Annotated in this window: 41 protein-coding genes and 1 pseudogene (2 of these 42 cut by a window edge); 15 read left to right on the top strand and 27 right to left on the bottom strand. The window is 42.3% G+C overall.

Annotated features, from left to right (window positions below):
* On the top strand, positions 1 to 738 hold the 3' portion of the coding sequence (locus tag MKY99_RS08445) for an alpha-glycosidase (protein WP_076300000.1). Its footprint begins 1008 nt before the window's first position; 738 of the gene's 1746 nt are visible here — the last part of the coding sequence; the start codon falls outside the window, past its left edge; it ends in the stop codon at positions 736 to 738.
* Positions 739 to 906: 168 nt separating this feature from the next.
* Here MKY99_RS08445 and MKY99_RS08440 read toward each other — a convergent pair whose 3' ends face one another.
* On the bottom strand, positions 907 to 8412 hold the full coding sequence (locus tag MKY99_RS08440; protein WP_339269865.1) for a pullulanase: 7506 nt from the start codon (positions 8410 to 8412) through the stop codon (positions 907 to 909).
* A 745-nt stretch (positions 8413 to 9157) separates the two neighbouring features.
* On the opposite strand from MKY99_RS08440, the gene MKY99_RS08435 reads away from it, so the two are divergent.
* The 6 genes from MKY99_RS08435 to MKY99_RS08410 all read left to right on the top strand — a co-directional run bounded on the left by MKY99_RS08435 (position 9158) and on the right by MKY99_RS08410 (position 17517).
* Complete coding sequence (locus tag MKY99_RS08435; RefSeq protein ID WP_042186323.1) at positions 9158 to 10204, top strand: LacI family DNA-binding transcriptional regulator; 1047 nt, start codon at positions 9158 to 9160, stop codon at positions 10202 to 10204.
* Between the two features lie 223 nt (positions 10205 to 10427).
* Complete coding sequence (gene pgmB, locus MKY99_RS08430) at positions 10428 to 11084, top strand: beta-phosphoglucomutase (RefSeq protein ID WP_042186321.1); 657 nt, start codon at positions 10428 to 10430, stop codon at positions 11082 to 11084.
* 322 nt (positions 11085 to 11406) lie between these two features.
* Positions 11407 to 13725 carry a glycoside hydrolase family 65 protein gene (locus tag MKY99_RS08425; protein WP_339269863.1) on the top strand — a complete coding sequence of 773 codons (2319 nt, stop codon included), beginning with the start codon at positions 11407 to 11409 and terminating at the stop codon, positions 13723 to 13725.
* Between the two features lie 94 nt (positions 13726 to 13819).
* Entirely contained in the window at positions 13820 to 15502 is a 1683-nt protein-coding gene (locus tag MKY99_RS08420) for an alpha-glucosidase (protein ID WP_339269862.1), read from the top strand.
* A gap of 144 nt (positions 15503 to 15646) precedes the next feature.
* On the top strand, positions 15647 to 16510 hold the full coding sequence (locus MKY99_RS08415; RefSeq protein ID WP_188114583.1) for an AraC family transcriptional regulator: 864 nt from the start codon (positions 15647 to 15649) through the stop codon (positions 16508 to 16510).
* 155 nt (positions 16511 to 16665) lie between these two features.
* On the top strand, positions 16666 to 17517 hold the full coding sequence (locus MKY99_RS08410) for a DegV family protein (protein WP_042186314.1): 852 nt from the start codon (positions 16666 to 16668) through the stop codon (positions 17515 to 17517).
* A gap of 60 nt (positions 17518 to 17577) precedes the next feature.
* Here the strand turns inward: MKY99_RS08410 and MKY99_RS08405 are convergent, their stop codons facing one another.
* From MKY99_RS08405 to MKY99_RS08365, 9 genes are all read right to left on the bottom strand, one after another.
* The gene (locus tag MKY99_RS08405) at positions 17578 to 19218 is read right to left on the bottom strand and encodes an ATP-binding protein (RefSeq protein WP_339269861.1); all 1641 of its coding nucleotides are present in this window, start codon (positions 19216 to 19218) and stop codon (positions 17578 to 17580) included.
* A gap of 206 nt (positions 19219 to 19424) precedes the next feature.
* Positions 19425 to 20126 carry an ABC transporter permease gene (locus MKY99_RS08400; RefSeq protein ID WP_339246370.1) on the bottom strand — a complete coding sequence of 234 codons (702 nt, stop codon included), beginning with the start codon at positions 20124 to 20126 and terminating at the stop codon, positions 19425 to 19427.
* The gene (locus tag MKY99_RS08395) at positions 20110 to 21030 is read right to left on the bottom strand and encodes an ABC transporter ATP-binding protein (RefSeq protein WP_339269859.1); all 921 of its coding nucleotides are present in this window, start codon (positions 21028 to 21030) and stop codon (positions 20110 to 20112) included. Before MKY99_RS08395 ends, MKY99_RS08400 begins: the two co-directional genes overlap by 17 nt.
* A 117-nt stretch (positions 21031 to 21147) precedes the next feature.
* A complete protein-coding gene (locus tag MKY99_RS08390; protein ID WP_339269857.1) occupies positions 21148 to 22083 on the bottom strand; it encodes a sensor histidine kinase in 936 nt (311 codons plus the stop codon).
* On the bottom strand, positions 22083 to 22796 hold the full coding sequence (locus MKY99_RS08385; protein WP_076284202.1) for a response regulator transcription factor: 714 nt from the start codon (positions 22794 to 22796) through the stop codon (positions 22083 to 22085). The genes MKY99_RS08390 and MKY99_RS08385 overlap by 1 nt, the downstream gene beginning before the upstream one ends.
* A gap of 280 nt (positions 22797 to 23076) precedes the next feature.
* The gene (locus MKY99_RS08380; RefSeq protein WP_339269855.1) at positions 23077 to 23910 is read right to left on the bottom strand and encodes a DUF4362 domain-containing protein; all 834 of its coding nucleotides are present in this window, start codon (positions 23908 to 23910) and stop codon (positions 23077 to 23079) included.
* Between the two features lie 247 nt (positions 23911 to 24157).
* Positions 24158 to 24919: a type II CAAX endopeptidase family protein gene (locus MKY99_RS08375; protein WP_339269853.1), complete on the bottom strand. Its 762-nt coding sequence runs from the start codon at positions 24917 to 24919 to the stop codon at positions 24158 to 24160.
* A gap of 26 nt (positions 24920 to 24945) precedes the next feature.
* Entirely contained in the window at positions 24946 to 25449 is a 504-nt protein-coding gene (locus MKY99_RS08370; protein WP_339269851.1) for a hypothetical protein, read from the bottom strand.
* Positions 25409 to 25750, bottom strand: a complete 342-nt coding sequence (locus MKY99_RS08365) for a hypothetical protein (protein ID WP_339269849.1) — start codon at positions 25748 to 25750, stop codon at positions 25409 to 25411. The genes MKY99_RS08370 and MKY99_RS08365 overlap by 41 nt, the downstream gene beginning before the upstream one ends.
* 318 nt (positions 25751 to 26068) lie before the next feature.
* On the opposite strand from MKY99_RS08365, the gene MKY99_RS08360 reads away from it, so the two are divergent.
* Complete coding sequence (locus MKY99_RS08360; RefSeq protein WP_339269847.1) at positions 26069 to 27460, top strand: SpoVR family protein; 1392 nt, start codon at positions 26069 to 26071, stop codon at positions 27458 to 27460.
* Between the two features lie 180 nt (positions 27461 to 27640).
* On the opposite strand, the gene MKY99_RS08355 is transcribed toward MKY99_RS08360, so the two are convergent.
* Positions 27641 to 28651, bottom strand: coding sequence for a hypothetical protein (locus MKY99_RS08355; RefSeq protein WP_339269845.1), 1011 nt, complete (start codon positions 28649 to 28651; stop codon positions 27641 to 27643).
* A gap of 201 nt (positions 28652 to 28852) precedes the next feature.
* Here MKY99_RS08355 and MKY99_RS08350 point away from each other — a divergent pair, with 201 nt between their 5' ends.
* From MKY99_RS08350 to MKY99_RS08340, 3 genes and pseudogenes are all read left to right on the top strand, one after another.
* On the top strand, positions 28853 to 30163 hold the full coding sequence (locus MKY99_RS08350) for a recombinase family protein (RefSeq protein WP_339271552.1): 1311 nt from the start codon (positions 28853 to 28855) through the stop codon (positions 30161 to 30163).
* Positions 30164 to 30278: 115 nt separating this feature from the next.
* Positions 30279 to 32732, top strand: coding sequence for a hypothetical protein (locus tag MKY99_RS08345; RefSeq protein ID WP_339269843.1), 2454 nt, complete (start codon positions 30279 to 30281; stop codon positions 32730 to 32732).
* Positions 32733 to 32738: 6 nt separating this feature from the next.
* A pseudogene (locus MKY99_RS08340) lies at positions 32739 to 33323 on the top strand (SpoVR family protein); the annotation flags it as partial.
* 101 nt (positions 33324 to 33424) lie between these two features.
* On the opposite strand, the gene MKY99_RS08335 reads toward MKY99_RS08340, so the two are convergent.
* From MKY99_RS08335 to MKY99_RS08325, 3 genes are all read right to left on the bottom strand, one after another.
* Complete coding sequence (locus MKY99_RS08335) at positions 33425 to 33856, bottom strand: GNAT family N-acetyltransferase (RefSeq protein ID WP_234529879.1); 432 nt, start codon at positions 33854 to 33856, stop codon at positions 33425 to 33427.
* A gap of 349 nt (positions 33857 to 34205) precedes the next feature.
* Complete coding sequence (locus MKY99_RS08330; RefSeq protein ID WP_231573406.1) at positions 34206 to 35132, bottom strand: AraC family transcriptional regulator; 927 nt, start codon at positions 35130 to 35132, stop codon at positions 34206 to 34208.
* A gap of 444 nt (positions 35133 to 35576) precedes the next feature.
* The gene (locus MKY99_RS08325; protein WP_042186251.1) at positions 35577 to 37472 is read right to left on the bottom strand and encodes a PrkA family serine protein kinase; all 1896 of its coding nucleotides are present in this window, start codon (positions 37470 to 37472) and stop codon (positions 35577 to 35579) included.
* A 180-nt stretch (positions 37473 to 37652) separates the two neighbouring features.
* Here MKY99_RS08325 and MKY99_RS08320 point away from each other — a divergent pair, with 180 nt between their 5' ends.
* On the top strand, positions 37653 to 38591 hold the full coding sequence (locus MKY99_RS08320; protein WP_339269839.1) for a DUF2161 family putative PD-(D/E)XK-type phosphodiesterase: 939 nt from the start codon (positions 37653 to 37655) through the stop codon (positions 38589 to 38591).
* Between the two features lie 605 nt (positions 38592 to 39196).
* On the opposite strand, the gene MKY99_RS08315 is transcribed toward MKY99_RS08320, so the two are convergent.
* On the bottom strand, positions 39197 to 40414 hold the full coding sequence (locus MKY99_RS08315; RefSeq protein WP_042186247.1) for a PLP-dependent aminotransferase family protein: 1218 nt from the start codon (positions 40412 to 40414) through the stop codon (positions 39197 to 39199).
* A gap of 139 nt (positions 40415 to 40553) precedes the next feature.
* Positions 40554 to 41210, bottom strand: a complete 657-nt coding sequence (locus tag MKY99_RS08310; RefSeq protein ID WP_042186245.1) for a response regulator transcription factor — start codon at positions 41208 to 41210, stop codon at positions 40554 to 40556.
* Positions 41211 to 41493: 283 nt separating this feature from the next.
* Here MKY99_RS08310 and MKY99_RS08305 point away from each other — a divergent pair, with 283 nt between their 5' ends.
* The gene (locus tag MKY99_RS08305; RefSeq protein WP_339269837.1) at positions 41494 to 41901 is read left to right on the top strand and encodes a hypothetical protein; all 408 of its coding nucleotides are present in this window, start codon (positions 41494 to 41496) and stop codon (positions 41899 to 41901) included.
* Positions 41898 to 42965, top strand: a complete 1068-nt coding sequence (locus MKY99_RS08300; protein WP_339269835.1) for a phosphodiester glycosidase family protein — start codon at positions 41898 to 41900, stop codon at positions 42963 to 42965. The genes MKY99_RS08305 and MKY99_RS08300 overlap by 4 nt, the downstream gene beginning before the upstream one ends.
* Before the next feature lie 365 nt (positions 42966 to 43330).
* Here MKY99_RS08300 and MKY99_RS08295 read toward each other — a convergent pair whose 3' ends face one another.
* The 8 genes from MKY99_RS08295 to MKY99_RS08260 all read right to left on the bottom strand — a co-directional run bounded on the left by MKY99_RS08295 (position 43331) and on the right by MKY99_RS08260 (position 52522).
* Complete coding sequence (locus MKY99_RS08295) at positions 43331 to 43585, bottom strand: AbrB/MazE/SpoVT family DNA-binding domain-containing protein (protein ID WP_039871533.1); 255 nt, start codon at positions 43583 to 43585, stop codon at positions 43331 to 43333.
* Between the two features lie 125 nt (positions 43586 to 43710).
* Positions 43711 to 44175, bottom strand: coding sequence for a tRNA (uridine(34)/cytosine(34)/5-carboxymethylaminomethyluridine(34)-2'-O)-methyltransferase TrmL (trmL, locus tag MKY99_RS08290; RefSeq protein ID WP_042125678.1), 465 nt, complete (start codon positions 44173 to 44175; stop codon positions 43711 to 43713).
* A 123-nt stretch (positions 44176 to 44298) separates the two neighbouring features.
* A complete protein-coding gene (gene serC, locus MKY99_RS08285) occupies positions 44299 to 45387 on the bottom strand; it encodes a 3-phosphoserine/phosphohydroxythreonine transaminase (protein WP_042186243.1) in 1089 nt (362 codons plus the stop codon).
* A 110-nt stretch (positions 45388 to 45497) separates the two neighbouring features.
* Positions 45498 to 46385 carry a hypothetical protein gene (locus tag MKY99_RS08280; protein ID WP_339269832.1) on the bottom strand — a complete coding sequence of 296 codons (888 nt, stop codon included), beginning with the start codon at positions 46383 to 46385 and terminating at the stop codon, positions 45498 to 45500.
* A gap of 150 nt (positions 46386 to 46535) precedes the next feature.
* Positions 46536 to 49274 (bottom strand): cellobiose phosphorylase, encoded by a 2739-nt coding sequence (locus tag MKY99_RS08275; protein ID WP_339269831.1) that lies wholly within the window; start codon positions 49272 to 49274, stop codon positions 46536 to 46538.
* A gap of 29 nt (positions 49275 to 49303) precedes the next feature.
* Positions 49304 to 50140 (bottom strand): carbohydrate ABC transporter permease, encoded by an 837-nt coding sequence (locus tag MKY99_RS08270; protein WP_042186238.1) that lies wholly within the window; start codon positions 50138 to 50140, stop codon positions 49304 to 49306.
* On the bottom strand, positions 50140 to 51033 hold the full coding sequence (locus tag MKY99_RS08265; RefSeq protein WP_042186236.1) for a sugar ABC transporter permease: 894 nt from the start codon (positions 51031 to 51033) through the stop codon (positions 50140 to 50142). The genes MKY99_RS08270 and MKY99_RS08265 overlap by 1 nt, the downstream gene beginning before the upstream one ends.
* 121 nt (positions 51034 to 51154) lie before the next feature.
* The gene (locus MKY99_RS08260) at positions 51155 to 52522 is read right to left on the bottom strand and encodes an extracellular solute-binding protein (protein WP_339269829.1); all 1368 of its coding nucleotides are present in this window, start codon (positions 52520 to 52522) and stop codon (positions 51155 to 51157) included.
* Positions 52523 to 52897: 375 nt separating this feature from the next.
* On the opposite strand from MKY99_RS08260, the gene MKY99_RS08255 reads away from it, so the two are divergent.
* The gene (locus MKY99_RS08255; RefSeq protein ID WP_042186234.1) at positions 52898 to 53932 is read left to right on the top strand and encodes a LacI family DNA-binding transcriptional regulator; all 1035 of its coding nucleotides are present in this window, start codon (positions 52898 to 52900) and stop codon (positions 53930 to 53932) included.
* Positions 53933 to 54139: 207 nt separating this feature from the next.
* Here MKY99_RS08255 and glnA read toward each other — a convergent pair whose 3' ends face one another.
* From glnA to MKY99_RS08240, 3 genes are all read right to left on the bottom strand, one after another.
* Positions 54140 to 55564: a type I glutamate--ammonia ligase gene (glnA, locus tag MKY99_RS08250; protein ID WP_042186233.1), complete on the bottom strand. Its 1425-nt coding sequence runs from the start codon at positions 55562 to 55564 to the stop codon at positions 54140 to 54142.
* Positions 55565 to 55847: 283 nt separating this feature from the next.
* Positions 55848 to 56894 (bottom strand): 3-deoxy-7-phosphoheptulonate synthase, encoded by a 1047-nt coding sequence (aroF, locus tag MKY99_RS08245; protein ID WP_339269827.1) that lies wholly within the window; start codon positions 56892 to 56894, stop codon positions 55848 to 55850.
* A gap of 263 nt (positions 56895 to 57157) precedes the next feature.
* Positions 57158 to 57671, bottom strand: partial view of a 4-hydroxy-3-methylbut-2-enyl diphosphate reductase gene (locus MKY99_RS08240; RefSeq protein WP_149645838.1) — the 3' portion only. Its footprint extends 443 nt past the window's final position; 514 of the gene's 957 nt are visible here — the last part of the coding sequence; the start codon falls outside the window, past its right edge — the gene reads right to left on this strand; it ends in the stop codon at positions 57158 to 57160.

Raw genomic sequence — 57671 nt, 5'->3', positions numbered from 1 at the left:
TTCCGCAAGGTGGTAAAGCGCGCTAATCCGGAGGCCTACATCCTTGGAGAAATCTGGCATGAGTCTGCTCCGTGGCTGGAGGGTGATAAATTCGATGCCGTCATGAACTATCCCTTCACTGATGCTGTCTTAGACTTTTTTGTTCATGGTAACCTTGATGCAGAGGGGTTTGCCAACTCTATTGGTAGACAGTTATCGCGCTACCCACTGCAAGCAAGTGAAGTTGCCTTCAATCTGTTAGATAGTCATGACACTCCACGCTTACTTACGCTGGCTGCGGGGGACAAAAATAAAATGCGATTAGCTGCACTATTCCAGTTCACCTTTATGGGTACTCCTTGTATCTATTATGGCGACGAGTTCGGAATGGACGGCGAGGGTGACCCAGGTTGTCGTAAATGCATGGAGTGGAACCCTGAGAAGCAGGATCGTGATCTGTTCGAATTCTACCGTCAGCTCATTCAAATCCGCAATGAGCAACCTGCACTTCGTACGGGGACGTTTACTTTCTTGGAGGCAGGTCGACAAGGCAGTAAGATAGCCTATGAGCGCCGATTGGATCTTGAGACTATAGTTGTACTGATCAATAGCGAAGAGACCGCTCAAACGTTCCGTATTGACGTAGACGAGCGAAATTGGGAGAACTTGTTCACGGCCGATACAGTGCGTGCTGAGCGTGGCAAGCTGAACGTGAAGATGCCTGCTTATGGTTTCGCTATACTTAAAGCAATCAACTAGATTTAAATGCCTTTGGCCGTATAAAACATAACAAAACAGGGTATCTCACTAGCTATGATAGCTGTGGGATACCCTGTTTTCTATTAGAGATGACTAAGAATGACTGTCACATTACTAGCCAATTACTAATACTTCGGTGCACTAACAATCAGCACACCGAAGTCCAGTTTACTTGCTCAGTAGTGTATAAATAATCTGTGCGCTTTCTGCGCGGGTCATCCACCCTTTTGGAGCAAATTGATTGTTCTCTCTGCCTTGGAGAAGCCCTAGACCTGCTGCTGTCTTCACGTAGCTATCTGCCCACTTGCTAATGCTAGATGCATCTGCAAATGTCGTGACACCCACTGCTGGTTCGATCTTCTTACCAGACTTCACTTCAAGCGCACGGATCACCATGATAGCCATTTCCTCACGGGTAATGGATGCATTCGGCGCAAAATTATCCTTGCTTCGACCACTAACAATGCCCAGCTTAGACGCTGTTGCTACGTATGATGAATACCATGCATCTGACTTGATATCAGTAAATTGAACTGGTCCTTCCGCATTTAAACCAAGTGCACGAACTAGTAATGCGGTAAATTCCGCACGACTAACATTGCTCTTCGGATTAAATTCGGTTGTCGTAACCCCTGAAATAATTTGTTTTGCAGCAAGAGACTGAATGGCATGGAATGCCCAATAAGTAGTTGGAACATCCTTAAACGACTTCACAATCTCAAGTACGGCATATTTACTAAAGTGCATGACTTGTGTGGATATCACGTCTCCCTTCAGCTGTCCACCTACGTACTCAAGCTCGCCATTATCTCCTAAATAGTAAATCCCCAATAGATCTTTATTCGATTGACCTTTAATCTTAAACGATATTGTGATTGGCTCATCGAACTTCTTAACTACAATCCGGGTACCATCTTTCTTCAGAACGCTAAGTCTCAGTTCAAACACATCGGAAAGCGAAGTTACGGTCCCCACCTCTTTGTTTAAACCATCGACTAATGCTTTTGTAGCAGACTGGACCAATGGTTTCAGCTCCAACAGGATATGAGCACCTTCCGCATCCACACCTGAAGCTAAACTTGGTATTGTGCTTAACAGTTTGTTAGGGATAGTAACCAATAGATCCCCCACTTTAAATACTAGATCATTAGATCCCAATGTTTTTGCTGCTTGCAACGGTAACAATACCGCTGTCTTACCTGCAGCAATATCGATTTGTACCTTTCCATCTTTACCATTCTTCAAACTGTCCTCACTGACAACTTGCATATCAGCAGGAGTTGTTGGGCTAACTACAGCACCACCTGAGGTTGGTGTTGGTGTCACTTTAGATACAGCAGCTAGAATAACCGTACCCCCATCATCTCTACCTGGTAGATCAATGATTACTTTTTGATCTTCGGATACCGTGTATGTTTTACCGCTGTACTCATCCTTTACAGATGAATTGGCAGCAAACGGTACTGGAATCGTTGCGGATTCCTCACTTGTCTTAGTGTTAATAACCGTCACGACGTTCTCATTATCGTAAGACTTATTGAAGGCTAAATAACCTAAATCATCTGAACCTGCCAGCTTCGTGCGCGTCCCTTTGGAATACACTTTGGAGTATTTTGCACGGATATTCAACAGCTTCTGATAATGATCATGAAGTGGCTTTTCTGCAGTCAACTGATCCCAAGGCATATCTTTACGGTTCTCACTGAACTCACCTTTAGACATGTCTCCTGCATTTTTGCCCGATTTCCCCAGTTCTTCTCCGTAGTAAATGACTGGCTGTCCCTTGGCTGTGATTTGCAGAGCGGCTGCGATTTTCAGCTTGCCTTTATCTCCATCCACATAATTAGACAAGAAGCCATCCTCATCATGACTACTCAGGAATTGAGCCATCATCTTCGTGTTATCAATCTTTAACTCTCGTTCCTGCAAATAGGAATCAACACTGTTAACTTTACCATCAGTAAAGTCTTTCGCAGCATCATTAAATCCAAAATCAAGCAGTCCGTCCATCTGGCCTGTTTCGAGCATTCCACCATTGCTATCAATGGTTCCGCCAAAGTATTCACCGGTCATTTTGAAGTTTGGATCAATTGAAGTCAGTGCATTTTTAAATGCTTTCCAAGTTGTATCTTCTACATGTTTGACTGTATCCACACGGAAATAGTCAATCGTATCTCCACGTTCCGTCCGAGCGTTATCTAACCACCCTGTTTGCCAAGCGATAATTTTATCACGGACGGCTGGATCTTCCGTTTTGAAATCCGGCAATCCTGCAAGCTCGCCTTTGATTGGATCTGTATCCGCGGATACACCATCCGTACGAAGCATTCCTTCAAAACGTGCTTTATCCTCAGCTGTAATCGTCGGCTCTTTATCCTCAACCTTTAAACCGTAGCCCGTATGATTGAGTACAACGTCGACCATGATCTTAATGCCCTTGTCATGTGCCTTTTCGATCAATTCCTTGAAGGTCTCCATATCACCAAGATGCTCGTCGAGCTTTGTAAAGTCCTTGGCCCAATAGCCATGATATCCGTATTGTTTGAATCCATCACCTTTATTAAAATCAATATTATCTACAATTGGCGTAATCCAAAGCGTGTTAATACCAAGTTCTTGCAAATAATCGAGATTGTCGATCATTCCTCGGAAATCACCACCGTGGTATGCTTCCAGTTGATCTTTATCTACATTCTCATTATTTGTTGGATCTCCGTCTTTGAAGCGGTCTGTAAGCGCGAAGTATATACGAGCCTCATCCCAATCAAAATCCAGCTTATCACCTGTGTAGGTTCTCGCTTTTACCTCGAGTTTAGCATTTTCTTTATGTGTATTTCCGTACTGGTCCACGAGCGTAATCGGAATATTTTTAATCCCCGCTGACACCGTGTCCTTCACAGCAACTGTCTGCTTCATCAGCCCCGTATCCAGCTTAACTTTGCTTGGTCCTCCAAGATTGGTTAAATCCATGTATCCCTCTGAATATGTTACCTCTTCTGAAGTCACTACATTGATGGTTACAACCGCATTCTGATTAGATGCAACTGCTTCCGGATTCACGGATGTCGTAATCTTAACGTCAGGAATATGATACACAACAATAGATTCATCATTCACTGTATTCTTAGGATCTGTAAATTCAGTAGTGATTCCGTTTTTCGTGATCAAGAACGTATACTTATACGTACCTTCTACTAAATCAGTCAACGTGTAAGTGAACCACTCGTTAGCGGAATCATAAACCATTGGATATATTTTTCCATTCACTTTTACTTTTGCAGCTGTGATCGCATCCATATTTCCATTACGGAACAAGGCATCATCGCGATATCTAAAAGTAATCGTTCCATCCTTAAGGATAGGACCGCTAATACTTGGTTTGATATCAAACTCCTTCACCCCGCTAGTTACATTCACTTTAGTGAATAATTCACCAGGCGTCAGCGGAATGATACGGTCATCCCCGTAGGGGTCCTTAATCGACCAATCGGTACCTTTACGAAGGACGAACCCTACACTTGTCGCATTCTCAGCAACCTCAATCAAAACACTCGCTGTGCCATTCTTAAAGGTTGTAAAATCAATCTGATCATTTTTAACTCCTGTATTCCAGACCCAGATGTTCCAATCCTTATAATCCTTATCACTACGGGTATAAGTGAACAGAACATATCTCTTATCCGTAACCTTAACTGTAACGGTTGTAGAAATACCGCCATAAGTAATGGTAATTACAGCTGTTCCATTACCAACTGCCTTCACTTGACCTTTATTGGTTACTGTAGCCACTTCAGGCTTATTGGAAGTGTAAGTAGCCAATTGCGTAACATTTCTTCTGCTGTTGTCGTCGTACTTCGCAAAAACAGCTGTTTGATGCGTATTGCCTGCTGCCAGCGTGTAGCTTGTACTATCGGTCTCTATAGAAGTAAGCGTAGCGGCTTCAGCTTCCATTTTGATAATCACTGCAGTCAAAGGATCTAGCTTGATTGAATTAGCAGTTAAAATGAAACCACTCTGTTGACTAACCGCAGTAACACCAGCTTCATCATTGTCAACAAGCACCTGACCACTCGTCAAATCCTCTGATAAAGTAAGAGTTCTAGCTGTGCTATCGCCATTCATGAAGACATAATAGATACCTGTGCCATCAGTAGCTTTGTTTGAATAACCAATGACAAGATCATCAGTCTTCATTTCTGGTGCAGGAATTAGGTTAACATTGGAATCAACCAGATCCTTGTCGCCCAATCGGAATGCATCGGTAGACTTTCTCAATTCCATCAGACCTGACGTATATTTTCTTGTCGTATTCTGTACTGGGAATTGTGATTCATCCGTTGCTTTGGTCCAATCAAACATGTTGACAGCATCCGAAGAATCATACGAATCATGAATAAAATAACCAAAGGATTTGCCTTCACTATCAAACATTTCAGTGTATTTATCCTGAGGAACCGAAGTGCTATTCCATTGCTTGGTACGCCCATATTCCTGGCCTGCATGAATGAAGGCAGTGCCTTGGGAGGTTAGAACAAGCATGTTTCCAAGTCTAATCCGTTTCTGGATTTCAAGCTCATTCTTCTCAATGGCAGGATCTTTCTTGATCGTTTGTGCAATAACATCGTGCAGCGTCAGGTTATCATGCGCTTCGATGTACGGAACGATATCACCTGGATCATCAGCAGGCGTATTTGAGGGCTCCGCCTTAATATTGTTAAAGATTGTCGCTATTGGACGCGCTCCGCCTGTAATAAATCTAGGTTGACCTTCGGAACCATAACCAGATTTCAATTCATTGCGGAATTCGTCAGAGAAAACACCGACGCTATCCGTTTTATCCATCCAGTCCTGATCTGCCCCTTTTCCAGCAAGGGAAGGATCAGCTGCGGCACCACCGAATGTTCTCCAGCCTTCACCGATAAAAAGTGCCTTCGGATTAATTTCTGCCGCGGCATCATAAGCATTCTGAACAGCCTCCGCTGTCGCATCGCCCATCATATCCCAGCGCATTCCATCTATCTTGTACTCTTCAAACCAGTATTTCACGGAATCAACCATCAACTTCTCAGCCATTTTATGGTTAGTGGCCAGATTGTTTCCGAAACCTCCGATAAAGTTGCCATTTGCATCTTGGAACGCGTAGTAATTAGGTACGATGTCGTTTAAGAATTCTTTTTTAGCCATATGTGTGTACACTACATCCAGAATGACACCCATTCCAGCTTCATGTACGGCGTCAATCAATCCTTTTAATTCTTTAATCCGCTCCTCAGGATCAGCAGGTTTCTGCGAATAAGCACCATCTGGAGAGAAGTAGTTGTGAGGATCATATCCCCAGTTGTATTCATTGTTTTTAGCGGAATAATCTGTTTCTCTAGTCCCCATCTTCGTTTCGTCCCCGTAATACCAAGCCATTACAGGAAGCAATTGAATATGAGTTACACCGAGAGATTTAATATAATCGAGCTTCTTTTCAAAAGCGCTATAAGAGCCCCATCTTTCGCCACTCAGACTATCTTCGATCGATACATCGGATGTAAAGTCTCTGACGTGGACTTCATAAATGATTGCGTCCTCGCGTTTTTCGTAGCCTTTAATATCAGCATAACCAAAGGTATCCGGGTTCGTCTGTCTTAAATCAACGATAGCCGCTTTACCGACTGTATCCCCGCCAGCACCAGCTGCACCTGTGGTATCCATAGTAAATACCGCCATTGATTTAGCATAAGGATCAAGGACCTTATTGGTTACACCGTCATTCGTCACTTCATATTGATAAAAGAATCCTCTTACATCGTTTGTAGTCGTGCCTGTCAAATCAGTCGGCTTCAAATCAACCGACCAGACCCCTTGATCTCCACTCGTTAAGTCAACACTGCCCACAAGCACGTTGGAGTCATTCTTATCGTACACATTTACGACAACCGAGCTAGCTTTAGGAGCCCACAATTTTAACGTGGCTGTTTTGTCAGCGTTGTACGTAGCCCCTAGATCATCTCCTGTATAATTGTACATTTCATCAAGCATTCTCCAACCACTAGCCGCAGAGACCGTTTTGCCTGAATAAGTAACGCTAAGCGGAACTTTATCCAGATCAAAGGCTTTTGTATCAACTTCAATTGAAGTTTTGCTAGTAATGGTTACAGCCGATACAGGAATAGCAACACCATCTTTATCTTTAACGGTAATCTCATTCTTCAATGCTGCTGCATCCAAGCCGTCAGTTAACGTGAAACCAAGAAGGATTTTGCTCGTCGACAACACTTCAGCAGATACTAAACCGATAGGTGTTTCACCAAATGGTGAAACATATACATTGTTGTCTCCTTCTTTTATCCACAGCTGGTTGTAACGATCCAGTAGAGTAAATCCTTTGTCACCGCCGTCTTTATTATCGCCATTCAACGGGTTCACTACGAGAAACCCAATTTTTTTTGCAGCTTCTTTCAATGGAATATCAATATAAGCACCAAAGCGACCTACTTGATCGGCTTGGAATGGAATTGCATCTTTAGGCCAATCCTTAAGTGAAACTGCTACATCTTCCCACAACCATAATCCATACTGACTTTGATTGGAATCTGATCTCATATAATGGATCCGAACGGTATTTGCAGGAAGCTTAACCGGTTCATAAGGCGTAACTACATCAGAGCCTTCTGTGATCCATACTTCATTAGTTTGTGGAGTATTAATTGAGAAGTTCTTATCTCCTCCATCTTTAGCACCACTTGCACGCTGAAGTGCGATGAATGAGATTTTCTTAGCCCCATCCTTAATCGGCACATCAACATATGCACCATAGGAATCCATTTGTCCATCAGGAAAAGGGGTCGCACCCATAGCCCAATCAACAGAAGGGCTTACAACATCACCCCATAACCACAATCCCTTATCGGTGTAATCACTAGCTTTGTAGTGAACACGAATGTGCCCTGCTGGAACAGGTGTAACCTCTACAGGTTCAGTAGGGATTTTATATTCTGCGGTCACACTGTGATCTGCAGTATTGTACTTGAAGGTTACCTTAAGATCTAACGGTAGGCTCAACGCTAGATCGCTTTCTGGATAAGACATATACTCTGCTTCTGTGGCTCCTGGAACAGAAACCTTATATGTGTAATCTCCCTGAGGCACAGTAACAACTGTACTGTACACACCATCAAAATCAGGATCTGTTAATGTGGACAACGCCTCTGCTGGCAGGTTTCCTGTCAATTTAGGCGTAATTGGCGTGTAATACGTAGAATCAGCTATTTTATGAGTGATGTCATTATAATAAAAGGTTACAGTCGTTTCTGTTTCTAGCTTGATGTGGATATCGCCTTTATTATTAACTCCATTAGGATTGGTGTAATTTCCGTAGCCATAACTCTCATCAAAACTATCGTTCAGAGCAACCTTATAATTATATTCTCCTGCTGGCAGAGTCCCATTAAAAGAATACAACCCATTGTCTGAGTAAGTCATTTGGGTGACTACTGATGCCTCATCCCACTCCTTGCCGGGATTTTCCGCCCCAGTAAAAATAAACTGTGATTGCAAATCACCGACCAAAACTACCTTTGTCGTTTCTGCTGAAACCTTAACTGGGTGTAAGCCGAGACTGGAGAACACAAGAGCAACGATCATAAAGATCGCGAACGTCCTCTTACCCCATAAATTTATTTTCATTTTTGTAAAACCTCCCATAATTATGAATTCCCTTTGTGCAAGCGGATACATAATTTCTCGAACCCCGCCAATTATTCTGAGGTTATGAAATCATGCGTCTTCCTTCTGTGGTTGGAGAAGGTCTATGTGTGCGGCTCGTCAAACCAGATTAACAGCATCACCATCCTTATCAAAGTAAAAGAACATCACAAAAATCATGAAATCAGTGCAAACGTTTGCAATAAGTCGTGCACAAACCTAAGTACATAAAATTCATTCCTTAACACAACTGATATCGATCCAAAATCGTCCAATGTAAACGCTTGCTATATTTTGATTTACATACTAATGCTGTATTTATGGTATTGTCAACCAGTATTTTTATGTGTTTAACGAACTCAAATTATCATAAAAGTAAAAATAAAGAAAAGTAAACCTGATAATCCCATTTAGGATTTATCCGTTTTTTTGACTGTCACACTAATTCCATTCCTCGAATCAAATTGTTCCAAAAAATTTAAGCCACACGTTTGCATTTACGAAATGCTCCTTTCAAAGAAATCGGATATCTTTTATACATATTAAGATCAATCTTGCTAAATCATTCATACTTTTTTGGTGAAAACAAACAATTTTACACATAAATTTCTAATACTCTTTCCAAAAGTAGCAATATTGCCCTTCCAAATGACTTTATCTATTTACAATTTAGAACTCTTAGATTAATATTACTGTGTAAAGCAAACGGTTCCATAAGGAGGTTTCTATGACAGTTACCATTAAGGATGTGGCCAAGAAAGCGGGAGTATCTCCCTCCACGGTATCCCGGGTATTGTCCAATCACCCCAGAATCAGCCTGGAAACTTCCCGCAAGGTCAAAGCTATTATGGAAGATATGGGCTATACACCTAACATGATGGCTAAGAGTCTAGTGTCGAAAACTACAAATAGCATATGCTTCAGTCTTCCTAAACCAGCTGAAGAGCTGTTCTCAAATTTATTTTTTATGGAATTAATCCGAGGGATCGTTACACAAGCTAGCCGTTCCGGCTACGACGTGTTAATTAGCTCCGGAGCAAACGAGAAGGAAGAATTGGAAGCCGTTTCAAGACTTCTAAAGGGTCGTCGAGTAGATGGTGTTATTCTGCTTTACTCTCGTACAGATGATGCTGTTATTGATTTTCTAGAGAGTAACGATTATCCATTCGTACTGGTAGGCCGAAGTGATCGATATGAGAATATTTTATCTGTCGATAACGATAATGTGATGGCAGCATATGATGCTACAAACCACCTCATTTCAATGGGTCATGAACGTATTGGCTTCGTAAGTGGACCGCCTAATCTAATTGTTTCTCGCGATCGTCTCGCAGGATACCGTAAAGCACTGCTGAATAGCGGTCTTGAAATGCGTGATGAATGGATTGTAGAAGGTGAATTTCTACAGGATAGCGGATATAGAGCGATGTCTTTTTTCATGAATTTGCCTAATCGGCCTACTGCTCTAGTTGCAGTGGATGATATGGTATCGTTCGGAATTTTACGTGGATTGAATGAGCTGAAATACAAAGTGCCTGACGATCTCGCTATTGTGAGCTTTAACAATATTCCATTATCTGAATTATCCAGCCCTCCGATCAGTAGTATTGATATTGGAATTTATCATCTTGGCTACACTGCATCTCAGGTACTTATTCAGAATATCAAGAGTCCGAATCACGATGCTGGTTATACAAACCGATTTGTTATTCCACATCGCTTGATCGTGAGAGAGTCATCCATGTACTCACATGCTAAGAACAAAACCGAATGAATAAGTGAAGCGATCAACGCTTCATTTATTTTTTGAAAATCTGTACAAACGTTTGCGCTAAATTACTAAAACTTCTTGATCCAGTTCTTTTCAGGGTGAATATTCGAATCTGAGGTTAAGATAAACTTAACATCTTTAGCAAAGCTTATACGAATTGAGAGCAAATTCAGATACGATTACCCAATGGATCACGATACTGTCACAAATTTTAGGAGGTACTACAATGACGGAAATTAAAGCCTGCTTGTTCGATTTGGATGGTGTTATCGTTGATACTGCCAAATACCATTATATCGCATGGAAAGAGCTTGCAGATGGATTAGGGTTTCTCTTCACAGAACAAGATAACGAACGTCTTAAAGGAGTCAGCAGAACTGCCTCGCTAAATATTTTGCTGGAAATCGGCGGACTAACTATCGATGAAGAAGAGAAAGCTAAGCTTGCAGAACAGAAGAATAATCGATATGTCGAATATATTGCGAAAATGGACAGCTCAGAGATTTTGCCAGGTGCGCTTGATTTTCTGAAAGAGTGCCGTGAGAATGGCATCAAAGTTGCCCTCGGTTCTGCTAGTAAGAACGCAATGACGATATTAAATAATACCGGATTGACCCCTTACTTTGATGCAATCATCGATGGCACACACACAAGTGCTGCTAAACCTGATCCGGAAGTTTTTCTTTTAGGAGCTAAAGCACTTGGCGCTGATCCTAAACACTGTGTTGTCTTCGAAGATGCAGAAGCAGGAATTGAAGCTGCGTCGCGTGCTGGAATGTTCAGCGTTGGTATTGGTTCACCGGAAACGCTCAATGCGGCGAACATCGTCGTTCCATCGCTCGCTCATATGAGTGTGTCACAACTCAAAAAATCTTTTGCTTAAAGTCTAACGAACATTAATCAACTGAAAGTGTTAATGTGATTCGCCCTGCTACATCTAACCTACAATCAAATGAACTAAGTATTAATCATTAGATTTCTGGTGATGAGGTGACGGAGAGGAATTTTGGAACTGTAGAAGCGTAGCGTTCGCCTTTATAATCAGATTTCATCCGCAAAACGCGGCTAAAATATAGAAATCTGATTATAACAGCGATCGAAAGTCCAAAGATTCCTCGCAGTCGCACATATACCACCGGAATTTTAATGGAAGAATGATTTGTTCATTATATATCCCCACAACATATTTAAAGGAGCCGGTTATCGTGAAACAATATTTAACAATTGATGAATGGTCCATTATTGAAGAATCCTTTGATCCACAGACACAAGAAATCTCTGAAAGTGTATTTAGCCTTGGCAACGGATTTATGGGTGGTCGAGCTAATTTTGAAGAGCAATACAGTGGAAGTAGCCTACAAGGCAGCTACATGGCTGGCGTTTACTATCCTGACAAAACACGGGTCGGCTGGTGGAAGAACGGCTATCCTGAATATTTTGCTAAAGTACTGAACAGCACGAACTGGATCGGTATTAACATCGACATTGAAGGAACTCCTTTAGACCTGGCAAAATGTACGGTTTCCGATTTCCGTCGTGTTCTTAACATGAAGGAAGGTACGCTTTCCCGTTGTTTCACTGCCACACTCGAAGATGGTAAGGAAGTTAAAGTTGAGAGTATCCGATTCGTCAGCATGAATCGTCAAGAAATCGGTGCTATTCGTTACTCCATCATTCCTGTGAATTTCTCAGGCAAGATTACGATCACTCCTTATCTCGACGGTGACGTGAAGAACAAGGATTCCAACTACGACGAGAAATTCTGGAATGAAGTTGAGAAGCAAGCAGGCACTGAAGGTGGACACATCACCCTTAAGACCAAAAAACTCGATTTCCATGTAACCTCTGCTATGGCTTTTGATATCCTTGTCAATGGTGAAAAAGTCAACGCTGATGCTGAAGCTATTGAACAAGAGAAATATGTAGCCAGCAAAATGAATGTATCCGTACAATCTGGCGATCAAGTCGTCATTTATAAATATGTTGCTAACGTAACCTCGCGTAATCACGGTCTTGGACAATTGGTCGATGCCGCTCAAACTGCTTTGCAAGCTGCTAAGGAAGCTGGTTTTGTAACCCTTCTGACAGAACAAATAGAAGCTTGGAGAGAGAAATGGAAAGAAAGCGACATCATTATTGAAGGTGACGTTTCGGCACAGCAAGCGATTCGTTTCAATATTTTCCAGCTAAACCAAACCTACAATGGTGAAGATGACCGTCTGAACATTGGACCTAAAGGCTTTACAGGTGAAAAATACGGCGGCAGCACTTACTGGGATACAGAGGCGTATTGCGTTCCCTTCTATCTCAGTACAGCAGACTCCTCTATTGCTCGCAACCTGTTGATCTACCGTTACAAGCATTTGGAGAAGGCTAAGGAAAATGCTCGTAAGCTTGGTTTCGCAAAAGGCGCATTGTACCCAATGGTTACAATGAATGGCGAAGAGTGTCACAATGAGTGGGAAATTACATTTGAAGAAATTCACCGTAACGGTGCCATTGCTTATGCGATTTACAACTATGTGAACTACACAGGAGACAAAGCTTATCTTGGTCAATATGGCCTTGAAGTTCTGGTGGAAATCTCCCGCTTCTGGGAAGAACGTGTTCACTATGCAAATCGTAAAGACAAATACGTGATGCTTGGCGTAACGGGACCTAATGAATATGAAAATAACGTAAATAATAACTGGTACACCAACCGGATGGCTTCCTGGACTATGGAATATACCTTAGAAGCTCTGGATTATCTGAAAAAGAACGAATCCACACGCTATGCAGAACTAGTTGACAAACTAGGACTCCAAGAGAGCGAAACTGCAAAATGGAATGATATCATTGCCAAAATGTATTATCCTGCAGATGAAGAACTGGGTATCTTCTTGCAACAAGATGGCTTCTTAGATAAAGAGATTATTCAAGTCAAGGATCTGGCAGCTGAGAACCTGCCGCTAAACCAAAAATGGTCTTGGGATCGTATCCTTCGTTCTTGCTTCATTAAACAAGCGGACGTTCTGCAGGGATTATATTTCCTAGGGGACCGTTACGATCTGGATACCAAAAAACTTAATTTCGACTTTTACGAGCCGATCACTGTTCATGAGTCCTCCCTATCCCCTTGTATCCACTCTATTCTAGCCAGCGAACTAGGATATAAGGATAAGGCTTATGAAATGTACTTGCGTACTTCAAGACTGGATCTTGATAACTATAACAATGATACCGAAGACGGCTTACACAGCACTAGTATGGCCGGTACTTGGATGTCAATCGTACATGGCTTCGGCGGATTACGTGTTCATGATGGCAGACTGACTCTAAGCCCATCGAACCCAGGTCACTGGACAGCGTACTCTTTCAAAATCATGTTCCGCGGCTCCCGTCTAAAAGTAAGCGTTTCGGACGCACAGGTTACGGTTACGAATGAAACTGATATTCCAGCTTCTATTACTATCTATGACAAAGAATATACCGTGAACGGACTAAGCAGCATCACTGCTGACAGCAATTCCGTCACAGTATAAACCGACACCACAAGAGACCCTTTGGAGCCAATAGCTTTTTAGGGTCTCTTTATTTTTTTCCTAAATGGATAACTTATATAAGGAGTGATTATTAATGAAAAGAACCTTTTGGAAGGAAGCTGTCGTTTATCAAATCTATCCACGCAGCTTTCAAGATAGTAATGGTGACGGTATTGGAGATCTGCAAGGCATCATTTCACGTCTGGATTATTTGCAGAAGCTCGGTGTCGATGTAGTGTGGTTGTCACCAGTGTATAAATCGCCAAATGATGATAATGGTTATGACATCAGCGATTACGAAGATATTATGGATGAGTTCGGCACGCTAAAAGACTGGGAGGAACTACTGACTGGACTGCATGATCGTGGCATTAAGCTAATGATGGATCTTGTAATCAACCACTCTTCTGATGAACATCAATGGTTCGTAGAGTCCCGTTCGTCAAAGGATAATCCATACCGTGATTACTACATATGGCGTCCAGGTGGACCGAATGGCGAACGTCCAAACAATTGGAGTTCCATATTCAGCGGTCCGGCTTGGGAACTAGATGAGACTACCGGTGAATACTATCTACATCTGTTCTCACGCAAGCAACCGGATCTCAACTGGGACAATCCAAAGCTGCGCGATGAATTATACAAGATGATTACCTTCTGGCTCGACAAGGGTGTGGATGGATTGCGGATGGACGTCATTAATTTGATTTCTAAAGCAGAAGGGCTACCTTCCTTCCAAATCGAGGGCGAGGCGCCAGAGGAACTTGCTTGGGGTGGCGATTACTTTATGAATGGCCCCCGAGTCCATGAGTTTTTACATGAAATGAACCAAAAGGTTCTTTCAAGCTATGACATTATGACCGTCGGGGAAACGCCAGGGGCTTCAGTAGAGGATGCCGTTCTTTACACAGACGAAGATCGTGAAGAACTTCAAATGGTATTCCAATTCGAGCATATGGACGTAGATTCCGGCCCAGGAGGCAAATGGGATGTAGCCCCATGGACATTAACTAAACTGCGCGACATACTTCATAAATGGCAGGTCGGTCTGGCTGACAAGGGTTGGAATAGTCTGTACTTAAACAATCATGACCAGCCGCGTATGGTTTCACGATTTGGTGATGATGGGAAGTATCGCGTAATATCTGCCAAAATGCTCGCTACCTTACTACATACACTTAAAGGCACCCCTTATATTTACCAAGGTGAAGAAATTGGGATGACGAATGTAAAATTCACAACGCTGGAAGATTATAAAGACATCGAAATTCTGAATATGTACCGTGAAAAAGTAACTGAGGGTGGCGCAGATCATGAAACGATTCTGAACGCTATCCATGTCAAAGGCCGAGACAATGCCCGTACCCCAATGCAATGGGATGCATCTGCTAATGCTGGATTTTCAGAAGGAGAACCATGGCTCAAAGTAAATCCGATTTACAAGGAAATTAATGTGGAGCAAGCATTGGCGGATTCTGATTCAATCTTCTACTACTACCAGGAATTAATTGCTTTACGCAAAAAAAATCCGATTATGGTATATGGAGAATATAAGCTGCTACTGCCTGATCATGAGAACCTTTATGTTTATACAAGAACTTTAGAGGATGAACAATGGCTGATCCTGCTGAACTTCAACGAGGCCCCTCAAACCGTTGATCTCTCCGCTGAGCTGAGCACCGTTACTGATTTAATCATTGGAAATTACCCGGATGAATCACCAACACGAGAAATTCTGCGTCCTTACGAAGCAAGAGTGTACAGATTACAAAGCTGACTCTCTCCACCTTCCTGAGTTATACTATATAGGATGATTTTGTTAAGATTATTCTTCCATCAGCAACCTGTCATTAGAGAGCAAGGAATAACAGGATTTGCAAATGGTGGCATGTTAGTATGAACTCAAAGGGAGATGGCAGGCTTGGAATGGCTTATCCGCATGAAAGAAGCTTTAGATTATATGGAGAGCAAAATGGAGGAAACCTTTAATATAGAAGATATAGCAAAGGTTGCTTATTCCTCCCCTTTTCACTTCCAGCGTATGTTCTACATGCTCACCGGAGTATCAGTCAAAGACTATATCCGTAAACGCAAACTAACTCTGGCGGCACAGGAACTCGCTATTTCTAAAGTTAAGGTGCTAGATGTCTCATTAAAATACGGATATGACTCTCCCGAGTCGTTTGCCAAAGCATTCCGCAAAGCACATGGAATTACTCCTTCTGCTGCGCGGGAGTCAGGGGTACAGCTCAAAGCCTTCCCTAGACTCTCCTTCCATCTATCACTGAAGGGAGATAAAGAAATGGACTACAGAATTGAGACAAGAGACGCTTTTAATGTTATCGGACTAGTAGAGGAAATGACAACGAAAGATGGGGAGAATTTACGCCGTATCCCCCAGCTGTGGATTGAAGCTAATGAAAATGGTACGTCGGATAAGCTGATTGAGATCGGTGTTGATAAGGACATCCTTGGTATTTGTAAAGATTTCAATCACGAAAAAGAAACCTTCTCCTATTGGATTGCTGTCGAAGCCTCTCCAGAGACGGACGCTCAGGGCTTTGCTTCTACGACGATACCAGCTGCGAGTTGGGCTGTGTTCACCTCAGTAGGGCCAATGCCGAATGCTATTCAGCAAGCATGGTCACGGATCTTTCAGGAGTGGTTCCCTGCAACAGGCTATGAGCATACAGGAGGACCCGAGTTTGAGTTATACCTTCCGGGAAGACCTGATGCAGAGGATTATCGCTGCGAGATCTGGATACCGGTTATGAAAAAAAATTAATGCTTACTTAGACTATTCGGAATTCCGGATAGTCTTTCTTTCTTTCAGAATTTCTACGATTTCATTTTGAGAATCGGCTTAATCTTGGTATAATAAATAGATTATGTGATTCAATAATGACTATTGTCGTCCGATTATCGGTGAAGGAGAAATTCATGTCTACTGTAAAAATATTTTCAGACAGCACTTCCGATTTGCCTCAAGGCTGGAAGGATACTTTTAATATCGGCATCGTTCCCCTTTACGTAGTGTTTGAAGAAGGAACCTACAAAGATGGTGAAGATATCACACCAGAAGAAGTGTATCGCCGTGTCGCAGCAAGCGGAGTATTGCCAAAGACGGCCGCGCCTTCGCCAGCTGACTTTATCGCCGCTTTTCATCCGGTAATTAGCCGTGGAGATGATATTGTATATATCAGTCTCTCCTCATCATTATCCTCTACATATCAGAATGCACTTTTGGCTGCTGGGGAATTCCCAGAGGGGCGTGTACAGGTTATTGATTCACAGACCTTATGTGGAGGCATCGCTCTTCTCGTTATGAAAGCTGTCAGAGCCGCTGAAAAAGGTTACAGTGCCATTGAGATTGCAGCTATGCTGAAGCAGAGTCGTAATCTTGTAGAAACAGAATTCGTGGTAGATACGCTAGATTACTTATATATGGGTGGACGCTGTTCAGGTATGCAGAATTTCATCGGTAGTCTGCTAAAAATTCGTCCTGTTCTTAGACTTGTAGACGGCAGCATCGTACCTACTAGTAAAATTCGTGGCAAAAAAGAAAAAGCCGTGGAACAAATGCTCCAGAACGCCTTGGTTAACGTCGAGCGGATGGATAAAGAGCTGCTCATCGTTGTTCATACCTTAGCGGAAGAAGATGCTCGCTATCTAGAGACAGCGATACGAGAGAAAACTCAAGTGAATGAGATCGCTATCCTCAACGCAGGTTGTGTTATTGGTAGCCATTGTGGCCCACATACTGTAGGTCTCATGTATATGCTTCAAGATTAATATTCTAACGCAAATCTCCGGTCATTGCTTCGTAAGTCAATGAACCGGGGATTTGTGCGTTTACCCCTCCTGATTTGAAGTTGAATTTAACTCGACCTCTTTTTTTATGAAGGGTAACATAAACCGGAATGTTGAACCTTTATTCTCTTCACTTTCTACAAAGATTGTCCCACCCATCAGCTCAACCAGCTGCTTACAAATAGCGAGTCCCAACCCTGTACCGCCATATTTACGGTTGATGATCGGGTGCAGCTGTGAGAAGGATTGAAATAATAAATTGAGTTTATTATCGGCAATCCCAACACCTGTATCACGGACAGAGAATTCCAATAAATATTCTTTTGAATCCGAAAGTGGAATGTTCTTAACCGATAGTGTTACGCTCCCATGTTCTGTGAATTTCAGAGCATTTCCTACAAGATTGACAATAATCTGTCGCAAACGGATCGGATCAGCCAGTAACGTTGTTGGAACACTCGTATCCGCCCACCACCGCAAGGCCAGCTTCTTCTCTTCGGCTTTAGGCGTAAATAAATCAATAATGTCCGATATCATCTCTCGAAGTTCAAACGATTCGGTTTGCAGTGGCATTTTACCCGCTTCCATCTTGCTGAAATCAAGAATGTCATTCAAGATCTGTAAAAGCGTGTAACTACAGCTTCGTAAAATCTCGACATACCCCCGCTGTTCTTCTCCAAGATCAGTTTCAAGTAAAAGATCTGACATCCCTATCATTCCATTCATCGGTGTCCGAATTTCATGACTCATCATCGCTAAGAAGTCAGATTTGGCTTGCGCCGCCTGTTCTGCAGATTCTTTAGCGCGAATGATTTCTTTCGCATTCGTGATATCACTAAAAGCAATAACTGCTCCTGAGATCATCCCCCCATCCATAAGAGGCGACACCCGATAATTGACAAAAAAGCTGGTTCCATCCTTACGCCAGAAGATCTCATCGTCTTTCCTGCGGATAATTCCATCTGCAATTGTAAGACTAATCTGACAATCAGGGGTTGAATAACGTGAGCCATCGCCTTGGATTTGATGAATATATTCCATCAGCTTCAGGCCAACCAATTCTGTAGGCTGGTAACCTAACATATCTGCTCCCTCACGGTTAATAAAGAGCGTTCGCCCTATATTATCTAGTACGAATATTCCAGCTGAGACGGAGTTCAGAATAAGGTTCGCTCGTTTATCTTCGACTTCAGCAGCAAAAGTAGATTTGAAGTTTGACTCTAGTTCTACCTTATTCGATAATTTAGCATGAAAAGAATCTGCTAATGCGTTTAGCCAGTCATGTAACCCTTCCGAATAATGATGATAGTTGCTGTTATCCACTTGTATGATCGCGAATACCCCAACAATTCCCTCGTCTATCGTTATAGGAATAAAGTTTCCCTTCACAACGTCCGCTTTGGGATTGTTCAGATCTTGCAATTCAAAGCTAGAGGGATTCCCTTGCAGGGCAGCCTCAAAACTAGCTACATCAACAAGGTATATTCTTTTAAGTGCTGTCAGACCTATATCTTGGAACGATGCTTCTGCACTGGATTCTAGATAGAACGTACGATTCGTTCCTACGCAGTGACCTTGCCGATCCAACACAAATATCAAATTAGGATGATGGTCATATAACGATTTATAAGCGCTCTCTTCCGAAAGCAATCGTGTTAGAATGGACGTCCAGTCTTTATCCACAATTCATTTCACCTCAGGCTCTCTCATCCATTATCATTACCCTAAAATGAGCGGAAATCATCTTAAATTTTAAATTCTTCTATTTTGACCATTATAGCAAATATACTTTAATCGGTCGCAGATAAACACTAAATCCCCCTTTAGAACCCGACCACGATGACTTACACATCGTACTGAGATTCTTAAGAGGGATTTCTATAAATATTTTAGGCTATATCTTTATGGTCAATATTGCGAATCGCCATATAGGCAATACCTGCTCCAATCAAGCCAAGCGAGATCGACACCGCCGCTAAATTACCTAAGCGTGCTTGATCAAATCCACCAGAAATTAGGGACGTAACTAACACCGCCGAGACGATGGTGGCAGGAACTGATTTTTTCTTCATTCCAAAGTACAAAGGAATCAGAGCAATACCCGCTGCGTAAAATGCGTTTGCGCCTAACTTGATCAGCTCTGAAGTGATTATAGGAAGGTTTAACTCACCCGGGATAAGCCCTACAAACGAATTAAATCCTATTAGCATAGCTCCAACTACAATGTCTGACACGATGATGGCAACAAATGTGAAGGCGAACACTATCAATATTTTCGCAGTCATTAGCTTTTTACGTGAGATAGGGTACATGAAGAGAAGAGTAATAGTGTTGTTCTTATACTCATCAATCACCAGCTTGCTAATAATAACGGAAGCGAAAATAATATAAGCAGCCTTAACAAAAACGAACACACCTTCAAACATATCTGCGTAAGAAGCGAACGACGGTTCATTCTCATTTCGATCAACGAATAAAACCATAATCATAAACCCAAGAATAGCGAGATTGACGATTGCTGCCCCTGTAAGAAGAGTCTTTAGCTTATTCTTCCGAATCTCCAAAGATATTAATTTAAGCAACGCCTTCACCCCCAATCAATTGTAAAAAATAATCTTCCAGCGTATGTTGTTTCTTGCTGATGCTCTCAATCTCCACGTCTGCTAGCACTAACGCCTTATTCAGATTACGTTGTGAGATACCACCGTCATAAATTCTTACTGTAATATGATCTAGTACTTTGAAGTTATTGAGGCCAAGCTTGTGCTCCAACACGTACACTGCTTTGTTAATCTCATTCGTAACCACTTCGATATATTCTGTATTTTGACCGCGAATGGAATCCATCGCCACCTCTTCTACCAGAGCACCCTGCCGGATCACACCGATAGTATCAGCAATCTGCTCGATTTCCCCCAGAATATGACTAGATACAAGTAACGTCATTCCATATTCACGGCTAAGCATCCGGAACACTTCACGCATCTCTTTGATTCCCACAGGGTCTAGTCCATTAATCGGCTCATCCAGAATGAGTAGCTCCGGTTTCGTCATAAAGGCTCTGGCAATACCAAGGCGCTGCTTCATCCCAAGCGAAAATTGCTTCACCGGCTTTTTATCAATACCCGTAAGCTTTACCAGCTCCAGCGCTTCACCAATCGCTTGCGGATCATAATAGCCCATGTATTCTCCATGCAGGATCAGGTTTTCCTTGGCTGTGAGTTTATCATAGAACACTGGATATTCAATGATGCAGCCCATCCGTTTGAGCATTTCATACGAATGATTTGTCATTTTTTCATTAAAAAATTCAATCTCGCCACTCGTCGGCTTAACGAGGTTCGTGATCATTTTCATGACCGTTGTTTTGCCGGCACCGTTCGGTCCAAGAAAGCCATAAATTTCACCTTGTTTAATATTCATATTCACATTGCTAACGGCTTCTTTGCCTTGGTAGGTTTTCGTTAAATTTCTTGTTCGAAGTATCGTAGTCATTTCCGTGCTCCCCTTTGTTTTCGTCTCGTCTTCCTTAGTTCTTATTGTACACAGCAGAATTTTCTTTTTTATTACTCGATTCTTACAAAAATCTTAAGCTGCACACAATTTCATTCTTTAGAAGCTTAATCTACGAAAAGAAAGGGTAAATACTGTTCTCACAAACGGTTGACTAACCAGTGTAATGGTACCATTCATCTGCTCCGTTAATCTTTTGGTGATCGTCAGACCCAGACCACTCCCTTGATATGATCGATTTCTCGAATCCTCCAGTGTATAGAGCCGTTCGAATACTTTATCCTGGTGAACTTCACTAATGCCTTTTCCCCTGTCCCAAACATCTATGTATACTTTGTTCTTATCACTATAGAGTTTCAAACCTAATACGCCTCCGGCATCCCCGTAAGCAATCGCATTCGATAACAAATTGGTCAATATCCGGTCAAGCGCCTCTTCGTTTCCCATGAAATAAAGCGAGTCATCAGGGATTTCTATCTCCACCTCACTGCCCTTGGCGCTAAGGATATCATAGAAAGAGAGAATATTACGTCTGCACACCTCACCTGCCTCAACACGTGTAAGATTGATTTCCCGATCCCCTGATTCCAGCTTAGCCAAGTCAAAGAACTTGTTCATCAATTGGATCACTTCATTTGCTTTTTGGTGAATCGTATTCATCATACGTTCCCGTTCTTCGGCTGGCATATGTTCATCCTGCTGAATCGTCTCAATATAACCGAGTACTACCGTTAGCGGAGTCTTAAGATCGTGGGAAATGTTCGACAACATATTACGCATGGACTTCTCCAGCTTCACGCGCTCAATGCTTCCTTTATGATTAATGTCGAGCAGCCGATTTAGATCAATCAGCACACTTTGCAGCTCCACATTACTACTGAATAACAGCAGTCTTTCGTGTGAACCTTCAGCCATGATGCTACTTAGCTTGTCATGAATATATTTCAGGTCTCTGGAAGCTTTACGTGAATGCTGATATTGCCATACAATGACGACGAGCAGGAGTACAATGACCACACTAAGCGCCATGCTCATTATAGCTGCTCTCCCAGCTTATATCCGATCCCCCACAACGTCTTGATGTACTCTGGATGCGAGGGGTCATCTTCTATTTTTTCGCGTAATCTTCTCATATGTACATTAATAACGTTCTCATCTCCGAAATAATCATCTGCCCATACGCTAGCATAAATCTGCGCTTTGGTGAAGACCCTGCCCGGATGCGTAACGAACAGCTTAAGAATATGAAATTCCTTAGACGTTAACTTCACCTCTTCCCCGTTCTTTAGCGCAGAGAAATTATCCAAATCTACAGTCAGGCCACCAATGGAAATTTTTTGCTTCGCAGGAATTGGAGCTTCCGGTTGGATGGTGGGGGTAGCATAACCCGCTCTTCGAATCGCAGCCTTCACTCTTGCAGCTAATTCGATCATTGAAAATGGCTTGGTAATATAATCATCCGCCCCAAAGCCAAGTCCAAGCGCTTTATCCACATCGCTGTCCTTGGCTGACATGATCAACACCGGAACTAGACTTGTCGCACGGATCGTCTGGAGAATATCAGTACCGCTGCGCTTGGGCAGCATGAGATCTAATAATACAAGATCAAAAGGATTACTAGTACGGAATGTCCTTTCCGCTACTTCACCATCGAACGCCGTTTCCACTTCATAGCCCTCTTTTACTAAATAGGACCTAACCATTTCACTAATTGCTTCGTCATCTTCAATTAACAATATTCGGTGCATGAATGCTGCCTCCAATGATCTGAGAATAAAAATTAGTTAAAAACTTAAGGTATTTCTTTAAGGTAAACATGACTGCGGTGAATGTTTGGACTTCCGGTCGCTGTTGTCCCCAGATTTCTTGATTATATACCGTGTTTCACGGTTGAAATCCGGTGAGCCTATGCTTCCGGAGCGAGCTTTCCTACGGAAAGCTTTCAGGCGAACGCTATCGCTCCTACAGTTCCAAAATCCCCCTCCGCCACTCTTCCTTTTTAGAATGTTTTAGTTCAACTTATTTAAATTATTCATAATGCCCCTTAACCTCAGGCAGTTCCTTATAAATGCTTCCGGCCTGCACGATCTTAATGATCGCTTGGGCTAGTTCAGTCATCTGACCGTCATCCTCAGTATTCTGGCATTCCGTCCACTGATAATGACGCTCTCCACTATTAATCTGAACCGATAAATCGTAACTTACAACAGGTTTCCGATTACACTCAGTAGATAATTCTTTTTCATCTAAGTAATTCGCTAGAACCATTTCTTTATAGATTTGTCCACGTTCCTGTTCAGAAAGCTCAAAATCGCTAACCTCGACTACTTCCCCATTCTGGAGATCTTTGACCAACTTCTTCTCTATCGTATTAATTTCGTTCTTTTGGTTCACACCATATTTTAAAACAAACTCAAACTTATCTTGTTTCGTGACGTCAAAAGGAATCTGTAGCAGCTCGATCTTTGCTTGTTCGCCCTCGCAGCCCGTTAAGGTATACGACAGAAGTTTATCCGTTTCGTTTCTAACAAGGTTCTGACAAGTGTATGTGGTTACTTGGGGACTACCAAACGTATCTTCGGAATTATCATGCCGCATTTCAATCCCTTGGTCAGTATATTTCAAGTCATTAAAGATCGGATCACCCTCAATTGTGTAATGAACCACACGCTGCTTACCCGCATTATTTTGGATAAAAGCATCCAACTTCTTAAGATTCTTAACAATCATTCCATGGCTGTTTATCACATCTTCTTGTTCATTAATGGTAGTTGTGAATTTGTCTTCTCCATTGGATGGCTGGTTAAAGCAACCGGTTACTATAAGCGCTATAAAAATCAGAAGAATACCGCTCGATCTCATCGATCATAACCTCCTTAAACACTCCATAAGTAGAATCATTTGTTAAAGTATACCAATAATAACGGGGGCTGGGTATCCCTTCAGAGGGATATCTGATGATAGGGAGATTGATAGGAATTTAAACTAGATAGCAAAAAAAGCTGATTGGATATCCAATCAGCTGTGCTTTTGTACCTCAGAAATCTCCTCAATATCTATCGCACTATATGCTTAACCTCTTTGTGAGTCTACGGAAATTCTCCGGCTCTTAATGCAAGAAATGCATCAGGAACGGTGCTGCTACTGCGCCACCTAACATACTAGTCCCAAATATTGCCCAGTCATTTAAAATATGTGCAATGATCGATGTCCAGATATTCTTTGTTTTCATGTAAGCAAGCGTTAGAATAATTCGAGCGATTCCGATTCCCAGAATGGCCTGAGCAAAATTAAAATTGTACGTTTTTAAGTGTAGTACACCAAAAATGAGCGCTGTTACGATTAATGCAATAAACACGGACGCCTTGCGTGACATTTTAAAGCCAATAAAGCAAAGCTGCATAATCGCCAGGAATGGCAAGATCGTTAACAATTCCTCGCCAATTAATTGAAATCCTGAGAAGAACAATGTCCAGAGCTTCTCACCTGTTGAAAGGGTATCCCCATGACCTAGCACCGCATTTACTGTTACAGCTCCCATCGATGAAAGCAGCGCAGCTACCCCCAACGTTACGATGAAATTAATAATAAAGAATAAAATCCCGTATAATACATGACTTACTTCAGGCTTTTTGAAGAGAATTCCTAACTTCCCTTTGGTTGCCCACACTAATGCGATTAACGGAAACAGCGTGAATAGAAACGGAGCAATCTTGCTCTGCACTTCATTAGGCAGAAAAGGAATCTCTACTGTCATTGTTAAATAGCCTACAACGATACTTGCAAGGATCACTACCCATTTGCCAATAGGCATGAAATACGGCTGTCCATTATACAAAGGATAATCTACGGTTTGTTTTACTTTTGTCATGTTGCACGACCTTCCAACGCTTATTATTATACTGTGAATCCTATCACTGGAATATGAACTATAAATGAACCGACAAGTTCATTTATAATCCCTGATGAAATGCTCAATTTCTGGCCGAAGATGGAGCATAAAAATAACACCTTGCAGCACAAGCTATTCCCGTTTCTTGCTTGATCTGCGAGGTCCTTCACGTCCATTCCTTTTTCTAGAGCTCCCATCTGCTCAGCCAGGCGAAGAATTCCGCGACGTGAGAAGGCGTTATCTATGGTGCTCTCCAGGAAAGGTTTATCAAAAAGCCAACCGTCCTTGGGAACACCTGGTCCTTCGTTCAGGATCAATGCACGATCAATAAATGCGGAGCCTAACCCTGTCCCTAAAGTTAACGAAATATATCGTTCATTTGGAAATAATCTGCTTACGCCTAGGGCAAACAGCTTCGCATCATTCTCAAATCGAATATCTGCCTGCAGCAGGTGCTTCGCCCATTCCTTATGTTGTAATATATAATACTTCTCGTATATTCTCACCATACAACGCCTCATATTTACTAAGCCCCTGAATATAACAGATGCCTTGCTGATAATCAAAGGGCCCGGGAAAGGCGAGACCGATGCGCCAAGTACAGTCTGAGGATTTCCCTAGTGTAACGGAATAGAACTGATATTGATCTTCAAATATAGAAATAAATTGGTCTATAATCACATCGGCATCTTGGTCAGCGAAGGAAGGATGTTGCTTGCAGCTAGCCTGTAGCAAATCTCCATCCACGACCAAACCAGACTTAATAAAGGTTCCTCCCACGTCTAAAGCGATCACGACTTTAGGCTTCAAAGGAGACTCACATCCCAGACCTTGGATACGCCAGCTTTCACTACTCGTGCGCCATAACCATTCTATTGTTCTATTGAATTAATAATTCTCCACGATAATTAATATGATGGTATTTTGATAACTGCAAGCTACTTACGAATCACCTTGAGAAAATCATAAAGATATATAACGGATTCTCCCTCCCGTCATATTGCCCCTCCCCTACCCATATACATAATATGAACTACATTGATCGACCCATCTATATGAAGCCAAACCCCATTTCGTGAGGGTTTATTCAGGTTGGATCTACAGAATTATAGGAGGGAGCACAGAATCATGCCAAGCGAAGAAATTAATGCTTTGGAGCGGGCGATTGCTGAAATTACGGAAATAGCTACTGGCTTCGGCTTGGATTTTTATCCCATGCGTTATGAAATATGCCCTGCAGATATTATTTATACATTCGGCGCTTATGGAATGCCGACACGATTTGGTCACTGGAGCTTCGGAAAAACATTTCACAAAATGAAATCCCAATACGATTTCGGGCTGAGTAAAATATACGAGCTCGTCATTAACTCCAACCCTTGTTATGCCTTCCTGCTCGACGGAAACTCGCTGATTCAGAACAAGCTGATCGTAGCTCACGTGCTGGCGCACTGCGATTTTTTCAAAAATAACATGCGTTTCTCCATGTCCAACCGGGATATGGTCGAGAGCATGTCGGCTACAGCGGATCGGATCGCCGGCTATTCAGTAACCTACGGTACCGATGCAGTGGAGCGCTTCATCGATTCCGTGCTGGCCATTCAAGAGCATATAGATCCCAGCCTGATTCAGCCGCGCAAGCTAGGTAAGACCCATCTGCTGGAAGCCAAAATGAAAGAACTCAAGGATGCCCCTCCGGGTGGCTCCAAACCAGCTAATCCGTACGACGAGTTATGGAATCTAGACAAGAGCAATTCTGGACCACAGGAAGCAGCATCCGGAAATCGTGCGTTCCCACCTGAGCCGGAAAAAGATATTGTCTGGTTCATCCAGCAATATTCCACCGTCTTGGAGGATTGGCAGCGCGATATTATGACGATGCTTCATGATGAAATGCTCTACTTCTGGCCACAAATGGAGACGAAGATCATGAACGAAGGCTGGGCTTCCTACTGGCATCAGCGTATCGTCCGCGAACTGGATCTAACCGTTGAGGAAACCGTAGAATACGCTAAACTGAATTCCTCCGTCGTGCAGCCCTCACGGCAAAGCCTGAATCCATACTACCTGGGTTTGAAAATCTTTGAAGACATCGAACGCCGCTGGGACCGCGAGAAAATATTTGAGGTACGCGAGCTGGAATCGGATACCTCTTTTATCCGCAGTTATCTATCCAAGGAGCTAGTAAATGATCTAGATCTCTATGTATTCGAGAAAAAAGGCCCTGAGTGGAAGATCACCGACAAAGCGTGGGAAAATGTACGAGATCAACTGGTTCTTGCCCGCGTCAACGGCGGCTCTCCTTACTTGGTCATAGAGGATGCCGATTTCGAGAAGAATGGGGAGTTATTTATAACCCACCGCTACGAAAGTATCGAGCTTGATCTGAAGTATTTGGAGCGCACGCTCCCGCACATCTATTCGTTATGGGGTCGGACCGTTCATCTACAGACCGTTGTGGAGGACAAAAAGGCTAGGTTTTCGTATGATGGCAAGAAGGTGCAGCGGAAGTTTATTTAAAAGAGGAATGAAATAAGATAACACTTATTAAGACATATAAACGGGAATTCATTACAGAATTTCGAATTATATAATTCAAGGAGAGTCGTCACATTTAGAGGGCTCTCCTTATTGCGCAAAAGAGTTGTGTATAAAAAATCATCTTCATATACTGTGTTAATCTCATGATCTGTAGAACTTTTATTCAACACATCTTTTTTTATTACTTCTCCGCTTATTAAATGCTTCAAAATATCTATCTTTCAAGGGCTCCCATAACTCATGGTAGTCACATTTCACTCTTTCCACTTCAGATATTTCAACAAGATGGCTTAAGTAGGCATCAAATGCTAGATCACTATAAGGTACAATAGATTTGTATTTCTCTATATCTGCTTCGCTCCAACCATAAGAATACAGTTGATCTTTATCCTCATATACGAATGATGCTACCCATAGATATCTAAAAAAAACATTTACTGTTTTGTCACCAACCATCATTTCAGAAATAAACATATTATGCAATTCTTCAATAAAATCATATAATTTATCCCAAGTTGGTAATTGATCTATTTCTTCCCTTGCGTCAGCCGAAGTCTGAATAATTCCCCCGTTAATGCTATTTATCACTATAGTAGGTCGGTAAACTACACGGTCTCGAACATAACAAACTTTTTCATATAAATACAATCTCGGATTTTTTTCTTTTAAAAAATTATCAAAAAAAAGCTCAACCATCATCGATTTATTTTTCAGTGATCGAATAAATTTACAATAATTCTTGATATCCGTATGTGATATCATAGAAGCAATATCTTTTTCTAGATCCCCTTGTTTATTCCACCTTTCAGGAGATTCATCATCTGAATTTAGTTCACTTTCATCAATTTCAAACTGTATAATATCATTTACAATCTTCTTTTTTATCTTAATGTTATAATTCTCATCCATTAACATGCAGAAGGTAATTAAATGATAGATCACATAATATGTGTTTATCGCCTTACTTATCCTAAATCCTCCTGCTATTTCGTTACTACTAAATTTACATAATGCCTTTAGTTCCGATATTCCTATTATAGCTTTATGAAAACTTAAAGACGCAACTTTAAATATGTATACTTGATTCTCCTCCCCCCCTCGTTCAAGTATTATTTCCTTTCCATCTCGCACAAAATTATATCCTCCAGATTGAGATTTTAAATTATCCAAAATTGACCTCCAAGTTAATGTGGAATTCCACCAATTATATTTTATATTCCTAGTAAAAAATTCACCTCGTTATTATTAAGATACAGTATATGGGATTTTGAGTCTATTTCAGATTAGATATTCCCCTTTTAGTTCCTTAGTAATATTAATTATGAACTAGGATTCATTCTAACAAAACAAATCGTGCGCGAGTTAGAATAGATAATTAATACTATTGCCGATGTTTACTCCGCTATAAGCACAGAGTACCCTCAAGTCAAACAATTCATGACTAACATAGAGGACTTTTCGAAAGTCATGGTCACCAAGCTGGATCGGATGAGCCGCCGACTGCTAGATTTGCTTACGTTGATCGATATGTTCCAGCAGCATCAAGTCGCGTTCATCTCAATCAGTGAATCGTTTGATACGAACACACCATCAGGCCGTTTAACGCTTCAAGTGCTTGGTGCTGTCGCGGAATTTGAACGGGAGCGAATTCGAGAACGTGTCCTGGATAATATGTTCCACGCTGCCAACCAGGGCAAATGGCTGACCCAGAGTCCGTACGGATATCGCTTGGAAGATAAAGTACTTATTATCCATGAGCCCGAAGCAAAAATTGTACGACAGATGTATGATCTATACCTCAATCAGGGAATGGGGTTCTTCGCAATTGCCAGACAACTGAACGAAGATGGCATCCCATCCAGGCACAACAAAGAATGGTCCATTCGTTCAGTTAAACTGCTGCTTACCAACCCTGTTTATAAAGGGACTTTCGTATGGAATCGTGTAGATTCAAGCAAGAAGAAACGAACCATAAAGGATGATAAGGATTGGATTGTCATTGATGATTGCCTACCCGTAATTATCGATAAAAACACTTGGGAAAGAGTGCAGATCAAAATGAACAGACCAAGCATCGCCCCCCCGCGCCCAGACCAGCCCGCACCTGCTTGGAGGCATTTTGAAATGTGGAAACTGCGGGTCGGGGATGGTATTGGATGGTCAGGATCACGTGACAGACGTTATCGGGTCTACCGCTGTTCTGCGAATAAGAACAAAGGAACATGCACAAGTAAGCAGTACAAAGCCGACGAAGTGGAATCTTGGTTTTTGCAGGGTTTAGCAGGTTTATCTAATTCACTTAGCCTTGAGTTGGTTCCCCAGCTTGTGGAGAAAGCCCGTAGCAGCCAGAGCAATCGTGGAGATCAACAAATCACAGCAGCTAAAAACCGTTATAAGCGAAAGGTCGAAGCCTATACTGCTGGACTAATTGAATTGCAGGACTTAAACGAGGAGAAGCAGCGAATGGAGAAGATTGTACAGGAGAATCAAAGTTCGAATGAGCAGGGTGAGAAAATACAGGTGGAAGAGCTAAAGGAAATGCTTGAGAGCAAGATGAAGACGGTATTGGATGCGATTAATGTGTTGCCTGTTGAGGAGGCTAAGGTACTGCTGCGGACGTTGGTTGAGAAAGTTACGGTTTTGGGGGAGGGGGAGTTGGATATAGAGCTGAATGGATTATAAACAATTCAACTTCATATTTAGCATTGACATTATCCTTATGTTGTAAATTAAAGGAATTTGGCGAATTTCACCGAATACTTTAAGAATACTGGATTATGTTAAGGGAGTGATTATATTGGCAGAAATTTTATCCTATAACAACGAAAATGATGCTACAATTTTCAAAATGAAGGAATTAAGTTGGCATGCTAGGCTACGAATAATAAAAGAGTTTCATAATGATTACCCCGAACACTACATCGGAAGAAATTACATAAAGCTTATAAATCCAAAGAAAGCAGTACTTGAAATATCTGATAATTTAATTACTTTTTTTCCACAATTATCAGCTGAAATAGCTGAACTTAATAAAAAAAGAATCTATAAATTAATTGCTCAACGATCTGAAATTTATATAAGTAATTCAATAGAAAAAATTGAGCTTTCAACCTCAAGATTATTAGGAAAAGATCTTCGTGCTACTGTTTCTCTTTTATATTATTCATTTCATAACTTCACTACAGGAAAAATGTATCAATTCCTGTCAGAAAAAAATGGTGTTGACGAATACAATGTAACTTTTAATGAAGTAGATCACTTCACAAGCCAACTTTTTTTCAATGATATTTTCAAAAAGAATTTTAGCCTTCCCATTTTTATTACTGATGAAATAAACAAAGAAAATTACACAAATAATTTATGTACAGGACGAAATAAAAATTCTGCAAATCCTTTTAAAATAGTTCCCCTTGTTTTGTTAAATATAGATCCGAGCATTTCAGGTTATCTGAATTCTTACATAAATTATCTATACAAGGAATTATTCGGGGAGAAATTTTCAACTGATAACATTGATACTTTAGAAAACTTTATTAATTCATCCTTAAAAAATAGGACTAAAGATAAGGCATATAAACAAGAATTAGAGGTGAAAGCATCAATAGCATTTGCATATAAATCATTCATTGAAACTACAGCAATGAATGAGCGAATAACTTGGTCGTTTTTTATTATTGCTCTAAGACTATATTGGTTAAGACAAACTGCTGACTATGATTACGATTTTGAAATAAAAACTTCAACAAGAGAAATTAGTTTGCTTTTAAACGCTATCCAACAATATTATAAACTTTGTGAATTCACATCATTTGCCAAGAAAGAAGAAATAATTATTGATGATATAGAATCAAAAAAGAACCTTCAAAATCCCATAAGTCAACAAAGTCCTATTAATCAACATACAGTTACTATAGAAAAGACATATTTTCAATCTGATATCAAAGAACTGTTGAATTCTGAAAATAACTCATACCTTTTTATGACTGCTTTACATTTAGATAGTGATTTTTGCTACGATGATATCATTTCATCAATAAACTTTACTCATAGTATTACAAATAGAGCTGAATACTATATTTATGAACTGCTCGATCCGCTACCAGTAAATGTAAATGTTAAGCTAGACAATGATGGAAGATGGACATTGTGGGTTAATAAAGATTCCGCTAAACACCAAGTGTTATCTGAAAATGATTTAATTGTAGTTTTTGACCGTTTTTGCGATCAAATTTTTAACAATTATCGTGAATATGGAAATCCCAAATACATACCACAGTTGTGCGTTTCTTATCCCAAATATACAATTCGCGCTGAAACCCATGACTCATTAAAAATCGAAACAATATATAAGATGAGTAATTCAATAATGGATCGAAATGCATGGATAATTAAATCTCTTCTAAGCGATATAAACGAAAAATTCAAACTCACAATAAAATTCCCTAATCTTGTTATTGATCAATATAAAATTTATTTTAGAGTTAACTTTGGGTTCGAGTCAACACTCCTTAACTTGCCTTTCTCTATGCAAATCAATTCAGAGGCTTTCAAAGGTAACTCTAACACTTTTATTTTAAATTTTCATGTCGATATTGATGATGAAAAGTCTCCGAGACATGAAGGTTTCGAATTAATGGAAATATTTAAAAATATTAGCAACTTAAATGAAAACGATTTATATAATTTACTGACAGAATCAGATGACTTATCAAAGGCTTTTGATGTTGCGGGTGTAATCGAAATTGAACCAAACTCCTTGAATAGCTATCTTAAAGGCGATAATCATCAACTTTTTTATTCCTTTACTGAATACCTGAATTCAGTTTCCCACACACTTATTGTTAATAATTCTTTTGACGCTTCCATGAAATTTTTAGAGATATGTTTGTCATATGATAAATGTGATTCATTCGCATATGCTACGAAGGGCCTTTGGTATTTTAGAAATACCGACATGGATGTGGAGATATGCGAACAGCAAGGGAAATACTATTACGAAATGGCGTTGGATAAAGTTAATACTGACCATCCTGATTCAGAAATTGATTTAAGGCAACGTTATTACTATGAACTTGCTTTGTTCTATTTTATAAGAAATGTCGACTATGAAATGTATATGAAATATTATAATGATGGTGTGAATCTAGGTGAACATTACAGCTATAATGATTTACTGTTGCTAAATGAAACATTTAATCAAATAGCCTCTTCAAAACAAACTTCCACAAAAAAGACTAACAAAGCACCTTAGCAATACGAAGGCTGGGCTTCGTACTGGCATCAGCGCATCGTCCGTGAACTGGATCTGACCGAAGAAGAAACCGTAGAATACGCTAAACTAAATTCCTCCGTCGTGCAGCCTTCACGGCAAAGCCTGAATCCATACTATCTTGGTCTAAAAATCTTCGAAGACATCGAACGCCGCTGGGACCGCGAGAAAATATTTGAGGTTCGCGAGTTGGAATCCGATACCTCTTTTATCCGCAGCTATCTGTCCAAAGAACTGGTGAACGACCTCGATCTTTATGTTTTTGAGAAAAAAGGTCCGGAATGGAAAATCACCGACAAAGCATGGGAAAATGTACGGGATCAACTGGTGCTCGCTCGAGTCAATGGCGGGTCACCTTACTTGGTCATAGAGGATGCCGACTTCGAGAAGAATGGCGAGTTATTTATCACCCACCGCTATGAAAGTATCGAGCTGGACCTGAAGTACCTGGAGCATACACTCCCGCATATCTACTCATTATGGGGGCGCACCGTTCATCTGCAGACCGTCGTGGAGGACAAAAAGGCGCGGTTCTCGTATGATGGCAAAAAGGTGCAGCGGAAGTTTATTTAAAAGAGGAATAAGTGAAAAGTGCTCTATTGCTTGAAAAATAAAGCGGCAGAACTGGGCGCATAGTACGTCCCTGGTCTGCCGCTCTTTATTTGGTCTGTTGATTATTCGGATTCATTTAACATCTTTGAAAAATATTTCGGAGCCTCAGTAAATCCTTGTCGGGCATAAAATCTATGCGCATCAGTTCTTCTAGAGTGGCAATGAACTTGAATTCGGTCACAGTTTCTTTTTCTAGCTAAATCAGTGCAATATTCCTCAAGCATCCGTCCAATGCCTTTGCTCCTAATCGCATTACTTACCACAAGATAGCTTATAATTGCAGTATCCCCTGTGAGCCCTAATTGAGGTATGTAATGCATGGAAATGCAGGCGACTACTTTATGATCTTCCTCGAAAACTAATAATTCCTCATCCGGATGTAGGACTAGCTTTTCTATTTTTTCTTGCATGAATGCTTCTGTCTCTGGATAACCCAACTGCTCTAATAATTCGGATATGTCTTTCCAGTCCTCTACTTTTGCTTCTCTAATCATCTGTTTCACTCCCCGAGATTATCAAGTTACACGTCTATTTAATCTATTAGACTACGGGAGGGGATAAGCGTCAATCCTCCTGCAATAAATGAGAAAGCCCGCAGCGTATAACCCGCTGCGGACCTTCTTACGTCGACACCCCGTATCGACTGAATAATTGAACTTTGCAAATGCTGCAAAGGTAAAAGTAACGTAGGGGAAGTTTGGAACTGTAGGAGCGTAGCGTTCGCCTTTGTTTCTGGATTTAATCCGCTAAGGAATAATCAATAAATCCAGAGACAACAGCGACCGAAAGTCCAAACATTCCCCGAAGTTACGATCATCACCGAGCAGCATTTGCCCTTACACATCATTCGGTCGATTTTTTCACAGGAACATAGATCTCCATCACCGTATCCGGACGCGAGTGGCAGCGTTCATCATAGAATTCGAAATCCAGTTTACTATCATCATAATCGTAGCCACTATCCTTAAACCATTCTTCGAAGATATACTTCCATGTGCTTTTTATAACCTGTGCAAACTGTATTTGCTCTGTATCCGTTGATGTATCCACTGGCGGCGTTGTGAACACAGCATATTCGGCTTCTGGCACATCCATCGTCAACATATCATCTTCCACCTTGGAGTAGTCCTCTACAATAACACCTAGAAGATAAGTCGCATTACCATTATCTGAGGAAGGAATACATAAGCCGACTTCTCCGTGTTTAGGCGGGTTTAGTATTTTATACATTTTGGACTCCAGATTCTCACCCTCATAATGACTCCAAAAAGATGCAATATCCTTGGTGTACATACTTCCAGCAACATTAGTTTGGATCCCATACCCAGCGACCTTAAATGCAGGCTTGCGAACAATAACAGGGTTCATTATAAAACCTCCGATTTCAATTAGTGTTTTTCCTTTAGTAAATCCGTCCATTCGTGCGGCATACTGTGTCGGGCTATAGCCAAAAGCCTTGCGAAAGGCCTTAGTGAAACCACTTTGTGTCTCAAAACCATAGTCCAGCGCGATATCAATGATTCTTCTACCGGCAAACAATTCAATGGACGCTAAAGATAATTTCCGGCTCCGCACATATTCCATCACGGACATTTCCTTGCATAAGCTGAACACTCGGCAAAAATGATACACCGAATATCCAACCTCAGCGGCTATTTCTTCCACTGTTATATTTTCTTTGATATGAGCTTCAATATATTCAACACACTTCTCTATATCTTTACTGTAATTCAAGTGCAGCACCAGCCTTCCCCCGTACGGTGATTTCATTATATCAACTGCAAGCGAGTAGGATTGTTCCTGTTTTGCTGAGCTGTATGATGCTGTATGATCTAACACTTTCTTTAGTTAGCTATCATAGAAACCTGCAAATATGCAGCTTTTTACATGGATATCGTCCTCATCTAGCTCAAAAGCTGCAAAAATACAGGAATTTTCCCTACTTGGGGTTTGAAAGTGACTTACACCACAAAAAAACTGCAGATTTGCAGGAATTACTAATTTAAAGAGCTTTGCCATATATAATAATGTACATTTGCAGTTTTTTCCTGTAAGGGCGGCTCCCCCTGCTACTTTTCATGGTTCATGCATTACTTTTCGGACGCGCGACCAAAGCCTAATTCCACACAATCTCACGTATTGATACACGTAAAAAATATCTATCACATAAAAAAAGACCACCAAATGGTGGTCCGCAAATTTACTTGTATTCTTTTACCGATTAAGCAGACTGCCCACATACTTCAGCAGCTCATTAGCGCAAATTGGGCAATAGTGATGCCCATCAATAAGTCTAGCGCACACCTCATTGATCCGTTTAAGCTGACTTTCATCCGGCGTTTTGGACGAGGTGGTGATTTTGACGATATCTTTGAGATCTGTGAATAGCTTCTTCTCAATCGCTTCCCGTAGGCGGTCGTGGTTGTTGTACTCGAATTTCTTCCCTTTGCGTGAATACGCGGAAATCCGGATCAGGATCTCTTCCCGGAACGCTTTTTTCGCATTCTCAGAGATACCGATTTGCTCTTCAATCGAACGCATTAACCGCTCATCCGGCTCCATCTCCTCATCCGTCAGCGGATCGCGGATTTTGGACCAATTGCAGAAGGCTTCAATATTATCGAGATAATTCTCAAATAATGTCTTGGCGGACTCCTCAAAGGAGTAGACGAAGGCCTTTTGCACTTCGCTTTTAGCTAAAATGTCATATTCTTTGCGGGCAATGGAGATGAAGTTCAAATAACGCTCCCGCTCCTCTTTTGTAATCGATGGATGCTGATCCAGGCCGTCTTTAATTGCACGCAACACATCCAGTGCGTTCATGCACTGCAGATCACCTTTGATCAAAGCGCTGGAAATCCGGTTGATAACATACCGCGGATCTATTCCGGACATGCCTTCATCCAAATACTCCGTTTGCATCTCCTTGAGATCTGCTTCTTTGTAGCCTTCGACCTCTTCACCATCATACATGCGAAGCTTTTTGATCAGATCCATGCCTTGTTTTTTACTTTCTTTCAGACGGGTCAGGATCGAGAAAATAGCAGCGGCACGCAGCGCATGCGGCGCAATATGCACATGGTTCATATCACTCTGGGCGATCAGCTTCGCGTAGATTTTTTCCTCTTCCGATACTCTGAGGTTATACGGAACAGGCATAACAATCATACGGGACTGGAGCGCTTCATTCTTTTTATTAGAAATAAACGACTTATACTCGGTTTCATTGGTGTGAGCTATGATCATTTCATCCGCACTGATCAGCGCGAACCGGCCAGCCTTGAAATTGCCTTCTTGCGTCAATGACAGCAGGTTCCATAGAAACTTTTCGTCGCATTTGAGCATTTCTTGAAATTCCATCAGCCCACGGTTAGCTTTGTTCAGCTCTCCGTCAAAACGGTAAGCGCGTGGATCGGATTCCGAACCAAATTCAGTAATGGTCGAAAAGTCGATACTTCCTGTCAAATCGGCGATATCTTGCGACTTCGGATCGGATGGACTAAAAGTACCAATCCCTACCCGCTCTTCTTCTGACAAAATGACACGAGCCACTTTAACCTGCTCAATATCTCCGGCATAATCATTTCTCAGCCGCATCTGGCAGGATGGGCACAAGTTGCCCTCAATACGCACACCGAGTTCTTTTTCAATCTCTGGACGAAGCTCCAGGGGGATCAAATGTAGTGGATCCTCATGCATCGGGCAGCCCTCAACCGCATATACCGCACCCGCATCCGTCCGCGAGTATTGTTCCAAACCTCTTTTTAACAGCGTGACTAGGGTCGATTTCCCCCCACTGACAGGTCCCATCAATAACAGAATCCGTTTACGAACATCTAGCCGGCGTGCTGCAGAATGAAAATACTCCTCCACTAACTTTTCGACTGCACGATCAAGTCCAAAAATCTCTTGTTCAAAAAACTTATAACGTTTGCGTCCGTTTATGTCCTCTACGCCATGCGACTTGATCATGTCATAAACGCGGGAGTGAGCGGTTTTTGCGGGAGAGGGGTCTTTTTTCAAAAGTTCTATATATTGCTTGAAGGTCCCGCTCCACGCCAAACGGTCGTTCTCAGCCCGATACGAAGCTATTCGCTCAAAAATATCCATTGCTCGCTGCCTCCTCTTGCGCTCCTACTTGCTCTCCTATAGCGTTAAAAAGTGTATTACATACCTATGCGGCAAGCGCGGAATAGTTGACCTCTTTTTTGCTGTGCTATAATAGAGAATCATAAAATCGCAGTAAAACCTTAATGAGAACCCGAAAAAAAGAGCTACGGGAGTGACACTATGGCGGTACGACATGAAACGGAGCTGTATGCTCCTTTGAAGGTTTTTTTTGAAAAGCAAGGATACAGCATCAAGGGTGAGGTTCGGACTTGTGATTTGGTGGGTATTCGTGAGGATTTAGAGCACCCTCTAATCGTAGAGATGAAAAAATCGTTCAACCTCGCCTTGCTCCTGCAAGGCGTGGAACGGCTAAAGCTCAGTCCTACGGTCTATCTCGCAGTAGAACGTGTCCGTGATAAAAAAGGGGCGGTAAACCAGCGCTGGGGCGAGCTTAGCGGACTGTGCCGCCGCCTTGGTCTCGGGCTGATCACCGTTGTTTTTTATAAGACCAAGGCCCCGCTGGTCGAGGTGCTCGTCGAGCCGGACGAGACGCCACCTGCGCAGCGCAGCAACAAGCGGCGGCGCGAGCGCCTGCTCTATGAGTTCCGCGAGCGCAGCGGAGACTACAACACCGGCGGCAGCACGCGCGTCAAGCTCGTGACGGCCTACCGTGAGAAAGCGCTGCGTGTCGCGCTTTCTCTGCAGGCAGCGGAGGCGGAAGCCGCCGTCGCTGCCGAGAAGGCCGCTGCGAAGGCTTCGCTCGCAGCGGGCAAACGTGCAGCGGCGAGCACCGCTGCACAGGCTCCGGCGCTGAGCGCAGCGCCGGAGGGGCGTGCTGCCGGGGACACGGCAGCACGGGAGGCAGCGGCGGCTGGCACGCGAAGCGGTGCCCCTAGCGCTGCCTCAAGCGCCCGCTCGGCCGGGATCTCTCCGGCCGAGCTGCGGAAGCGTAGCGGCGTACCGAACGCCGCCGCTATGCTGCAGCACAACTACTACGGCTGGTTCCACCGTGTCAGCCGTGGGCGCTATACACTGACCCCAGCCGGTCAGGCCGCGCTAGTAGAATACGCCGCTATAACTGGCGGCGTACCCCATGACAGCAATCATCACAGTAATTAGCTTGCCTATACTAAACAAAAAATTCTTTCAATTTCAAATTTTTGCTGGAGCCTTTATCTTTTTCTCTGCTTTTGATCTTTCACTCGGACTTTAAACTTATTATTCTAATGCACACGTAACGATGTTCAGGTAACGCCAAAAAGCATCCCGTTGATGGGATGCTTTTTGTGTTCCAATCCGTTAAGCCATAGAAACAGAACTAACCTTCGAAGTATTAGTCTCAAGCTGATAAGTTAAATTAAAGGGAAATCATCCCTATAATTACTCAATATATGCACTAAAATCCGATATATAGGGAATTCCTCCCTATAAATGCATAGATTACTCCACAAAAAGGGCTTTTTCTGAAATTTATAGGGAGAGATTCCCTATAATCTCCATTCCAGAATATAAATCAGCCAGTTATAGGGAGAAATCCCCTATAATGACCTCCCTCGCACTCTACTCCTTGCCTAATGCACCTCTCTGTCCCTTATGACTTCCAGGGTGTGTCATACATTATTCTGCCAGTTCATCTGCCCACACATCTACCTGCGCATATGACCGCTCATTAACCTGTTCGTTACTTTTATACGTCCGATCCATCAGATTCCTTGATCAGCCACCTAACTCCGAGCCGTGAACTCCTTAACCGCCTCGCTCATCAGATTCATACCAAGTAGCAGCTCATCCCGGCCGGGATGGCTGAAGTTAAGACGAATGTGATTTCCGCTTCCATCTACGCTACATAACGGTCCTGGCAAAAATGCCACTCCCTTACCTAGCGCACATTTTAGCAGTGCCATAACATCCATTCCCTCCGGTGGAGATACCCATAGAAACATACCTCCTGACGGCAGGTCGTAGGAGCTTCCTTTCCAAGCTGGACGTTTTAGCAGTTCAACCATTAACTTCAGTCGGGTGTTATATTCTCGGTTCAGCTGCGCAATATGCTCACGAAGATCAAAAGCGGTCACATCCAATAAATGATGCAAGAGCCGCTGATTTAATGCGCTCGATTGCCAGTCTGCCATCTGCTTGGCAGCAGCCATCATCCCGATCACTTCCCGGCTACCTGCAGCCCAGCCCGTCCGCAGCGCGGGCGCAACGGTCTTGCTGAACGAACCGATATATAATACGTGTCCGCCATCACTTATATTTTCCAGCGCATACAAGGATGGATATCTTGTGGCCCAATGTTCACCATACTTCTGGAAATGTAAATCACCATAAGAATCATCTTCTACAATCAGGATGTTATACGCGATGCAAAGATCCAACACCTCACGCCGTCTCTCTAAGCTCCATAGGATGCCACTTGGATTCGTAAAGCTTGGTGTTGCGAACAGCATCTTAGGCTTATGCAGTTCAATTTGCCTCCGCAAATGATCTGGATGAAGCCCGTCCAAATCACCCTCTACAGGAATAATGATGGCACCCTGCATCCGAAGAGTTTGCAAGAATCCTGGAGATGTCGGATTTTCTACTAATACACGATCTCCCGGATCAATATACACCCGCGACAACAAATCAATCGCTTGCTGGCTCCCCGTTGTTAGCAGAACTCCACCCTCAGTAACAGTTACCCCTTTTTCTCTGAGCCAATCCCCGGCAAGCCACTCCCGAAGTGGACCATACCCTGCAGGATCACCATATTGAAGTGCTCCTGCATCTGCAGATATCACCGTAGAGGCTGCTTCGGCAAGCAGCGATAATGGGAACAGTTCTTCCGCTGGTAATTCTTCAGCAAGCGATATCATGGAGCTTCTCCGTGTTTGGGTGCGAATACTTAGAAGCGGTGACGATAGCAGTGTGTGCGCGCGAGCAGAAAATTGGTAAAGCATGCGAAATCCCCCTTCCCTAGTACCAAGTAGAAATGGCTAAGTTATCCTCTTTCGAGGACGATTATCCATTTAACGTGATATGCTTTCTTCTATTTCAAGAATATTCCGCCTTTCCCGTCATTATGTCGTATAGCTTGGGTTATGCGTAGATTTGCCTGTTTTGTCTTGAAAAGAGAGCAAATTTCTCAATGGCCTGCGCTCGCGTCGAAACATCAAGCTTCACATAAATTTTGCGCAAGTAATTGTCAATCGAACGACGACTTACTGCAATTTCAAGCGCTATTTTATCATAAGTAATCCCCTGAACGATTCGCTCCATAATAAACATCTCTGTCTGCGTCAATTGAAGAACATCATCCAGTCCTTTAGAAGTCGAAATCGGCCAGGATCCTTTTTCTATCCATTCTAGCGGCATTGAAAGAAAACCCACACGTAAACCCAGGATCAGCTGTAAAAGCTGATGAGGAGAAGCTCCTTTCGAGAATATCCCGCTGGCTCCCAGCTCTATGAGGGGCTGTAGCAGATCCCTGCCATCCTCATCCGTCATCACGACAAAATGTGAGTTTGGTGAGCTTTTTTTCATATTTAACAGCACACTCTCAATATTACCTTCAGGCATATGATAATCTGCCAGCACTAGCTCGGGATTCTTTTCCCTTACGATGGAAGCGCCTTCGTCCCAAGTTGAATACATTCCTAGAACTTTAAGCTCTCCTCCCTCTTCCAAAATCAATTTTGTCCCCAGCATACTTGTAGGATGACACCCCACAATAACCACCTGCCAAACCTTCATCATTAATGCCCAGACCCCCTGCTTTATATAATCATCCAGAAAGGAAAGCGCCGCAGCGTTTCCGGTTTAAACGCAAGCAAGGAAGTATGATGACTTGTTCGTTTATTCTCTCGCTGGTTACCTTGAGTACGTCTATCAGAAATTCCAATCTATAGAAATTGTATCGCAGTAGTTTAATAGGATGCAATTACTTTTTCTAGTTTTCACACTCTCTTACATTTTTGCGAAACTAGTCAAAGTCTGATAGAATGGGGACTTGAAAAAAAGACCAACCCGAGGTGATCAAATGCAACCGCTAGCGGAAACGTCCCCGGTACACTCGCGCCGTGCTGCTGTGAGAAGCGGCCCTTCCGTAAAATGGTTTTTACTGTTCTGGATCGTGATGATTGGAATCGGTGTATATGCTGTATACAGCTACACAAACCATTTGAAGCAGCAAGTGCTGAGCGAACTTAGCAATCAGAGCCAGCAGCAGCTTACCATTCTGAAGACGGACTATGAGTCGAAAATTGCCGTTCTCACTGAAGAAGTGAAGGAATTGCAGAATACAGTGCAAAGTTTTAACGAACTATTAACCTTCACTAAAGATAATGCAAGTGCCAAGACAGACAATAGTAATAAGCTATATACGCAATTGAGCGAAGTTAGCAAACAGTTAGAAGCTTTGAAGAAAGAAATGGATCTGATCAAATGATGACGCCAGTCAAGAGAGTGAACCGTTTCTTTATGCTTCTGACCGCACCTTTTTTAGGTTTACTGATATGTATGTGGTGGTATCGACCTCCGCTCGAGCTGGATCTTGATGTAGGACAATTCGCACCTATCTCAGGGCCTCTGAATGAAACAGCTGTCCTAAAAAAGGATTTAATCTTAGCCGAAGGCACTGCATCCTACACCATAGATGCAGTCAGCGCTAGCGCTAAGCTATATAAAGGAACCACTACTGCTATGAATAAGTTAGTCGAGACAGCGAAGTCTCAAGCGAGCCGTCCTGAGCTTATCTATAACCGCCGGATATCTGCCAAGCTTGGAATACCTTCGGAGGTCCTTACTAGCGACCGGATTAGAATCGAGCTGTATAAGCTGAATCCAGGTAACTATAAGGCCTATGCTTTGAAGATCAAATTGAAGGATCCAACTGCGATGCAGATGAGTCTTGCGAAGGAAGCTACTGGTGGCGCAGAAACCACTATGCACGCTGTACAAAGTCATGGTGCTATTGCAGGTATTAATGCTGGAGGTTTTGCGGATAAAGCCGGAAAACGCTATCCCTTAAGCACTACTGTGGTTGATGGAAAGTATCTCAATGGTTTCGAGCCGACATTCAAGGATCTCAGCTTCGTAGGTCTGAACAAGTCCGGACAGTTAATCGGCGGGAAATTTTACAGTCGCGCACAGCTAGATCAACTCGAACCCGTATTTGGTGCAACCTTTGTGCCTGTTCTACTTAAGAACAACGTCAAAGTACCGATCCCGGAAAAGTGGAAAACATCCCCCAATCGGGCGCCACGTACAGTAATCGGTAATTATAAGGATGATCAGCTTCTCATCTTTGTAGCGGATGGCTATAATGAGCTTGGCAGCTCTGGTGCTCGGCTAGAGGAAATTCAGAACAAGCTATACAACATGGGTGTCATGGATGCTTATAATCTGGATGGTGGAGGATCGTCATCACTCATCTTCAATGGAAGAGTAGTCAACAAGCCATCAGACGGAAATCTTAGAGCTGTACCAACAAATTTCCTGTTTTTTAAATGATTATAGTAAAATGTCTATGCAACATATCACATTTGCGTTTATTTTTATTGATTTGCAGGGTATAATCTTGATAACGAATACATTTGCTAATGGAGGTGCCAGTATGTCGTTCTCATTAACCTTTTGGATCGTAACTATCGTATTTGTGTTATTTATGGTCGGCATCCTTACCTCATCTTACAACGACGACAAAACAAAAGGTCTATAAGCAAGAAATGTCTCAGCAGCCACTTGGCTCTGAGGCATTTTTTATAAGCCTGAAACAAAAAAACTGCCACATAAGTAGAGAAATCTACGAATGGGACAGTTTCTTTATTTAGAAAACTATTGGCTGTCAGAATTCTAAATGTGTAAATATGTACTTCCTAGGCGTGTCTTGGCAATTGCGTCATTTCTGATAGGCATGCAGCGCAAATATAACGATCTTTATATTCACTCACACCTTCCATTGATCCGCAGAAAACACATTTTGGACGGTAACGCTCCAAGATGATATGGTCACCCTGTACTAAAATTTCAACCGGGTCGCCTTCATTCATCTGATACCTTTTACGCAGGGACTTAGGCAGAACAATTCTACCCAGCTGATCCACTTTGCGAACTACACCAGCAGGTTTCATATCTAACGTACACCTCTCCTGTTCAACTAATAATTTGTAGCTACTATATATTTCGGCTCATTCATTATATTTCGTTATTAAAATGTCGAATCCTGCTGAAAAAAAACAAAAAAAATGTCTTTTTTCTAAACAAGATTAGGAAAATCCAGCTGTCGAAGGGCTTCATATACAATAATAGCTGCAGAATTCGATAAATTCAGCGATCTCACGGCATCACTCATTGGCATGCGCATTTTTGTTTCTTTACCCGCTTCCAGAATTTCAGCAGAAAGCCCCTTCGTTTCTTTACCAAAGACAAAGAAGTCTCCATCTTGAAAATCAAAATCGCTATATCTCTTCTCCGCTTTCGTCGTTGCGTAAAAGAAACGTCCCTCACTGTACTTCTCAAGTACCTCAGCAAAAGAGTCGTGGTATTCAATGTTAACAGCGTGCCAGTAATCCAATCCTGCTCTTTTCAATGTAGCATCGTCTGTACGGAATCCGAGCGGGCGAACCAGGTGAAGATGAGTGCCTGTTGCTGCGCAGGTACGCGCAATGTTTCCAGTATTGGCCGGTATTTCCGGCTCAACTAATACGATATGGAGTGCCATTATATGGTTCCTTCCTCTCTAAAGGCTTAATAGCCAGATGTTTTACTCTAGTGCATAACCATAGCTTCTCCAAACAAACTGAAAACCTTCCACCCATAGGCGGAAGGTTTACGATAGAGTTCATTAACCTTGAGTTTGCCGGAAATGGTTCATGAAATCAGAAAGTGCTTTAACACTTTCGTAAGGAACTGCATTGTAAATAGAAGCGCGCAAGCCACCCACACTACGATGTCCCTTTAAGCCGACAAAACCTTCCAGTTCAGCAGCTTTAACAAACCGTTTTTCGAGTTCTTCCGATTGCATCCGGAAGGTAACGTTCATAATAGAGCGACTGCTCTTCTCAGCAACGCCACTGTAGAAGCCGTCACTTCCATCGATGTGATCATATAATAGACCCGCTTTTTCAAGGTTCTTGGAATGGATACCAGCAAGACCACCTTGCTCCTCAATCCATTTTAATACTTCGTTAACCATATATACAGAGAAAGATGGAGGTGTATTGTAAAGAGAGTTATTTTTGTAATGAGTGCTGTAACGCATGATAGTTGGAATGTTAGAAGGTGATTCTGCGAGCAATTCCTCTTTAGCAATAACTACAGTCACACCGGAAGGACCAAGGTTCTTTTGTGCTCCAGCATAGATCATTCCGAATTGGTTGACATCGATAGGCCGGCAAAGGATATCACTGGACATATCTGCGATGAGCGGAATCGAGCCAGCATCCGGATATTCTGCATATTGCGTTCCTTCAATGGTCTCATTGGAAGTAACGTGAAGGTAGGCAGCATTTTCCGCAGCTTTAATCGAACTCAATTCAGGTATAGCTAAAAATTTCTTGTCTTCGGAAGAAGCAGCAACATGAGCGCCCCCTACCAATTTAGCTTCTTTATAAGCCTTATCTGCCCAGCTACCTGTCATAACATAGCTACCTACTTGGCCTTCGGAAATCAGGTTCATAGGGATCATAGCAAACTGTGTGCTTGCTCCACCTTGTACGAACAATACCTTATAGCCCTTCGGATTGCCGAGGAGCGAAAGCAGACGTTCCTGCGCTTCATTATGCACGGATTCGTAGATTGCTCCACGGTGCGACATCTCCATGATAGACATTCCACTTTCTCGGAAATCAACAAACTCCGCTTGTGCGCGTTCCAGTACCGTAAGCGGCAATGCTGCCGGTCCGGCATTAAAATTGTATGCTCTCTTATTCAAAACTACTCCCCACCCTTTCTCTCCTATCAATATGGATATCGCTTATGATAGCAATAATCTCACACACCAGCAAGTATAATTATTCACATAAAAGCTTTGATTACTGCTTATCATGACGTAAAAAAATGATAAGTTCGGCTCCAAGACTTGCTTTCATGCGGTAAAAGACTAATGTTCACAAAAACTTCAGGTGAGACCACATGGCGTTCTCCCCATAGCGCCATTCGTGCTACTGGGAAATCTCCGCTCTCGCGTACTCCTGTTCCACTAGGCTTATGAACCAACTCCCAATTGAACTCAGCCTCTGGTCCTCCCCAGCCACTCAGCTTGCAGTAAAATGACCGATCCGGCTCTTCTGACCAAGTAAGGGTATTACCAGATACCTCTAGCAAATTATTCGTGTATTGAGATTCTGGTTCTACTACTTTGAGCCCATTCGAGAGGCGCAACTCAAAATCCGAACCTATATTCAAACCATCAATTCCTACGAAATTGTGGATGTATTCCTCGGTTTGGATTGGCTTATCCCCTTTGTTATGCAATTCATATGCAATTTTCAATTGGTCGTCCTTTATAGAGATCGTTTTGGTCAAAAGCATCGCGTATCCATTACTTTCCATCGGCTGGACAGTATATGTAATCGAATCATCCCTAACCTCCATATCAACAGCAAAGGGGGTTAGTGGATATTTATTATGAAAGCTATAGCTCTGCGAATCCAGCTTTTGTAACAATCCGATACCAGGCTTAGGAAACCAGCCTCCGATCGGCGCTTCATCATACCCAATTGCCCGGGAAATGCCAAACTCGTTGCATAGTCCACTTCCGCCAGTACCTTCGCCTTCCTTCAAGCTCTCTGGCACACAAAACGTATGGTTACCCTTTTCTAACGTAACCTGTGTGATAAACCCCGTCCAGTCAAAACGAGTCCCTTTATAATCTTCTCCAATATCAGCGATATCCACAGATAATACGCCATTTGACAGCCTGTAACCCATCCTTCACAAACTCCTTTCAATCATTCAACAAATAAGTAAATTAGCCCCATTATATCATTTATGAAGAACCTTAGTTTTTATAATTTTCAAAAAAACGTCTGCAGCCGCTATTCATAACGGTGCAGACGTTTATAAAAAATTCAGTTAAGATTACGCCAGAGTCACTTCAATCATGTGAAGCTTCTCTGTCTGCAGAGCAAGTAGCTCCTCACGTGGAATAATAGCACTTCCTGAGCCGCGCTGCAGCGCCACCTCGCTGCCGCTCAACGTAACGGAGTGTATTTGGTACTCTCCGTAGTTAAAGCTTCCAGCGGCTTTATAGACCACTTCAAACTCACGATCTGCAAAGATCGTCTTAATTGATGCTTTACCCTCGGAATCAAATTGTTCTTTTACTAATTTAGGTTCTAGCAATAGATCTCCCAGCTTGCCCTTCACACCAAATACTTCAGTGACCATGGTTAGCAAGAGCCAGCTTGCGGAGCCTGTTAGATACGTGTACATCCCTCTGCCTTGCTCGTTAATATATTCAGGAATACCTGGGTAGATGCGAGCTTTTTCGAAATCCGTACTTAAGCTGTAAAGAGACTCAAGGACCTTATGACCTTCTTTTACATAACCACGTTTGTACAATGCATTTCCATACATGATGGTCATGTGACTGAACATGGCCCCATTTTCTTTGTGGCCAAAAGCAAAGCCAAAAGCACGACCCAGATTTTGCTGAATCCCACCGAAACGGGAGTTAAGCCTGTATCCTATCTTGTCATCAAACAGATTACGATCTACAGCTGCTATAATGTGTGGAATTTGCTCCGGAGCCGCTGCATGACCCATAAGCGGGAACACTTGACCCGTAAGCGTCATACGAACGCCTTCAGAAAATTCACCCTCTACCTGTTCACCATCGTTATTATAATAACCATTAAACCAGCCATCGCCATTCTCACTCTGTACCCACTCGTTGCTACGCAAATGGTTAAATAACCATTCCGCTTTTTGCTCCAGATCATCAGCTACTTTATCAATATCGAGAGATACACGAACTCCACTCACCTTATTTGGTGCGGCAGCATAATATCGATCCAATCTCTCATGCTTACCTGATACAGAACCATAATCCACAGACTCGTTAAGGGTATCCAGCAGTAGCTGCATTTCTTCGGCTAATTCAACAGTTTCCTGACCTTTAGAAGTCTTAAGGTTACGCAGCACCCGGGAAATATCCAATAGATTGCTAGCATAGAAAGATGTAAATGCTACACTCTCTCCGCGATCCGCCCCCATATCGAGGCCATCATTCCAGTCCGCGCCTTCGAGCAGGATATTATTATGTTCTCCTACATTAAAGAACGGAACTAGATTTTGCAGCAAAATATGTTCCAGAATTGTACCTTTGTAGATTTCCCCAGAAACTGTTCTAAGATCACTGCCTACAGAGGTATTCCATGAAGAATCACGTTCCTTACAACGACTCATAAACGTATCCCGGAAATAAGTCTGTTCTTGCAACAAGAAATCAAGATCACCACTCTGATCCAGATAGAGCATCGTTGTTAAAAATGGCCATGCCCCATGATCCATCCATACACGAGGGATATTGTTACGGTCAGCGATAAATTCACCTGGCTGTTGACCGATAATGGTTGCGTTACTGCCATCAATTCTCACACCAGCGTAATTGTTGAAGAGTAGGCTACGAACTTCGGCAGGCTCCATAATGAGCAGTGCCAGACAGTCTTGCCAAAGATCTCGCCAGCCACGTCCGCCTCTTCCATAATCATGATACGGTAAGAAGGAGTTACCATACAGTCTTCTAAGGACCGGTTGGATGGTTACCCATTTCATCCATTGATCTGCATCCGAGTCGCCGGTATGAAATTCAACCATATTCACTTTGTCTGCCCAGAACGCTTTAGTATCCTCTAGCAGATGATCAAAAGCTTCAGATGTACCATATTTACTCATCAACGCTTCAACGTTAATTCTATCACTATCAATTGCCATAACTACGACATAAGAATGGCTTGCACCAGAAGACAAGGTAATTGAAGCAAAACGAAGACCACCAACGGCTTCATAACCCTCTCTATCCACGCCCCCACCTTTACCAATCTCTGGCGTAGCATTCAGAATAACAGCTTCTGGCCAGTCAAGACTTCCACCTTCACCGATAAATTCTTCTTGAATCGGGAAGAAACCATCAGGCTGTCTACCATCACCTTCTGCACCAAATACACCGTAAGAAGTGTGATTAATGCGATGACCACGCTCATCGAAAGATAGTGCAGGTTGAACCTCAACACCATATGCTGAGGTGTAAATCCGGTTCAGCAGGGAGGTTACATGTCTGTGATCGCGCAGATCATCTGCGGAACGGGCATACAAGGGAACTACAGCCGTTGGTGTAAGAGTAAGCTCATCTGTTCCCGTATTCGTCAACGTAACTTTCATAAGTTCTACCTTGTCGTTACCGCTAGGTACGAAGCTGGTAATCTCAGCTTTGACACCCATCTCAGAGTTGCTGCGAGTCACACGATGCCATAGGAATCCAGCCTCAAGTACTGCATCATCAGCAGATGGGGTGTAGAACGCTGCATTTTGCTTAGCAGAGTTTCCAGCTGCAGACCAAGCACCTTTGCCTTCGACGTAAACCCAGAAATTACGTGAGGCGCGTGAATTATGCAAATCTTCAACAGATAATGGCGGTGTTAAAAATGTATTATGACCTGTTGTCGCCTGACCATGAAGCTTCGGGGTTACAGTCGACATCATCCCCCCCTCATTTACTAGAGGGAAGTATAAGAAACTACTATGATCCGGTTGCTGAAGCTTGAACTCCCCATCCTTTCCGGTGAATTCAAAGCCTTGAATTTTTTTGCGGTCCATTGTCCCCATCCTCTCATTTACACATCTACTTAAGCTTTAACCGCACCTGCCAATGCACCGTCAACGATATACTTTTGAATGAAGGTGTACAGGACGATAAGTGGTGCAGATACGATCATGATACCGCACGCCAACATAGGCCAGTTGTTTCCGTATTGACCGCGGAATTCTTTAAGCCCGAAGGTAATTGGATAATGTTCCGGACTTGGCAAATACATGATTGGACCTACAAAGTCATTCCAAATGGTAATCGCCGTCAGGATAACACCTGTTGCGATAACAGGTTTCATCAGTGGCATAATGATCTGGAATAAATACCGCATATACCCAGCACCATCCATACCTGCAGCTTCGTCCATCTCACGGCTGATCCCTTTAATATAACCTACGAACATCATGAAGACGATCCCTGTTCCTCCTGTTTTCAGGAGAATATAACCCAGCTTCGTATCATAGCCCACAAATCCAAGCTCTTGTTTCAAGGTAAGCATCAATTTGAACTGTGCAACCATAGGGTTAGGCAAGAACTGTGACATCAAGAAGAACAAATAAATAAACCCGCTCCACTTCACATAATTTCTCGCCACCGGGAAAGCTCCGAATAACGACACGATTAGTGTTAGCACTGTTGCTACAACTGTGTACAGCAAACTGTTAATGAAATAATTAGAGAAATTACCTTTTAACCAAGCTTCCTTGTAATTATCCCATTGAATACTTTTCACAAGTCCGATCGGGTCTAGCAAATAGTCCGAAAAAGACTTGAATGAAATGTTTATTACAAACAATAGTGGCATGATATACAAAACAAGCAATACTGCAATCAGAATATAGGAGAGAGTTTTGGCGGTTTTGGAATCTTTCATTAATACTCCACCTCTCTCTTACGCATTTGTTTAACTGCAAATACAACGAAGACCAGAATCATAAGGAACTGCACCACAGAAAGCGCGGATGGAAGTCCCATCTGTAGAGAACCACGGAACGTCTCTTTATACACGTCATAAGCCATCGTTCTTGTGTTAAAGCGACCGTCCGTAGTTGCGAGAATAATATCAAAGGTCGACATCGCACCGATAATGGACAAAATAATATTAATGGTGAACGATGGAGCAATAAGTGGGAACGTAATGTTCTTAAAAGATTGCCACTTCGTGGTTCCATCAATATATCCAGCTTCATACAGATCTTTCGGAACGGATTGAAGACCTGCAAGGAAAATCAGCATGGAGTAACCCATATACATCCAAATTTGCGTGAATATTATATAACCAAACGCATGGGTGAAGCTTCCAAAGAACATATCTTTATAACCGAACAATGAATCATACAGTTGATTTACGGGACCACTTAGCGGATCGAACATCAAGCCCCATACCAGTGCAACTACCGATACACCGAGCACAACCGGCAAAAAGAAAACTGCGCGATAAAAATAATCGCCTTTCAGCTTCTGATTAATCACTACGGCCATAAGGAGACCGACACCGTTTTGTACGATTGTAACAATGACCATGAAATAAACGGTTCGTATAATGGAATCCCATCGTTCGCCTGAATTTCCGGAGTTAAAAACACTGTAATAATTGTCAAGGCCTACGAAATTCAATTTGCTTCCTGGAACGTTAGTAATATCTGTAAATGAATAAATGACCGTCATCATAGAGGGTCCAAAATAAAAAATAACGTACAACGATAATGGAATCATAAGCAGCAGAAGCGGTAAATATCTTTTTATACCTTTTCCGAACGGATACATTTCTCTCACCTACCCAATCCTAATTCAATAAAATGATCGGGGTCTGTACGAACAGACCCCGATGTTGTAGTACATGATGGTGCACAGTATGTTGTAGATGTCTGTTTATTAGGATAACAGCTTATTTAGGAGCTGCCGCTTCCCATTCTTTTTGTTGTACATCTGCAAGTTCTTTAGCGGATTTGAATTCGCCGCCTGGTGCCAGGTATTCAGTGTGAACGCCTTCAGCAGCAATGTGCTCGCCTACATTGTCGCGGTTAATCATTATGATTTCATAAGCAAGTTCAAAGTCTTCTGCCATGTATTGGGCAAGTTCGTTGTCAATGAAGTCACTGCCAGTTGCGATGTTATCTTGTGTTGGTACGAATCCGGCAGCCTTAACATATTCCGTGTAATTTTCTGGTTCAGAGAAGAATTCCAACCATTTCAATGCGCCTTCTTTGTTCGGACCTTTTTCTGCTGCATACCAAGTTACATCGTATTTGCCGACAAGAGAAGCGTTCTTAGCAGCATCTTCAGTAGCTGGGATTGGGAAGTATCCGAATTTCACATCAGGATTTGCCGCAGCGATTGTAGGTGCATCCCAAGTTCCGTCAGCAATCATAGCTGCTTTACCTGTTGCGAAGTACGAAGGTGCTGTTGCATAGTCAATACCCAAGAAACCATCGATGATGTAGTTATCTTGAAGGGTCTTCATTTTATCCAATACTTCTACAGCCTCAGCATCGTTGAACGCCGAAGTGCCTTTCCAAACGCCTTCAATCCATTTTTGTTGGTCGCCGCCACCTAGAATCTTAGCTTGCAAACCGAACACTGGCAGTTTCAAAGGCCATACGTCTTTACCAGCCACTACGATTGGTACAATGCTCTTGGATTTCAAAGTATCTAGAACACTGATGAACTCTGTCCATGTTGTTGGAACAGTCAAACCGTTTTGTTCAAAAATTTCTTTATTATAGAAGAAACCTGACATTGCTACTTTACCGGTTGGGATCGCATACACTTTATCGTTGTAAGTACCCGCTTTGGCAATATCATTCGCATTGTAGTTTTTAACGAAAGCTTCGTTGCTCAGATCAGCAATCAAACCGGAATCAATCCATTGTTGCCAGTCTGGCACTTTCGCACCTGGTGTCCAATCTTTAGGAGACAATCTCATACCGGACAAATCGGCAAGGACGTCTACGTCACCAGCTGTAATTCTTGCTCTTTGTGCTTGTTTAAATTCATCGTCCGGACCTGTCGTCGTGTACTCAATCTTGTATTCTGGATATTTCTCTTCAAACTTCTTATTAATGTCTGTAATGACCTTGTTAATGTTTTCTTGTTTCCAGTGCAAGATTTTAATAACCTTTTTCTCACCGTTTGCGGGCTTGCTTGTTCCGTTGCCCGAAGTAGCCTCACCATTTGTGTTGTTGCCGCTTCCACATGCTGCTAATGAGAGCACTAGCGCTGAGCTCAACAATACCGCAGAAAGCTTCTTTACCATTTTTGTTACCCCCCAGATGATTTGTATGACCTCTTAACGAAACACCATCTTAATTCCTGAAATTACGAAACTTTAGCGATTATAATACAGAAAGCGGTTTCGTTGTTTTTATTATTACATCGTTATTTATCTTTGTAAAGTCTTTTTTTATTCTCTATCTTTGAACTATTTTTGAACTAGAATCCTCCAAAACCCTTTAAAATCAAGGATTTATGTGTTTGATCGCCAAAGATCCCATTGACTATCTACCTATATAATTATAAAATCATTTACGAAAACGTTTCGTAATTCATATTTGAAATCCATAAAAAGTTTAACTCAACTATACTTTTATCATAGATTACGGAGTATTTCGCATTATAAGGAGGACTAAAGTTGGCCTATAACATTAAAGACATAGCGAAAATAGCTGGAGTTTCTGTTTCGACAGTATCTAAAATCATAAATAACTACAGCGATATTTCGGAAGACACCAAGACTAGGGTACAACAAATTATAAAGGAAACTGGATATACTCCCTCCAATTCAGCAAAAACACTAGCTACAAAATCATCGAATCTAATTGGTGTTATTTTTGCAGGAATGCTGAACGTTGACTTTACCCACCCTTTTTTCATCGAAGTTCTAAATTCCTTCAAAAAACAAATGGGACTGTTAGGTTATGACCTGATCTTTTTCTCTAACGAAAAATTTCAAAGTGGCGATACTAATGATTATCTTGCCCGTTGTCTGCATTTTAATGTGGATGGCTGCCTACTTATTACCGGACAAGAGCTAGAAACCTCCATCAGCGAATTGGATAATAGTTCTATCCCATGCATCGGCGTAGATTTAAAGCTGTCGGGCGACAATTCGGGTTATATCATGTCTGATAATTTTAAGTTGTCTACCAAGGTGGTCGAACATTTTTACTTATTAGGCTATCGAGAACTTGGTTATATCGGCAGCTCCTCTGAGTCAGAAATCTCCAATATACGTGAAAGTGGTTTCCGCAAAGCACTTGAAGATTTAGGACTACCGATCAACGAAAACTGGTTCTTAAACGGCAGCAACTTCTTTGAAGCCAGCGGTTATGAGACCATGCGTAGAATGATTTCGAATGGAAACTTGCCCAGAGCGATATTCGCGGCTTCTGATCAGCTTGCTATTGGGGCTATGCGTGCCCTAAAGGAATCTGCTATTGCTGTTCCTGGAACCGTCGCGATTATTGGCTGTGATGATATCGAAGCCTGCAATTACACAACACCACTCTTGACTACGATTAAGCAAAATAAAGATAAGATCGGTCGTCTAGCCGCGTTAATGCTGTATGATCTAATAAACAATCAATCAGGCACGAGCTCTTTCAGCGTCGAGCCAGAGCTCATCATAAGAGAATCCTGCGGAGCTCCTGAGCGGGGTTTAGTATAGATCCCTAAGTGATACCTCTACTTAATTAAAGCGGAACTACTGGGCAGAATATTAAACTATAGAAGCAAAAATGAGGATATCCTTAGCCATATCAATGGCCAAAGATATCCTCATTTTTGTTAGGATCAATACAAAAGGTGTTCCTAAGTCATTTCCATGACTTAGGAACACCTTTATTTGTTAAAGCTTTATATGATTTGAGCAATCTTACAGATCGAAGTACAGAGAATATTCATGTGGATGAACACGAATCGCAACCTCTTGAGCCTCGGAACGTTTCAGAGCAATATAGTTATCAATGAAGTCCTTAGTAAATACGTCGCCTTCTGTAAGGAATTCGTAATCAGCTTCCAAAGAATCAAGTGCTTCGCTCAGGCTACCTGGAACGCTGCGAATCTTTTCTTTGTCTGCATCGGACAATTCGTAGATGTTCTTATCCAGAGGACCGTAACCCAGTTCTTGTGGGTTGATCTTGTTTTTGATTCCGTCCAGACCTGCCATCAGCATTGCGGAGAATGCCAGGTAAGGGTTAGCGGTGGAGTCCGGTGTACGGAACTCGATACGACAGCCCTTCGGTGTCACAGCTGCTACTGGAATACGAACTGCTGCAGAACGATTTCCTTTGGAGTATACCAAGTTAACCGGTGCTTCGTAACCAGGAACCAAACGTTTAAAGGAGTTGGTGCTTGGGTTAGTCAAAGCGATCAAAGCTGGTGCATGATACAAAATACCGCCGATGTAGTGAAGAGCCATTTCGCTCAAGTTAGCATAAGCGCCTTTTTCGTAAAACAAAGGAGTGTCTCCGTCAAAGATCGATTGGTGTACGTGCATTCCGCTGCCATTATCGCCAAACAGTGGTTTTGGCATGAAGGTTGCTACTTTGCCGTACTGACGTGCAGTGTTTTGTACAATATATTTATAAGTCATGAGATTATCAGCAGTTTTCTTTAAGGTATCAAAACGGAAGTTAATTTCCGCTTGGCCTGCAGTTGCTACTTCGTGGTGATGACGCTCAATGCGCAGTCCCACTTCAGCAAGCAGACGACACATTTCACTACGGATATCCTGTTGGGAATCCACAGGTGCTACAGGTACATATCCACCTTTAACGCCAACTTTAAATGCAAGATTGCCGCCCTCTTCTTTACGACCCGTATTCCAAGCCGCTTCTTCAGAGTCTACGAAGAATGAGGAGCTGTTCATACCGCTCTCGTAACGAACATCATCAAAGATAAAAAATTCAGACTCAGGTGCGAAGAATGCTGATGTTCCAACTCCGCTCTTCTGAAGGAATTCTTCTGCTTTCACAGCAATACCGCGAGGATCGCGCTCATAGCGTTCACCATCAGGAGTGAAAATGTCGCACATAACGTTCAGCGTTGGATGAGCTGTAAACGGATCAATGAACACACTGTTCGGATCAGGCATCATAACCATGTCTGATTCTTCAATACCACGGAATCCTTTGATGGAAGAACCGTCGAATGCTACCCCATTTACAAAAGTTTCATCTTCCACTTCAGAAGCAGGCAGAGAAATGTGGTGAGCACGGCCACCTAAATCTACGAATCGAAAATCTACCCACTCGATATTATTTTCTTTAATTGTTTGCAACACTTTTTCAACCGACATGAATTTTTCCTCCCCCAAGTTCCGAACATTAAGCCCCTCACAGTATGCAAATGTTCTTGTTTCATTTTTATTTGCTGTCGTCATTATAAATCTCATACCTAACATCGTCAATGCTTATGTCAGGTATTTCTTTCAGCAATGTAAGATATTCTAACGCTTTCGTGAAATCCATTATTTTCGCTAATATTCATAACATTTCTAACTTATCCAATAGCAAAGAAGCCCTACTATCCCGCTGTACCGCGGGTTTAGAGGACTTCCAAGGTTGTTATATTCTTAAAAATTATAGCGCCGAAACGGTTTCTGGCGAAGTTGAAAACTTACGTCCAACAATCGGAGCAAGCTTTTCTAGATCCTTAAGCAGATTATCGAACTGCTCAGGGAATAACGATTGAACACCGTCACCTGTCATAGAATTGTCCGGATCTGTGTGCATTTCGATGATTAGACCATTTGCACCAGCTGCAACCGAAGCTTTAGCCATAGGTTCAACTAACTCACGACGTCCAGTGCCGTGACTTGGGTCAGAGATTACCGGAAGGTGGCTTAAGCTTTGTAGAACCGGAATAGCCGATAGATCCAGCGTATTGCGTGTGTAAGTCTCAAATGTACGAATACCACGCTCACAGAGCATTACATCCTTATTTCCGCCTGCCAGAATGTACTCCGCTGCATTGAGCAATTCATCATAGGTTGCACTGAAGCCGCGTTTCAGAAGGACAGGTCTTCCACAAGTACCCAGCTTGCGCAATAAATCAAAGTTCTGCATGTTCCGTGTACCGACCTGGAGGATGTCAGCATGCTCTGCACAAATATCCACATACTCTGGTGTCATAACCTCTGTAATGGTTAATAGGCCATGACGCTTTCCTGCTTCAGCCATCATAGTCAAACCTTCTACACCTACGCCTTGGAAGCTGTATGGACCTGTACGGGGCTTAAACGCGCCTCCACGCAGTACCTGAGCACCTGAAGCTTTAACCAGACGGGCAATCTCATCAATCTGCTCTGGAGACTCAACGGCGCATGGTCCGCCCATAATCACCAGATTCTCTCCACCAATCTTCACACCCTTGATATCGATAATGGAATCCTCTGGATGAAAATCACGGCTAGCTAGCTTATAAGACTTGGAGATCTTTACGACGTTCTCCACACCCTTCATTTGCCGCAAATGCTCTGCAAGCTTAGGAGTGACACTTCCTACTAAACCGATAACAGTGTGATCTGCACCTTTAGAGAGATGTACCTGCAGACCCTCTTTTTCGATAACTGCAATAATATCTTTAACCTGCTCTTCTGGCGTTTGATTGGATGTAATGACGATCATTTTAATAACTTCCTCTCTACACTTAAAATTTATAATAATTTCGCTCAACACACTCACACTACGACGCGTGTAAGCTTTTAAGCTTTTAAGCTTTTATGCTTTTAACCGATAAAGCGATTTTACTCTAAAAATCCTTTACCGTCAATCCTATTTCCTGATTTATAAGATGAAACCGCTTTTTCTAAATAGAAAAGCGCGTAACCTCGATAGACGAGGTTACGCGCTTTTGTCCTAACACAAATATATAAGTTCGCTTACAGCGCTTAAGTAGTACTTGCGCTCTTATTCTTAACCGGAGGAAGTAATTTCGCCATATTCACAGTACGTTTGATCTCCCATGTCTCGGGATTCTCGGAATCATACTGCTCCAAATAATTAATAACTTCTTTGGTAATTGGTGTAGGTGTAGACGCGCCAGAGGTAACCCCCACAATATTTACACCCTTCAGCCAGTCGGTGTTTAGTTCTGAGATATCAGAAATCCGATGAGCAGGAACACCTGCGATCTCTTCCGACACCTGTGCCAGACGATTAGAGTTGTTGCTTCGTGGATCGCCAACGACAATCACTAGATCGCATTGACCCGCCTGTTCCGCTACAGCCTCTTGACGCACCTGAGTAGCCATACATATCTCATTATGCACTTCAGCACCTGGGAAGGTCTCTAGTAGCTTTTTCATAATATTTTTAATGTCCCACTGGCTCATAGTGGTCTGATTCGTAATTACAATCCGTGAAGAAGGAATGGATAGAGTTGCAATCTCATCTTCTTTTTCA

Source organism: Paenibacillus sp. FSL R5-0470 (genome assembly GCF_037975205.1).
GTDB lineage: Bacteria > Bacillota > Bacilli > Paenibacillales > Paenibacillaceae > Paenibacillus_AQ.
The sequence above is the reverse complement of the archived record's forward strand: the minus strand, read 5'-3'. Positions and strand labels throughout refer to the sequence as shown.

Bases quoted from the DNA above. Each gene is read 5' to 3' on its own strand.
- MKY99_RS08320 (WP_339269839.1), top strand. From the start codon at position 37,653: ATGGCGGTACGACATGAAACGGAGCTGTATGCTCCTTTGAAGGTTTTT.
- MKY99_RS08360 (WP_339269847.1), top strand. From the start codon at position 26,069: ATGCCAAGCGAAGAAATTAATGCTTTGGAGCGGGCGATTGCTGAAATT.
- MKY99_RS08380 (WP_339269855.1), bottom strand. From the start codon at position 23,910: ATGAGATCGAGCGGTATTCTTCTGATTTTTATAGCGCTTATAGTAACC.
- MKY99_RS08385 (WP_076284202.1), bottom strand. From the start codon at position 22,796: ATGCACCGAATATTGTTAATTGAAGATGACGAAGCAATTAGTGAAATG.
- MKY99_RS08335 (WP_234529879.1), bottom strand. From the start codon at position 33,856: ATGATTAGAGAAGCAAAAGTAGAGGACTGGAAAGACATATCCGAATTA.
- MKY99_RS08275 (WP_339269831.1), bottom strand. From the start codon at position 49,274: ATGGACCGCAAAAAAATTCAAGGCTTTGAATTCACCGGAAAGGATGGG.
- MKY99_RS08295 (WP_039871533.1), bottom strand. From the start codon at position 43,585: ATGAAACCTGCTGGTGTAGTTCGCAAAGTGGATCAGCTGGGTAGAATT.
- MKY99_RS08330 (WP_231573406.1), bottom strand. From the start codon at position 35,132: ATGAAATCACCGTACGGGGGAAGGCTGGTGCTGCACTTGAATTACAGT.
- MKY99_RS08390 (WP_339269857.1), bottom strand. From the start codon at position 22,083: ATGAGCATGGCGCTTAGTGTGGTCATTGTACTCCTGCTCGTCGTCATT.
- MKY99_RS08440 (WP_339269865.1), bottom strand. From the start codon at position 8,412: ATGAAAATAAATTTATGGGGTAAGAGGACGTTCGCGATCTTTATGATC.
- MKY99_RS08315 (WP_042186247.1), bottom strand. From the start codon at position 40,414: ATGCTTTACCAATTTTCTGCTCGCGCGCACACACTGCTATCGTCACCG.
- MKY99_RS08435 (WP_042186323.1), top strand. From the start codon at position 9,158: ATGACAGTTACCATTAAGGATGTGGCCAAGAAAGCGGGAGTATCTCCC.
- glnA (WP_042186233.1), bottom strand. From the start codon at position 55,564: ATGTCGGTTGAAAAAGTGTTGCAAACAATTAAAGAAAATAATATCGAG.
- MKY99_RS08310 (WP_042186245.1), bottom strand. From the start codon at position 41,210: ATGATGAAGGTTTGGCAGGTGGTTATTGTGGGGTGTCATCCTACAAGT.
- MKY99_RS08370 (WP_339269851.1), bottom strand. From the start codon at position 25,449: ATGGTGAGAATATACGAGAAGTATTATATATTACAACATAAGGAATGG.
- MKY99_RS08265 (WP_042186236.1), bottom strand. From the start codon at position 51,033: ATGTATCCGTTCGGAAAAGGTATAAAAAGATATTTACCGCTTCTGCTG.
- MKY99_RS08260 (WP_339269829.1), bottom strand. From the start codon at position 52,522: ATGGTAAAGAAGCTTTCTGCGGTATTGTTGAGCTCAGCGCTAGTGCTC.
- MKY99_RS08305 (WP_339269837.1), top strand. From the start codon at position 41,494: ATGCAACCGCTAGCGGAAACGTCCCCGGTACACTCGCGCCGTGCTGCT.
- aroF (WP_339269827.1), bottom strand. From the start codon at position 56,894: ATGATCGTCATTACATCCAATCAAACGCCAGAAGAGCAGGTTAAAGAT.
- MKY99_RS08410 (WP_042186314.1), top strand. From the start codon at position 16,666: ATGTCTACTGTAAAAATATTTTCAGACAGCACTTCCGATTTGCCTCAA.
- pgmB (WP_042186321.1), top strand. From the start codon at position 10,428: ATGACGGAAATTAAAGCCTGCTTGTTCGATTTGGATGGTGTTATCGTT.
- MKY99_RS08280 (WP_339269832.1), bottom strand. From the start codon at position 46,385: ATGGGTTACAGGCTGTCAAATGGCGTATTATCTGTGGATATCGCTGAT.
- trmL (WP_042125678.1), bottom strand. From the start codon at position 44,175: ATGGCACTCCATATCGTATTAGTTGAGCCGGAAATACCGGCCAATACT.
- MKY99_RS08300 (WP_339269835.1), top strand. From the start codon at position 41,898: ATGATGACGCCAGTCAAGAGAGTGAACCGTTTCTTTATGCTTCTGACC.
- MKY99_RS08325 (WP_042186251.1), bottom strand. From the start codon at position 37,472: ATGGATATTTTTGAGCGAATAGCTTCGTATCGGGCTGAGAACGACCGT.
- MKY99_RS08395 (WP_339269859.1), bottom strand. From the start codon at position 21,030: ATGACTACGATACTTCGAACAAGAAATTTAACGAAAACCTACCAAGGC.
- MKY99_RS08375 (WP_339269853.1), bottom strand. From the start codon at position 24,919: ATGACAAAAGTAAAACAAACCGTAGATTATCCTTTGTATAATGGACAG.
- MKY99_RS08420 (WP_339269862.1), top strand. From the start codon at position 13,820: ATGAAAAGAACCTTTTGGAAGGAAGCTGTCGTTTATCAAATCTATCCA.
- MKY99_RS08270 (WP_042186238.1), bottom strand. From the start codon at position 50,140: ATGAAAGATTCCAAAACCGCCAAAACTCTCTCCTATATTCTGATTGCA.